The sequence below is a fragment of the Photobacterium proteolyticum genome, from assembly GCF_001939735.1.
GTDB lineage: Bacteria > Pseudomonadota > Gammaproteobacteria > Enterobacterales > Vibrionaceae > Photobacterium > Photobacterium proteolyticum.
Map to the genome: position 1 here is coordinate 173,015 of NZ_MJIL01000087.1, position 57,671 is coordinate 230,685.

Sequence of the window (57,671 nt, forward strand, 5' to 3'; positions counted from 1 at the left end):
CGCTACCAGCCTGCTTGACGATACTGGCCAGGTTGCCGTATAGCATGTATTCCGCACCCACCATTTTACCAAACTGAATCGCAGTGCTCTGATTCACCAGCTCATCGTTATTTTGGAAGTTCAGTTGCTTACGCACATTTTCAACACGCGTCATATCAACGAAACGGAATTTACCCGAGTTTAGCAGGCGCGTACTGACCGAGTCAGTCACCGATTCGGTATCGATATGCTCGCTGGTTTTATTCTTAATTCCGTCAACAACAATAATTGGTCGGTTGCCGTTACCGGTGATGTAGGCCACGGAACCTGAGCTCAGCATGCTATCGGTCATTTCCTCAGCAATCTTTTGCAGATCCGTCGAGCCAAACTCGATAGTCGTGGTTTCAGCAGCCTGTGCATCGCCATAGCTGACCTTCTGCGCACAACCGCCCATCAATGCAGCTACGCCTAATAATGCAATTACGCTTTTTTTCATCTTATTACCTTTCATTACTGTTGTCGCAGAACAGGCCACCGGGGTGGCCTCAATCCCCATTAATAATCCGCTTCGCGGATATAGATACGATACTGTTTGGCTTCAGGCTTTCTGGCAACCGCCTGCAAAGTGACTGAGTCCCTGCCATGAAGTACAAACTGGCGCCACGGAGTGTCACTGCCGTAGACTTCCAACCCCTGAGCATCGTACCAGTAGAAGCGGTATTGCAACTTCATATCCGAATCGACTTTACTGGTAACGGGTACACCCGCCTTCATCAACCCATTCGTTTCAGCAACTATCGCTTTCTCGATTTCAATCTGACCTGCCAGCGATGAGTTGCCAATCACTACGTTCTGGTTGCTGCTTTCAATACTGATCCCAGATGTTGTCGACGAACAGGCAGAAAGCGCCAGCGCGAACACCAAGACAGAAATATATTTCATCATTAACTCTCCCCTAACAATACCGACCACCAGCTAAGCTTATTTCCCTGACGGGAAACCCAGACCATTGTGGTTCGCCCTGCCGCAACCTTGATGTCCAGGCTCTGGCCGCTCCAGCTGAGTTTATGTGTCCCTGCTTGTAAATCAGTATGATACATACTGATTGAAGATGGTAGAGATTGCCAGCTTCGGGTATCCGGTTGCTCGGTCAGCGTATTAAAAATGTTGGCGAGCGCATTGCCCAGTTCATTACCATTCTTCGCTGCCGACTTCCTGACTTCGTCTTTTGCCAAGACCCGTAACGCCTGGCGAACAACAATCACCGGCAGCTCCTCGTTCAGGCTGTTCCTGGCCATATTGTCAACGTTCGCCAACTCACTCCCGTTAACGGGCTCATCATCAAGCACCAATGTACTCATCGGCGGGCGAGAGGAATTCCGGTAGTAAGGCAATGACAGGTTATAAATCGCCCCGTCACCTCGACTGTCCTGCAGCCATAGAGGCAAGCGCCATCCGTCTCGGGCCAGAACAACCCCCTGCTCGTCCAGAATGACCACCCGGCCTTCTCCCGCCTTAGCCGGCGCGTATGTACCATACCGCGCCTGCAGCCGGGTAAGATCCTCGGTCATCTGCATCTGCGTCGCAAGCCGCAATACGGTATTGGCGATGTACATGTTGTTCGGTGCGACCGCCAGTGCCCGCTTATAGTCGATATAGGCACTGTTCAGGTCACCGTCGGCCTCATACAAAATACCCGACAGATAAAATAAATAGCCATTTTGAACATTGGCAAGCTTCTCCCCGGCATCCGGGTAACGGGCCAGCACGGCACCAAGATTCTGGTTCATCCCCTTGCGCTGTGCTTCCTGTGCCGCCTGACCAAGTTCGGCCTCGCGCAATTTCCGGGCAGCTTCCTGAACCAGGTTAGCCCTTCGGACCTCTACCAGCGCCCCTTCCAAGTCCTTTTGCTGGATATAGTTGAGAGCAAGATAAAGGTGCATAAACCCCAGCTCGTAATCCGCGGGCTGGTAGGTGATCATATTATCATTGGTCAGCAGTGCCCCGGCCTGATTCAGGCCTTCGGACAACTGGATCACGGCCTGCCGCTGCTGCTCTTTGACCGCCATATCTGCACGCTGAAGCGCGGCAAAACTGTCCGGGTACTGCCCGGCGACAAAATTCACCCGCCCCCGCTCCATCCCGTCAAGGATATCTCCTGCCGGAGCATCAGGGAGGGCTTCGACCGCCTCGGTGTAATTACCCTGTTGCAAGGCTTGGTGAACCTGCGCATTCGACGCGCTGTAATGACTGAATAAACTCTGAGTCGACAAGTTCGCACAGGCCGTTATGCTCAGCGATAACATCAGCACTGCGGCACGTTTTAGCATTGTGTTAGTAACCCATATTCAAAAACAAAAAAGTCTGAGTGTTCATAGTAAAAGAACATAATCCACTCAGACCTGACCCAGCAATATTAGTTCCCGCGGTTATCACGGCGATCTATTGTTACTTACCCAACCAGCATCGGGCCTAATGGGCGACCGGCAAGAAGGTGCATGTGAATGTGGTACACTTCCTGACCGCCATGCGGGTTGCAATTGACAATCAGACGGTATCCGTCCTCCGATACCCCTTCTTTCTCTGCCAGCTTACGTGCAACCGTAAACAGACGCCCCATCATGGCTTCATCATCCGCTTCGACGTCATTGACCGTCGGAATAAGTTTGTTGGGAGTAATTAGGATATGGCTTGGCGCACGCGGATTAATATCCCGAAATGCAGTCACTAAATCATCCTGATATAGGACATCTGCCGGAATTTCCTTACGAATAATTTTACTGAAGATAGTTTCTTCTGCCATATCATGCTCCATTTACTATGTTGTGTCTCAGGTTATCTCCTGTCAGTGGAGTATGCTTGAGTCCAAACTATAGAGCAATATTGAACACCGTTTTAAACCATTAATCCAGTAAATATTTCATAAATTAAGTTATTTTTTGATGCCGCCGTCAAAGTATGTAGCGCTGAATTTCATTTATCATTTGCTGCTACTGCTCGTCCCCATGGCAAGATGCTAGAGTGGTATGTGTCGATTTTGTCTTTTTCAGTTTGCTTTTTTTGCTACTTAAAATTACAACATCACAATTTATACGAAGGTCAATAACATAATTACAGCTTCGTATTAATGTACTTTATGTGGGCTTGCTGTCGCTCACGTTTGCCAGAGTTTAGGGATATTATGAAGACAACAAGACAGACCTCTGTCATTCGACGTATGTACACTGGTTTTGCGGTAATGGTCATACTGTTTGCTGCAACCATTTTTCTGATGCTGGATGGAACAAACCGGATCCACAACCAACTAAAAACGGTCACATCTGATGCCCTGCCGCTGGTGTCTACCGCCAACCAGACCAGTGTTCGACTTCTTGCCGCCGACAAAATATTCAAGGACTTTCTCACCAGCCAGAATCCGGAACGGATGAAGACCTACGAAGATAACTTCAGTCAGGCCCACATCGCCTTTATCGCAGCACTTGATCAGCTCCGAGAAGCCGCGTCGGGTAATGATGCCCTAAGCACCCAATTGAACGAGCTTATCGCCCTAGAAGAACGGTATTTTTCCGAAGCCCATGTCGCCATGGACAACTATCGTGCCCAACTGCTTGCGCAAGAAGCCCGATTGAAGTCAGCACGTCATTTTCAGCAGCTCCACAACGAGCTAAATACACGGATGAAAGAGTACATCGAAGATCAGAGCAGTATTTCTGTCAAAATGATCGCGAAAAATTATTTCATCAAGCTTCGCCAGACCGAAACCATCACTTCTGACGCCCTGGCGACAGATAACATCACGGTCATCGAAAAAGCGGTCAAAAGCAACAAACGAAACGTCAACCACCTCGGTAACGCCTATCGCTCACTCACCGCCCTGATTCCGGAGCTCAAAGGCACCTTCGACAAATCTATTGCCCAGTACACCCTTGATATCGGCAAGTCCGGCGGGGTGCTGGATGTGCATTTTCGCTACATTGAGGCCCGCAACCGCCTCTACGACAACATTGCAACACTGGCCACAGAAATCGATCAGGCCACCAACCTGCTCGATACCTTCAGAACCAAGGCCAACGATTACATGGAAAGCGCGATCGCCAATGCCGACAATGCCTATAGCCGTGGGCTGACCAATGCCATTCTAATTGGTATCGGTGCGACCCTGTTTGCCGTTTTCATTGGCTGGTATCTGGCGCAAAGTGTCCGCAAGCCGCTTGAGTCAACGCTGAAGACCCTGGAAGCACTTACCAACGGTGACATGACCAAGCGTAGCGACAACAATAATTTCGTCGAATTCAACAAGCTCAGCCGCCATATCAATACGCTGGCCGATAACTTACAAGAAGTACTGGGCAAACTCAGCCAGGCATCTCAGGACCTGACATCGGTTGCCGAGGAAAACCAGTCAACAACCACCGAAGCGAAAAACCGTCTCAACGAGCAACGACAGCAAACCGCTTCTGTTGCCACTGCCATGACAGAGATGGAACAATCTGTGACGGATGTCTCACACAGTGCACAAAATACCATGGAGCGAGTCCACGAGGTAGAGAAGGCCTCCAACACCGGCCGCGAAGTCATGAGTCGCAATATCAACACCGCCCATCAGCTTTCCGAGCGCCTGGACGAATCCGTCAATGCGGTATCCAAGCTTCAGGAGATGAGCAGCAGTATCGGCTCAATTCTGGATGTAATTCGTAACATCGCCGATCAAACCAATCTGCTGGCACTAAATGCGGCCATTGAGGCAGCACGGGCTGGCGACCAGGGCCGCGGCTTTGCGGTCGTGGCCGACGAGGTTCGCGTGCTGGCCAAGCGCACCACCGACTCGACAGCGGAAATTGAAACCATGATTCAAAGCCTGCAGTCACGTTCAGGCCAAGCGGTATCGGTGATGCAAAGCTGTGTTGGCGAGATGGAAAACAGCATTAGCCAGGCGTCGGATGCCAATAGTGCGATGGAGGAAATTCAGGCGATCATCTTCGAAATCAGCCAGATGAGTTCGCAAATCGCCCAGGCTGCCGAAGAACAGCGTACTACGACAACCTCTATAGCCCGTAGCCTGGAAGATATCAGCCATATTGCTGACTCCAACTACAATTCAATGGAAGAAGTCGCCGAAGCCAGCAGCAAGCTCGATAGCCTGGCCCACCAGCAAAACGACCTGGTGATGCGATTTAAGCTGTAACTTCAATACATCGACGACAGCAATCACTAAAGCCAGCATTATTGCTGGCTTTGATTTATCACCCTGTAGCAACCCGCAACCACGAGCAACAAGAGTGCAAACGATTGCGCTTTAAATCATCAACTGGTTACTTTGTTTGATCATTGCGCTTTACTTAAGGTAGGGATGCTTTTAGAATCGGGCAAATTTTTTGGGAGGGAAGCAATTATGACGACAATTTCGATTACACGTCCTGATGACTGGCACACACACCTACGTGATGGCGAGGTCTTAAAAGATACCGTCCGTGATATCAGTCAGTATATGGGGCGGGCAATCATCATGCCGAACCTGGTTCCACCAGTCACCGATACTGACGCTGCATTAGCCTACCGCGATCGTATCCTTGCCGAAAAGCCTCAAGGCAACTTCTCCCCTCTCATGACGCTATACCTCACCGACAACACCTCCCCTGAAGAAATTCGCAAAGCAAAAGCCAGTGGCCACATCTATGCGGCAAAACTCTACCCGGCAGGTGCTACCACCAACTCCGATTCCGGCGTAACCTCCATCGACAAGCTAATCCCTACGCTTCAGGCAATGCAGGAAGTCGGTATGCTGTTGCTTATCCATGGTGAGGTAACCACTCACGATGTCGATATCTTCGACCGCGAGAAAACGTTCCTTGATACGGTACTTGCCCCGATTGTCGAGCAAATGCCGGACCTGAAGATTGTTGTCGAGCACATCACAACAAAGGACGCCGTTGAGTTCGTCACCAACGCCGGTCCTAACGTGGGGGCAACCATCACCGCCCACCACCTGATGTTCAACCGCAACCATATGCTAGTCGGCGGAATCCGCCCGCATTTTTACTGCCTGCCAATCCTGAAGCGCAACATCCATCAGCAGGCACTGGTTGAAGCGGCGACCAGCGGCAGCCCTAAATTCTTCCTCGGTACCGACTCTGCCCCTCATGCCCAGGGTCGAAAAGAATCGGCTTGCGGTTGTGCCGGTTCCTACACCGCCCACGCAGCCATTGAGCTCTACGCGGAAGTATTCGAACAGGCGGGTGCGCTGGATAAGCTAGAAGCCTTTGCCAGCTTTAACGGCCCTGACTTCTACGGTCTACCACGCAATACCGACACCATTACCCTTGTCAAAGAGAGCTGGACTGTACCGGAGACGATGTCCTTCGGCAGTGATGTAGTCGTACCTATCCGTGCCGGCGAAGAGATGAACTGGAAAGTTATCGCCAGCTAAGCTGTCGTATAACAACGCCTTGTAGCTAAGGCAATACTACAATGCAATAAAAAGGGCTCCCGAGGGAGCCCTTTGGTTATCTAACCACTAGTGTTGGATGGATGCCAAACCGTACCTACGCCGCCTGCGGCACTTTCAGGTGATGGAACATCCGGTACAGAACCGGTACCACTATCAGTGTCAGCACCGTTGCAAAGCCCAGCCCGAACATAATCGTTACCGCCATCGGCTTGAAGAATACATCAGGCAACAGCGGGATCATCCCCAGCACCGTGGTAATGGCCGCCATACATACCGGACGAACACGACTTACGGCCGCATCGACCACCGCCTGATACTTCTCCTTACCGCTGCTGATTTCAATCTCGATCTGATCAAGCAGAACGATACCGTTTTTGACCAGCATACCCGACAGACTCAAAAAGCCCAGCAACGCCATGAAGCCAAACGGTGTATTCAGCAACAGCAACCCGGTTGTTACACCGATAATCGCCAGCGGCACTGTCGCCCATACAATCACCGCTTCTTTCACCTTGTTGAACAAGAAGATGGTGATCAGGAACATAAACAGATAACCCATCGGCATGGTCTGGAACAGTGATGCCTTGGCATCGGCTGACGATTCATACTCACCGCCCCATTCCAGCGAGTAGCCCGGAGGGAAGTCCAACGCCTCAATTTTAGGCTGGATACGGCCCTGCAGTGTCGCCGCCGTTTCATCACCCAAAGGATCAGGATCGGCCATGATCGTCAGCATTCGCTTACGGTTCTTACGCACCACCAGCGGATCTTCCCAGACCACATTCACCCCGAGCATCACCTGCTGGATCGGAATATAGCCCTGAATGGCCGGACTCCAAATCTTCATACCCTCAATGGTACTGACATCCACACGCTCCTCATCGGGTAAGCGCGCCACAATCGGCATCAGGTTGGTGCCATCACGATAGAGACCGACAGACAAGCCGGAAAACGCCATCTGCAATAGGTCATCAACATCAGATTTGGTGATGCCGTAACGGCGGGCCTGGCTTTCATTGAAGATAGGCTCGAGCACCTTGGTGCGCTCACGCCAGTCATGGCGCACATTGAAGGCGCCGGGATCAGCGCGCATAATATCCACAGTCTGCTGAGCCAGGCCTCGGAGCACCGTCGGATCCGGCCCGACCAAACGTGCTTCAATCTTAGAGCCTGACGACGGACCAAGCTCAATACGCTTGAGCTTGTATTCAATATCAGGATGTTTGGTGTCGAGCTCATCACTGACTTTTCTCAGCATCGGCATTACATCTTCATAAGTGTCGACGCGAATTATCAGCTCACCATAGGCCGCATAGCTTTTTTCCGGCGAATAGGTCAGCATAAAACGCTGTGCCCCTTTGCCGGCACTGGACGAAACATGGCTGACGTTTTCCTGCTGACTGGCCCACTCTTCCAGCTCATGCAACTTATCGTTGGTCGAGCGAATGTCTGTTCCTTCCGGCAACCACACGTCAACCATGAACATCGGCGTTGTCGACGACGGGAAGAATGACTGTTTCAACTGGGTAAAGCCATACAGACTTGCACCAAGCATCGCGATCAAGACAATCACAGTCAGCCACGCATTCCTCATGCAGGCTTCCAGCGCTTTCTTGTATATGACAAAAATAAACCCTTTGTACGGGTCATCATCCTCGCCATCGCCTTTATTTTTGACGCCCTTAAAGAACAAGTCGGCAAAAAACGGGGTTAGCGAAATAGCCGTAAACCAGCTCAGCATCAGAGAAATCAACAGAACACTAAACAGGGTGGCACAATATTCACCAGTCGAGTCTTGCGACAACCCGATAGGCGCAAAAGCGGTAACCGCGATAACCGTGGCCCCCAGTAGCGGCCATTTGGTCTGAGTCACGATATCGGAGGCCGCCTGCATCCGCGTCCGGCCTTTCTGCACCCCTATCAGGACCCCTTCGACAACGACAATGGCATTATCCACCAGCATCCCGAGGGCGATAACCAGAGCTCCGAGCGATATTCGCTGCAAGTCAATCGCCATCCAGCTCATAAAGACAAAGGTTCCCAGCACGGTTAACAGCAAGATCAAACCGATCAGGATCCCCGAGCGAAGCCCCATAAAGAACAGCAGAACAATGATAACAATCGCTACAGCCTGACCGAGACTGACAATGAATCCCTTGACGGACTTATCGACCTCATCAGGCTGGCTGTAGATCACGCCAATATCAATCCCGACAGGCTGTTGCTCTTTCAGCTCGTCCAGACGGCGGTAGACCCCTTTGCCGATTTCCACTACGTTGACACCTTCGACAAACGATATGCCAACACTCAGCGCTACCTTACCGTTGTAGCTCAACAGGTTATCAGGCACCTCTTTGAACCCGCGCTTGATTTCCGCCACATCGCGCAGGTAAATCAGCCCTTCTGCCCCGCTCTCGGTAATAATCAAATCGCCCAGCGCATTGACATCGGTAAACTCACCTGTCGGATGGACACGAATATACTCAGTACCGATCTTGACTGCACCAGCACTTGAAACTAGGTTTTGTGTCGCTAGGGTATTGTAAATCGTCTGCGGCGAAATCCCCAGGCTGCTCAGCCGCTGCAGGGAGATTTCGATAAATACCTGCTCTTGCTGGGTTCCCGTAACAGAGACCTTAGCAACCCCGTCTACCAACTCAACTTCACGGCGAAGATAGTCGACATAGTCATTAAGTTCTTTGTACGAATACCCGTCACCTGTGATCGCCAGCAAAATACCGAACACATCACCAAAATCATCAATAACTGACGGCTCTGCGACCCCCGGCGGAAGGTTCGGCTCAAGATCATTCACCTTGCGGCGTAGTTCATCCCAGATCTGCGGCAAGTCATCAGGGCCATAATTGTTCTTCATGGTCACCGTGATCTGTGACAGTCCACGACTGGAGATGGAGTTGACTTCATCCACATAAGCCAGTTGTTGGATTTCCTTTTCAATCGGATAGGTGACCTCTTCTTCGACCTGAAGCGGTGTCGCCCCCGGGTAGGCCGTCACTACCATGGCATCCTTAATAGTGAATGCCGGATCTTCCAAGCGCCCCAGACCAAAGAAGGCCATGGTCCCGCCGATCAGGAAGATCAGCGACAGCATCCAGCTAATGACTTTGTTTTTAATAAAATAGGCTGCGATATCTTGTTTCATTATTATTCAGCCTCCTTGGCAATCACTTTCACCTGCTGACCTTCCCGCAAACGGTTCCCTCCCGCCACGACGATGGTTTCCCCTTCCTCAAGTCCCGCCAGCAAACGAACACCTTCAGGGACAACTTTATCTGTCACCACGCGGCGCTTGATTACTGTCTTGCCCTCGTTTACCACCCAAACAAACTTGTCTGTTGATGACAGGTTATCGCCATCTTCATTGAAAATGGCCTCCAATGGGATCACAGGCTCACCCTTTCTATATATTTTCAGCTTTTGTGCATCAGCCCGGACTTCTACGGCCATCCCATCAAGGATGAAGCGGTCTTCGGGCATCGGCATGGTCAAGGTAACCAGGAACGAGCCCGATTCCGGATCCGGCTCAGTGGTAAATTCCTTAAGGGAAGCCTGATACTCAGCGCCATTGTCAAGCACCACCCTCGCGCCGGGTTTTGATTCCTGAATATCAACAGCAGAGCTTTGGGAATAAATGAGGTCCGGTGCCTGGATCAAAATATCGACACTTTTGGCACTATGAATGTTCATCACCTGCTGGCCGACTTGGATGTTCTCGAACTGCTCGATAGGCACCCGGGAAATCACCCCGTCAAAAGGAGCAACCAGCTTGGTAAATGTGAGGTTCAGCTTGGCTATGTTGAGCCTTGCCCGAGCAATCTTACGCTGTGCCCTCAACTCATCAAACTGCGACTGGGCCAGGAAGCCTTTGTCAACTAACTTGGCCGAGCGTCGGTACTGACTGTCGGCCACATTGTACTTCGCCTGTGCATCATCAACTTCCAGCTGATAGTCCGTAGGATCCAGCTCGGCAAGCAACTGACCCTTTTTGACAAAACCCCCAGGGCGAACAGCAATACGGGTTACCTCACCCGGAATTCGAAATGACAGGCTGGATTTATCTGCCGCTGCCGCCACGGCAGGAAAGGTAAGTTGCGGTGCGGCATCGGCCAAGGCAACGACATCCACGCTGACGGGCTGTACAATTTGCCGCTCTTCTACCACAGGCTTTTCACAGCCTTGCAAAGTAAAGACCGCCCCCAGCGCCAATAAGATCAAGGATAGCTTTTTCATCTTACAGTCCTCGCTCCTTAACCCAGGCACGCACTTTCTGGCCTTCCTGAAGCTCCCCTACACCAGAAATCGCAATCTGATCGCCATCATTCAACCCGGCAACCACACGTCCCTTGTCATCCAGTTCAACCTCTATCTTGTGGGCAATACCGGCTTCGTCGACATGCCAGACATAGGTTGCACTTCCCTCTTGTATCACCGCGCGTTTGGGAATCGCCCCCGAATTACCCTTCGGAATCGCAATTTTCACCAGCCCCGCCATGCCGGGAAGAATATTCTTCCCTTCAGGGCGTTCCATAAACAGCGTCACCTTATAGCTCGACGTTGTGGGATCGGCCTCGGTATCTATCTCTTTAAACTCTGCCGGGTAGACTTCGCCAGGGATCGTATCGAAAATGACACTTGGCTGAGTATCTGACTGCCCCTGATAGCGGGCCAAAAGATGTTCGGGTAGTTGAAAGGTGACATTGATCAGACCCGCGCTCTGGATATGCATCACCGGCTCTTTGGCCATGATATATTCATAGTTTTCAATCAATGACAGAGAAAGCGTCCCGTCGTAGGGCGCAACCAAAGTAGCATAGCCCAGGTTTGATTTTTGTTTGCTCAAGGCTGCCTTGGCCTGCTTTAACTCTGCCTTGGAGGTATCGAAATCCAGCTCCGACACCACGTTGGTTTTTCTTAGCTCTTTATCTCGCTTAAACTGAACATAGGCCAGTTCATAGTTTGCCTGGGCCTGTTCAACCAGCAAGGTAAGCTCATCCGGATTCAGACTGGCCAGCTTTTGTCCCCGCTTAACATCTTCACCCGGGCTGACATCCAATGAAACAATCTGCCCCGAGACCCTAAACGCCAGTACTGCCTTGTCTCCTGCCTCAACGGTGGCCGGAAAAGTACGAAATGTTTCATTGTCACCCACGGATACCGCCTGGAGTTTTACCGGCCTCGATTCCGGCTCAGGTACCTCTACCTCTTTCTCACCGCACCCTGACACTAGCAAGCCAGTGATGACGGTCGCTAATAGCGCGCGCCCCATACAACCTCTCCAAAATTATTTTTGTCTACTCTTGTTTTTTCTTCTGGTGTTAAGCGCAAGATCACCAGCCGCTGCTACATTCACAACAAAAAGCCTTTGGCCACAAGGTACTAGTGTAGCCAATAAAACGACACAGAAACCCAACAAACCACGAAAAAGAAGAAAAAACAATTCATTAAGCCGAGCCGCCGGACCTTACCAAGTCTTTGGGCGATGCTCTATTTACAAGGACAAAATTTCAGAGAAAATCAGGAATGGAGAAAAATGGCGGAAGCAAAAAACCTCAAAAGATATAAAAAAAGGAGCCATACAGGCTCCTTCTCAAACAGTCAGACGAAATACTAAGCGTCCATTTCGGCAATATTGACTTTCCAGGTATCCGGACCAGTCTGATGGGCATTGGTCCCTTCAGCATCAACCGCTACCGTCACCGGCATATCTTCGACTTCAAATTCGTAGATTGCTTCCATGCCAAGATCTTCAAAAGCCACAACACGCGCTTTCTTAATGGCCTTGGCCACAAGGTAAGCGGCACCGCCGACAGCCATCAGGTAAACAGCCTTGTGCTCCTTGATGGATTCAATCGCAGCCGGACCACGCTCGGCTTTACCTATCATACCGGTAAGCCCTGCCTGACCGAGCATCATTTCGGTAAATTTATCCATACGGGTCGACGTTGTCGGACCTGCAGGACCAACAACCTCATCACCAACTGCATCAACAGGACCGACGTAGTAGATAAAGCGGTTTTTGAAATCAACCGGGAAATCTTCCCCTTTGGCCAGCATATCCTGAATACGCTTATGGGCAGCATCACGGCCGGTCAGGATTTTGCCTGACAGCAAAACGGTCTCGCCAGACTTCCACTCCTGGACATCGTCTTTGGTAACTTCATCAATATTAACGCGGCGAACATTCTCACCCACTTCCCAAGTTACTTCAGGCCAGTCTTCCAGCTTCGGTGGCGTTAGCTCCGCCGGGCCAGTGCCATCAAGCTTGAAATGAACGTGGCGGGTTGCGGCACAGTTCGGGATCATACAAACTGGCTTGGAAGCGGCATGAGTCGGCGCTGTTTTGATCTTCACGTCAACAACGGTTGTCAGACCGCCTAGCCCCTGCGCACCGATACCCAGCTTATTTACACGGTTGTAAATATCCAGGCGAAGCTCTTCCTCGGCATTCTGCGCACCACGTTCCTGCAACTCATGAATATCAACCGATTCCATCAGCGACTCTTTCGCCAGCACCGCCGCTTTCTCGGCAGTACCGCCGATACCGATACCCAGCATGCCCGGCGGACACCAGCCCGCCCCCATTAGCGGCACTGTTTTTTCAACCCACTCGGCAACATCATCCGACGGGTTCAGCATTACCATCTTGGTCTTGTTTTCCGAACCGCCGCCCTTGGCGGCAATCTGAATCTCTACCTTGTCGCCCGGTACCATATCGATATGTACCACGGCAGGGGCATTGTCTTTGGTGTTCTTACGGCTTCCGGCTGGATCCGCAACGACAGAGGCTCGCAGCGGGTTATCCGGGTTGGTATACGCCAGGCGAACACCTTCATCAATCATTTCCTGTACAGTCAGATCGCTGTCCCACTGTACATTCATACCAATTTTGACAAAACACGTGACAATACCGGTGTCCTGGCAGATTGGGCGATGGCCTTCGGCCGACATGCGCGAATTGATCAGGATCTGCGCAATGGCATCTTTCGCTGCCTGACTTTGCTCCTTGTTATAGGCTTTTTCCAAGGCCTGAACAAAATCCAGCGGATGGTAGTATGAAATGTACTGTAGTGCGTCCGCCACACTATCAATCACATCTTGCTTACGAATGACGGTCATAATTGCCCTCGTTATTTATTATCATTCCATGGCGCCCGACTATTTTGCCGTTACAGCATGCTTCCAGTGTAGGGTGTGGTTAGCATTGCTCGAGTCCTGCGTATAGGGAATAGGATGTGCAGAAAGCAATGCAACCACGTGCCATGATCCTCATGGCTGTGTCCTTTATGAGCTACTCAGACTGAATCAGTAAAAATAAAACACAAAGGATCGTCCTTGGGCGTCGTATTAAATTCTGCGTTTATGATACTCTTGCCAACAATTTCGCGCCATGCGCCAATCGAACACCTGTCACAAAAAAGAAAATGATTTGTAAATCGCATCCGCTACTCGCAATTGAACAACTCGATTATACCCCAGAAGCAACTCTGTCGTGGTTTGAGCCCTTGTCCACCCACCCCTGGGCTATGATATTACGCTCGGCAGCTCAGGATCACCCTGATAATCGCTTTGATATTCTGGTTGCCGATCCTTTAGCCACTTTAGAGACACATGGTGAAACAACCCGTATTAAGTTTTCAAATGGCGACGAAAAAGCGAGCAACACCGATCCGTTCAAGCTAGTAGAAGAGCTACAGGCATCATTATTGCCACCGCTTAAACCTATGACAGATGTACCATTTATTGGTGGAGCCCTTGGCTACTTCAGCTACGACCTCGGTCGACGGGTGGAAGATCTCCCAGCACTTGCCGAACAGGATATTAATGCTGCAGACATGGCTGTCGGCATTTACGACTGGGCCCTGATCGCCGATCACCATGCCCAAACGTTGTTTCTCGTATCGCCAAAAGGCAGCGGACGACTCCAATGGCTTCAGGAGCAACAAAATGCCTTTAAACTGCAACAGGATGGCGCCAGCAAGCAACATAAAAGATCGTTTTCATTAACAACCCAGTGGACCGCCAACATGACAAAGGCGGCTTATTGCAACAAATTCGACCGGGTGCAGGACTACCTGCTATCCGGGGACTGCTACCAAATCAACCTTGCCCAGCGCTTCCAGGCAAGCTACCAGGGTGATGAATGGACGGCTTACCTGCGCCTTGAACAGACAAATGGCGCGCCGTTCTCCGGTTTTATCCGCACATCGGAATGTACAGTTCTCTCTGTATCTCCGGAGCGTTTTCTTCAACATAATCAAGGTTATGTTGAAACGAAACCCATCAAGGGCACACGGCCTCGCTCTGCCGATGAGAAACAAGATGCCGCCAACGCCACCGAGCTACGCCATGCCAGCAAGGATCGCTCGGAAAACCTAATGATTGTCGACTTGCTACGAAATGATATCGGCCGGGTGGCCAAGCCTGGTTCAGTGGCAGTCCCCAAGTTGTTTGAGATCGAAAGCTTTCCGGCCGTCCATCACCTTGTCAGTACAGTCACCGGCGAGCTTGATACACAGTACTCCTCAACCGATCTGTTGCGCGCCTGTTTTCCCGGCGGTTCAATTACCGGCGCACCGAAAATTCGCGCCATGGAAATCATTGAAGAGCTGGAACCACACCGCCGCAGCATCTATTGCGGCAGTATTGGCTACATCAGCCGTTGTGGTCGAATGGATACCAGTATCACCATAAGAACCCTTATTACTCAGCAAAATACCCTGTATGCCTGGGCGGGTGGCGGGCTAGTTGCAGACAGTGATGCCGACAGCGAATACCAAGAAACACTGGACAAACTGAGTAAAATTCTGCCAATCTTAGAAAAGTAGATATCAATAACCACGGACGGTTTATGAACTATCAGCAACAATTGCTAGCGCGTTTTCTGCTAGCCCCACAGACCAGCTATGACCAAAGCCACTCGGCTCGGGTTAGACAGCATGTATCTGCGTCCGGCTCCTTTAAGCGAGCAGCGGTTATGATCCCTCTTGTTCCCCGTCAAAATAGTTTTAACGTTGTTCTGACACGTCGCGCCAGCCATTTAAAACACCACCCAGGCCAGATTGCCTTTCCTGGTGGCGGATATGAATCACAAGATACTGATTTAATTGAAACTGCCATCCGGGAAACCAAAGAAGAAACTGGAATTTTATGCAACAGAGAGCGCATATTGGGACAGCTTCCTTCTTTGCCGACAATCAGTGGCTATATCGTTACGCCGTACTTGTCGATCATCTCCCCAAACTACAGGCCAGACCTGGACCCAAACGAGGTTGACGACCTGTTTGAAGTGCCTATCAGACACCTATTAAATCCGGTGAATATGCGCACTGAGAAATTTACTATCGACGGCATAAAACACAATATTTATGCAATTCCATACGGTGATTATGCTATTTGGGGGGCGACTGCCCAGATGATCCGATTGTTATCAAAACAGCTCTGGTATTAATAAACCCACTTCTAACACATCATTTTCCCTAACCTGCCCGCAACATCCTTTGTGATCAAGATCACCTTTAATTGTATTGCAATTTGTACCCATTACATAACGGGATCTCGATCAAAGTTTTCCTTCTATAAATCCTCAAAATGCGCGCCGTTCCTAATTTCCGTTCCGTAATTTAACTTAGGTATATAACCATGCATACCACTTCCAACACAGCAGTAGCTTCAACGGCTAAAGCAAAATGGACGTATAAAGATTTTACTTGGGCCCTTTCACTATTCGGTACCGCTGTAGGTGCCGGTGTACTTTTCCTTCCGATTAAAGCCGGTGCCGGCGGTTTCTGGCCACTGGTTATCCTAGCCCTGATTGCAGCACCAATGACTTGGTTCGCACACAAGAGCTTGGCTCGTTTTGTTCTTTCTGCTAAAAACCCAGAAGCTGACATCACCGATACTGTTGAAGAACACTTTGGTAAAGCTGGCGCAAACATCATCACTTTTGCTTACTTCTTCGCCATCTACCCAATCGTTCTAATCTACGGCGTTGGTATTACCAACACGGTTGATTCTTTCATGGTTAACCAGATGGGCATGGAATCTGTTCCACGCTGGCTTCTGTCTGGCGGCCTGATCGTTGCGATGACTGCAGGTGTTGTCTTCGGCAAAGAGCTAATGCTTAAAGCCACCTCTGCAATGGTATACCCACTGGTATTCATCCTGCTTGCACTGTCTGTATACCTGATCCCTGATTGGAACACATCAATGGTATCGGTAAGCCCTGACTGGAGTGCAATGCCTGCTATTATCTGGCTAGCAATTCCAATCATCGTATTCTCTTTCAACCACAGCCCAATCATCAGCCAGTTCTCTAAAGAACAGCGTCGTGTATACGGTGAAGATGCAGCGAAGAAAACTGACATGATCACTGGCGGCGCAGCAATGATGCTGATGGGCTTTGTAATGTTCTTCGTATTCTCTGTTGTTCTGTCTCTGTCTCCAGAGCAGCTAGCAACAGCAAAATCACAAAACATCAGTGTTCTGTCTTACCTTGCTAACGTTCACGAGTCTCCGCTGATTTCTCTGCTTGGTCCACTGGTTGCATTCGCTGCAATTACATCAAGCTACTTCGGTCACTTCCTGGGTGCGCACGAAGGTCTTGTTGGCCTGGCTAAGTCTAGCTCAGACATGCCTGTTAAGAAGATTGAGAAAATCTCTCTAGGTTTCATCGTAGTAACTACTTGGATCGTTGCGGTTATCAACCCAAGCATCCTGGGCATGATTGAAACTATGGGTGCACCAATGATTGCTGCAATCCTGTTCCTGATGCCTGTATTCGCAATGTACAAAGTACCAGCTATGGCTAAGTACAAAACATCTGCACCAGTACAGATTTTCACAGCTCTTTGTGGTATCGCGGCAATTACTTCTGTAATCTACGGCGCATTCTAAGAGAGCATCACACTTGTTGTGATTAATATGGACTACCAGCTTAGCTGTCTGAGAAAATGTGCCACAACGCATAGTCTTCTCAAGCAATTCGGGTAGAATATATGACACCAAAGAGCAGGAAGCGTGTGCCGACTGCTCTTTTGTTTTTCTAGTGATCTCGCCAAGGAAGGGGCGAGAGTTTAATACGATGACAGTCTTGGCCGGAGGCAAGAGCGCTTCCTACCGACTGAGGTAATTCGCATGATCAGTGTTTTTGATATCTACAAAATTGGTGTGGGCCCTTCCAGTTCGCACACGGTTGGTCCGATGAAAGCAGGTAAGGAGTTTATTGACGACCTGCGCTCAATGGGCAAATTACGTGATGTAACTAAAATTACCGTTGACGTTTATGGTTCACTTTCTCTTACCGGTAAAGGTCACCACACAGATATCGCTATCATTATGGGACTTGCGGGCAACAGCCCGGAGCATGTTGATATCGATAGTATCCCAGGCTTTATCTCTCGTGTTGAAGAAACCGAGCGCCTTCCTGTTGGCATGCACTGCCACACTGTAGATTTCCCTCGTGACGGCGGTATGAACTTCCATACTACCAACCTTCCTTTGCACGAAAACGGCATGACCATCAACGCATGGATTGGTGACGAAGAAGCCTATACGAAAACGTATTACTCCATTGGCGGTGGCTTTATCGTTGATGAAGAAAACTTCGGCAAAGCAGCAGAATCAAGCGTAAAAGTTCCTTATATGTACACCATGGCTGAAGAGCTGGTTGAGCAATGTAAAGAAAGCGGCCTGTCTATCAGCTCTCTGGTAATGGCTAACGAACGCGCGATGAATGCCGAGGAAGAAATTAACACCTACTTCGCCAACATCTGGAAGACCATGCGTGAGTGTATGGAACGCGGTATGAGCGAAGAAGGCATTCTGCCGGGTCCACTACGTGTTCCTCGCCGTGCAGCAGCACTACGCCAGCAGCTGATGACAACCGAGAAGCTGAGCAATGACCCAATGACAGTGGTTGATTGGGTTAACATGTACGCTTTCGCTGTCAACGAAGAAAATGCGGCTGGCGGCCGTGTCGTGACAGCGCCAACCAATGGTGCGTGCGGTATCATCCCTGCGGTACTGGCGTACTACGACAAGTTCATCCAGTCTGTCGGACCGAAAGAGTACACTCGCTACTTCGCCGCTTCTGGTGCAATTGGTGGCCTATACAAGCGCAACGCTTCTATCTCGGGTGCCGAAGTAGGCTGTCAGGGTGAAGTTGGTGTGGCATGTTCAATGGCAGCTGCCGGCCTTGCTGAGCTGATGGGCGGTAGCCCTGAGCAAGTATGTATGGCCGCAGAAATTGCTATGGAGCACAACCTTGGTCTGACATGTGACCCGGTTGCCGGCCAGGTACAGGTACCATGTATCGAGCGTAACGGTATTGCAGCGGTTAAAGCAATCAATGCATCTCGCATGGCACTGCGCCGTGCCTCTGAGCCTCGCGTTTCTCTGGACAAGGTTATCGAAACCATGCTTGAGACAGGTAAGGACATGAACGCCAAGTACCGTGAGACCTCTCAGGGCGGCCTGGCTATCAAGGTTATCTGCTAAGCAGTTAGGCGTTTTGAGTGACGAGTTTCGAGAAAGTGCCCTTTCTCGTTAAATAACTTGGAAGCTATGTAGTAAAAGCTACCCACTGGGTAGCTTTTTTCTTACCTTAACTTCTTTACTTACGACTCGGCACTCGAAACCTTCAACAGCTGTTCGATATCTTCTGCCAGCGCTTCGCCACACTGCAGGGTTGTTACCCAAGAGATTGGGATCCCCTTCTCGTCACCAAAACCGTAGCAGGCTCCGGCCAGCGCACCAACCAGGATCCCGCGGCCGCAGGTATCACCCGAAACCTGGATATTCTTAAGAACAGCCTCGGTATAACTCTCGCTATTTTGCAGTATCCAGGCAGCCATCGGCAGGCTGTCAGCAAGGTGGCAAGCCTGGTTAACAATGGCCAGAACATGGCTCAAGTCATTCACATCTCCGCTGAGCAGCCTGACCTGCTCTATCTTGTCTCGGATAACTTCCGGCGCTTTCACCTTGAGCACATTGAGCACAGGCTCCATCCGCCTTGAGCGTAACGCCTCGTTGAGGGCACTGGCAAAGGCCTTGGCACATACAAGCGCTATCTCGTTCTGGTGGGTAATACCGACAATGCGCTCAATCTCCTGTTCAAGCTGTTCAGAGGGCATTTTCAGTGCCACCAGTGCCGGCACCGAGCACAGGGCCGGATTCTGGTCGTCTTCACTCCCCGAATCTTCGGGCCAATCTTCCGGCGGCAGTGAGAACAAGGTCAGCAACAGCGCCTTGGTCGGGCTATCGATATAACCAATAAACTCACCGCCCGGTCCGAAATACTCGAGGATCTGCTGCTGGATAGCATGAGTCCCGGTATCAGAGCCGCCCAGCAAGCGAATATACAGTGCCAGCCATTCTCCATAAGCCGTTAACTCGCCAGCGGTTAACTTGTCATGGGCATAATAACCGTCCACCCCTTCGTAGTGTTTGGCATTTGGCTCGATAAAAGGAAAATGCGGCATGGCTGTCAGCTGCTTGATCCGCTCGGGAGAGTATATCCAGTGTGTTCCCATGCTGGCGGCATCGGCAACCAATGCGCCCATTAACGCTGCGTAACGTTGCGCCATTGTCCCCACCCTTTTGCTCAGAAAATACTAATCATAAGCTTATACCAATTTCATCCACACCATCGTTCCCTTGCGCCCCGACAACCGGTTACAAATCGCAGGCATAAAAAAACCTCGCCGGAGCGAGGTTTTTTACAAATTCTGTCAGATTAAGCAGCTGCTTTCAGGCTTGCTTTCTCTTTTTTCAGTTCGCCAACCGGTAGGATTGTACGGCCGTACTCATTGTTCAGTACTTGAGCCATCGCGAAGTAGATTGCACTTGCACCACAGATGATACCTTCGAAACCAGCGATAGTACCAATCAGTTCGCTACCTGTGAAATCACGAGCAGCCAACAGGAAGAACAACACAGTCAGGGAACCGAATACAAACTGCTTAGCACGTGGGTAACATAGAGAGCCAATGAACATGAAACCCGTGAAGACACCCCAAAGTAGCAGGTACCAACCCATGAAACTTGCAGGGCTTGCAGGCAGACCCATGTAAGGCATAACAATCAGACCAACCAGCGTCAGCCAGAACAGGCCGTAAGAAGTAAATGCTGTTGTACCAAACGTATCACCACGTTTAAAGCACATTGTGCCTACGATCACTTGGCTAATACCACCATAGAAAATACCCATCGCCAGGATCATAGAATCAATCGGGAAGAAGCCCGCATTGTGGATATTCAAAAGGATAGTGGTCATACCAAAACCCATAAGGCCAAGAGGCGCTGGGTTAGCTAGTTTCGTAGACATTTAGTTCCCCTACAGGAGTAATTCAAAAAATGTGATAAAAATTAAAAAATGGGTGCACTTTTGATGCGCGGCGAATTCTAAAGGATGACGGAGGGCAAATCAATCCAATTTCAGCTCATTTCTTAGTCAAACTCAAAAAAAGTGGAATTATGGGCTAAATATGTAAAGTTTTTTTGTAATTTTTGACTCGGTTTATTGTGTTTAAATGTAACCAAATTCACATACCTTGATAGATGCAAAAGGCTTTTTCAGTATAATTATCTGATTTACATTACAAAAACATCTCATCGTAGATTCAGCATTTATTTATACAATAAAAACCCACAAAAAAAGCAGCCAGTGGCTGCTTTTCTGCTCTAAAGATCATTTATCCCGGCTAACGTGCCTTATGCTTCAGACACAACGACCGATATCTCGTGTATTACTGACTGACTGTACGCCCCGACTTCAGCCTCTCCGGTACATCTTCAGTTGAAGTATTCAGCTCCAGAGAGCCTGTTCCTGCTGCAAGCTGCTCAGCATTGGCTGCCGGCAAGCTGTCGGGGTTACCCATGAGACGTGCCTTAAGCTGCTTAATCTGTTTCTGCTGAGCGGTCACCAATGCCGTTAGGGCGGCAAGCTGCTCATCATCTTTCTGAACACCACCAGCCTTTTGCGAAGCGGCATATAACTGACTTGCATTCGTCACCTCGCCCTTAATCTGCTCGGCCTGTTTCTTTAGCGACTGATCCCTCAGATCACTGCCATTGAGTGCCATGGATATTTGCAACAGCTTGGTCTCGATATCAAGGATAAAGTTCTCGTATTCATCTTTGCTTCGATCACGAAGTGCTTTTACTTCCAGTGCTATATGCTTGGCATGGGCAAGTTCGAACTGAATTTCAGAAACAATTCGCTTTATATCATCAAAGGCTCTGGGGGCTCGTTCAATCAGCTCCTTACTTTTCAAAATCTCCGCCTCGACTCTGGCATAACTCACAGGCGCATAATATTTAACATCTTCACGCCGCAGCTTTCGCAGCGCATCTTCCTGGGGAGAAATATAGATCTTCTTAATTGTCCGTATTTCCAAACTATGCGCACGCTCTAGAAATTCTTCCTGCTCTTCTTTGGCATCGCTTAATTCACTGTTTTCCACCAAGCGGAATAACTTGGCGTAAAACCGGGTCAGCCTGACATACTCACTGCGATAATACTGACGGGCATCGATCGAGTTCAAATAATCCAGCTGAGTGATTGCAGGCTCGAGAACATCATCCGCCACACGTTTTAAGTGCTCGAGTTCCTTTAAGGTCTGCTCCAGCACGATGACCTCTTCATAAAAGCGATCAAGGTAGGTCGATGATGAAAACAGCGAATAGCTTTTGGATGCCATCTCTGGCGAGTCTTTAAATTCCTGGAAAATTGAATCCGCCTTTTCCCAGCTCGACATCATTAAGGCATATTTATCGGGTGAATAGACTTTCAGCTGTTCGGTGCCCTCCAGCTTTTTTAGCCAGATCTGGTGCGCTTTCAGGGCTCCCTGAAAGAGATTTTCGGTATGTATCTGAGATGAAACTCCTTCTCCACCCTCTGGTGTGCTTTGGCAAGCACTCAGTAAAGCGGCCAGGCATATAATACAGGCCGCTTTCCCAAATTGTTTCATATCTCATTCCGCTGTTAAAATTTGCAAAGCACAATATTGATTAAATCGACCAACAGATAATAAATAATCACTCTCGGCGATTGGCTGCGACATCCCCAGCCAACGCCAAAAAGTGTGGCTGAATGGATCGATCAGCACCTAAGCATATACGCTAATTAGTATATTGGACTCAAATTGAGTCTTTTAGTTCTATCTTGTTATTATTTAACACTAAAGCCTTTAGTATTGATAAATTCCTTCATAAATGGTCGAGCTTCTTTATTCAAGGTTGCCGTAATTTGCTCAGACCACGAAGTCTCTTTGTTACCACCAGTACGGGTTCGATAATACTCACGTACCTCATTGTCATAATGCGCCAGCTGTACGCTATCAAGCTCGGCCTGATAGCTATTTTGGTGAACAATCATTGATTGAGGCAATCTAGGCTTCAATTCTGGATGTTGTGCCGGATATCCCAAGCATAATCCAAATAATGGGATCACGTGGTGCGGAAGTGACAATAATTTCGAAACGCCTTCAGGATTGTTACGAATTCCGCCTATATACACCCCGCCTAACCCCAGAGACTCGGCTGCCACCATGGCATTTTGCGCCATCAGCGCGGCATCCACCGCGCCAATCAGAGTCTGCTCCGTAAACCCCAGTTGCGCCTCGGGATGAATTTGCTGATGACGCTGGAAGTCAGCGCAAAACACCAAAAACTCGGCTGCCGAGGCAACATAGGGCTGACCACCGGCAAATTCGACCAATTGCTCGCGTTTGTCAGTTTCGGTAATCCGAACAATACTGACACACTGAATGAAACTAGACGATGAGGCCGCAATCGCACAGTCAAGAATTGCCGATAACTGCTGAGCAGAAATAGCCTGCTCCGTAAACTTACGGATTGAACGGTGCTGGAGAATAGTCTCGATGGTCTGATTCATGGATATCCTTATCACACTTGAGATTATTTAAAATTGCTGCGCAATGTAACACAAATTCACCGTCTCTATCATTAAGCTTCTGTCAAGATGGAACCAAGTCTGCCGGTTAATTATCCAACTTGTCAGCAGAATCAAGTTCAGGTGACCGCTTGTTGGGACAACAGTTACATATTTGCTCTAGGATGCTTAATAGGCGCTCCTTATTTAATGGTAGCGGATTGCCTTTGATCGCATTCGATAACAGCGCATCTTCGGCAACGTCATTGAACATGACATCGCACAGACCGTATTCCGAAATTGGGGGGAGATTCAACCGTTTCAGGGTACGCTTGGTCCACAAAATGCCGTCGATGATTTCGGCATTCATCCTCCCCGTCAGGATACACGCAAGCTGACGATAACGGTTGAGTACATCTGCCCTGCCGGCTTCTCTGGCTGCCAGTACATTTTCCTGCATCACGTAGGGAGACAACTGAGCGGTGATCAAGCCATGGGGCGCATTAAGACGCCCACCAAGTGCAGAGGCAAGCCCGTGGGCAGCACCCAGTTTGGCGTTTGCCAATGCCATTCCGCCCAGCATGGCCGCAAACGACATATCAGCACGAGCGCGTGGATCATCATCCTCGCTGGCCGCAAGGATCGCCCCGGACAGGCGCCGCAGCCCTTCTTCACACACCATATCGGTCAACGGGTTAGGCTCTCCGCACACATAGGCTTCCATCAAGTGACTGAAGGCATCCATCCCGCAACAACCCGACATAACCGGATCCATCCCATAGGTAAGCGTCGGGTCGACTATCGCCAGATCAGCCAGCATCTCCGGGCTTCGCAGGCTGACCTTGACGTTTTCCTGGGCCGACCGGAGCACCGCATTCTTGCTGACTTCCGAGCCGGTTCCGGCAGTGGTCGGAACCGCAATAAACGGAATGGGTTTGGCCTGCAACGGTACGTTTCGCCCGACTACCTCGACATAATCATAAACGCTGCCCTGGTTCGGGATCATCGCCGCCAGCGCCTTACCGGCATCCAGCACACTACCACCACCAATCGCCAGCACCATATCCGGTCGGAACTTCCGTCCCATCGCGGCCATTTCTTCGATCATGGCTATCAGAGGCTCGCCATGAACAGCAACCTGCTGATAGCGCATATTTTGCTGCTTGAGATAACTAATCACAGGATCGGCCCGCTGGCTGTCTCTGCCGGTCACCAGCAAGACGCTATAGCCAAACTGATTGAGCGAGGACAGTGAATTATTCAGGGCTCCTTCTCCGAATATGATCCGAGTAGACGTCATAAACTGGAACATAGGCACTCCATTACACTATTGAATTATTTCATTATCATCGAGTGTGCCCGCTAGACGGAGTGCAATGTTGATTCTGAGCAACATTTTGCCGAGAACGTGGTACTTGTCAGCCATAATCACTACCTCATCACACTTCGTTCGATTCCGCCTTTTTCACCCTTGCTAGCGAAAACTCGCTATCAATCGGTTTTATCTATCACAGCAAGAGATAAATCCCACTTTCTCATCACATCCAGTCACGATATAGTTACCGCATCAGAATAAAGGAGAGAGATTATGTTCGTTGTTATTTTCGGTCGTCCGGGCTGCCCATTCTGTGTTCGTGCCAAAGAGCTGGCAGACACGCTGAAAGAAGATCGTGAAGACTTCAACTACCGTTATGTCGACATCCACGCCGAGGGCATCAGCAAGGCTGATCTTGAAAAAACAGTCGGAAAACCAGTAGAAACCGTTCCTCAGATCTTCATCGACCAGGAACATGTCGGCGGCTGCACTGAATTTGAAGCATACGCAAAAGAAAACTTGGGTCTTTTCCAGTAAAACCTAGTTTTAACAAACACTTAAAAAAGGCTGACTATTCAGCCTTTTTTTGTGATTTATTGTGCTGATATGCGATTTTTCAGTATAACCGTCGCCTAAAATCAGCTAGAATTCCACCACTCTTGTTGCTGTCTTTCTTCACCGGAAAATGTTGTTGTGAACATTGATGTAGCCGCCCTTCTCCATCAGAATGATATTCTGTTGCTTTTTGTTGTACTCGCCGTTGGTCTCAGTGTCGGAAAACTCCGAATCGCCAACCTTCAAATCGGTAATTCCATCGGTGTGCTGCTCACGGCATTACTCTTTGGCAATGCCGGGTTTACGTTCAATGCCGAGTCCCTGAATATCGGCTTTATGCTGTTTATTTTCTGCGTCGGTATCGAAGCCGGGCCGAACTTTTTCGGCATCTTCTTCCGCGACGGCAAGCATTATCTAATGCTGACACTGGTCGTGCTGCTTTCAGCGATTGCCATCACCATGAGCATGGCTAACTACCTCAATCTTGAGCTGGGATTAGCCACCGGTTTGATGGCCGGATCTCTGACAGCCACCCCGGTCCTGGTAGGTGCGAAAGACGCGCTAAATAGCGGCCTGTCAGGCATTATCGACAGCAACATGATCAAGCATATGGTTGATAGCCTCAGCGTCGGCTATGCCATGTCCTATCTGGTTGGTCTGGTGAGCCTTATCGTACTGGCCAAGCTGATGCCGAAACTTCAGAAGCAAAATCTGGCCGAATCTTCACAGCAAATCGCCCGTGAACGCGGCATTGGCGAAGTCGGCCAGCGCAAGGTCTATCTGCCGATTATCCGTGCCTACCGGGCCGGTCCTGAGCTGATTAACTGGATTGACGGCCGTAACCTGCGTGAGCTGGGTATTTACCGCCAAACAGGTTGTTATATCGAGCGGGTTCGCCGTAACGGTATCCTGGCCAACCCTGACGGCGATGCCATTTTGCAAGAGGGCGATGAAATCGCCCTTGTCGGCTACCCGGACAGCCATGCCCGTCTGGATCCCAGCTTTCGAAACGGGAAAGAGGTCTTTGACCGTGACCTGCTCGATCTGCGGATTGTCGAAGAAGAGATCGTGGTTAAAAATGACAGCATTGCCGGCAAGCGCTTGTCTGATCTGAACCTGTCTGAATACGGCTGTTTCCTGAACCGCGTCGTTCGCGCCCAGATCGAAATGCCAATGGACCACAATATTCTGCTCGACAAAGGGGATATCCTGCAGGTCAGCGGTGAGAAAAGTCGGGTACTCGGCCTGGCAGAACGTATCGGTTTTATCTCGGTACACAGCCAGATTGCCGATCTGCTTGCCTTCTGCTGCTTCTTCATCATTGGCTTGTTGGTAGGAACTATCACCATGACCTTTGGCCAGATTGCATTCGGCCTGGGTAGCGCAGCCGGCCTGCTGGTCGCCGGTATCACCCTGGGTTTCCTGAGGGCCAACCACCCGACTTTCGGCTATGTTCCGCAAGGCGCACTGAACATGACCAAAGATCTCGGCCTCATGGTATTTATGGTGGGTATCGGTCTGAGTGCCGGCTCCAACCTGTTCGAATCACTGGCCCAGGTCGGCCTGGCCGTATTTGCGACCAGTTTGATGGTTAGCGTGATCCCGGTCGTACTGGCCTACCTGTTCGGTGCCTATATCCTGAAGATGAACCGGGCATTGCTGTTTGGTGCCATCATCGGTGCCCGTACCTGTGCCCCTGCCATGGATATGATCAACGAGCATGCCCGCAGTACCATTCCGGCCCTTGGTTATGCCGGCACCTATGCTATTGCCAACGTACTGCTGACCATAGCCGGTACCCTCATCATCATCCTCGGCTAGACTGATACAACAGTCCCAGACACTGACTCGCAATCTCTGAATTATGATTGACGAGTCAGCGTCTATTCAGTCCTCTTACCTATAGTGATACCAATACAAGCATTTTTAAGCGAATAGTGCGGTTTGAGCACACATTTCATCAGCCCGATATTCGCCAGTCCCTTTTGTATTCAGTATATTGAATTAATACTTTTATTTTTGGTAATCAGAATTATGCGTATCCTTATCGTCGAAGATGACCCAATTCTCAGTCATCACCTAAAATCTCAGCTCAGTGAACTAGGCCACCAGGTACAATGTGCAGGCACTGCAGAGGAAGGCCTGTTCTTTGCCCAAAATTACCCCAATGACGTTGCGATCGTTGATATTGGCCTGCCGGATCGCGACGGCATCAGCCTGATCAAAGATATCCGCAAAAAAGGACTTCGGTTACCGATACTGATCCTGACAGCCCGCTCGAACTGGCAAGACAAAGTGACCGGCCTTGAAGCAGGCGCCGATGACTACCTGGTCAAGCCATTCCAGAAAGAGGAAATGGTTGCTCGCCTAAGTGCCCTGGTTCGCCGCAGCGCCGGGTTTGTTAAGCCCGAGATGACTGCTGGTGAAATCCGCGTCGATTTGCTGGCCAAGCAAGTGTTCATCGGCGAGACCCAGCTAGAGCTGACCGCCTTTGAATATGATCTGCTGGAGTACCTGATGCGCCACAGCCGTCAAGTGGTATCTAAGCAGCGCCTGCTTGATGTACTTTATGAAGATCAGGAAGGCGATCCGAACACCATTGAGGTGATGATCAGCCGCCTGCGCAAGAAATTCACCACCAACGGTCAGGAGAACCCAATCTCGACGATCCGTGGCCAGGGCTATATTTTCGAGTTGCAAGCTCAATGAGTCAGATCCTGAAGCCAAGACTACGCCGCCGGGTACTGGTTACCTCGGTGGCAATCATTGTCCTGATCACCTCGGCACTGGCTGGCGTGATCAATCAGCTCTACAGCCAGAGTTACATGGCTGCCTATTCGTCGGAACTGGTGGCGCAGATGCCGATGGTGGTAGCCCAGCTCAACCGGGCAGGTCTTATCAAGGATGTTGATAAATGGATTGATTCTGTCGATCCTTCCGATACAGACTACATGTCCGTCGTCTGTGATATGAAAGATCATACGATCTGGCTGTCTGACGAGGCCAAGGAAGCCAACATCGGCAACATCTGTAGCGAGCTGCCGGATGATATTCCGGTACCGACCTTAATCGAAACGGCGAATGACGAGAGCTATATTGCCTACAACATGAGCCGGGACCGTGAAGGCGGTAATATCTACCAGCTGGTTGTGTTGCGTTCGGGCGAGTCCTACCAGTCATCACTGAACCAGTTGCACAAGCGCACCACCTTTTACCTCGGGCTGTTTGTCCTGATTGCGATTGCTTTTCTGATTGCGGCCTTTCACTGGAGCTTCCAGCCACTGCGGAAACTGGCGGCACAGCTGGATCAGATGACCGAAGCCAAGCGGAACAAGCTTGATGATGATTTTCCGATGGAGCTTCAGGACGTTACTCTGGCGCTAAACCGACTTATCCAGATCAGTAACGACCAAAAGGGCCGCTACCGTCATGCGATGGACGATCTGGCCCACAGCCTAAAAACACGACTGGCCGCCACCAATGCCCTGCTGGATGACAAGGACATCGCCCGTCCCGATCTCAACCAGCGGATCATGGAGCAAATCAGCCAGATGGATGAACTGGTTCAGTACCAGCTCAAACGCGCCATGATGGGCCAGCAAGGCCTGCAAAAAGATCAAACCGAGCTAAAGCCAGCCGTAGACAGCTTCAGCCGTTTGCTAAGCAAAGTCTACAACGATAAGAACGTGAATCTCAGATACTTTTTCGATCTTAAGCTCAAGTTGCCGATCAACCGTACCGACCTGATGGAGCTGCTAGGCAATCTGCTCGAAAACGCTTACCGCTTCTGTATTAGTGAAGTGCGGGTATGTGTCGATGAACATAATGATTGCTATATGATCCGGATTGAAGATGACGGCCCGGGTGTGTGCGAAGAGATGCGCGAGGCGATTTTCCAGCGTGGAGTCCGCGCCGACCAGCTCAACCCCGGTCAGGGCATCGGCTTGTCAGTCTGCCACGAGATCGTCAAAAGCTATCAGGGCACAATCCATGTCGAAACAGCCAGCATCGAGGGCGCGGCATTTGTGATTCGCATACCCAAGCACTAAGCCTGTTCTTTAGCTAATCCAATAAAAAAACCGCCCTCGGGCGGTTTTTGTCTTTCTGGTGTTACCGGCTAAGGTAGCTTGATTAGATATTCTCTACATCAAACTCAACCAGCGGGTTTACATCTGCATCGTAGTCTACAGACTCAATACCGAAACCGAACAGCTTCAGGAATTCATCTTTGTATTCCTGATAATCCGCAACCTCAAACAGGTTTTCGTTCGTTACATTTGGCCACAGATCACGGCAGTGCTTCTGGATATCTTCACGCAATTCCCAGTCATCCAGACGCAGACGATTTTCTGCATCAACTTCTGGTGCTGTACCGTCAGCCTTGTATAAACGCTGAGTAAACATACGGTGGATCTGCTCCATGCAGCCCTCGTGTACGCCTTCTTCACGCATTTTCTTAAATACCATGGCGATATACAGTGGCATTACCGGAATGGCAGAGCTTGCCTGAGTGACGACACTCTTCAGTACAGCAACATTTGCCGCGCCGCCAGTTGCAGACAGCTTGTTGTTAAGCTCTGTCGCTGCTCGGTCTAGGTCCATTTTCGCCTGACCCAGCGCACCGTGCCAATAAATTGGCCAAGTGATCTCAGTACCAATGTAGCTGTAGGCAACAGTTTTACAGCCGTCAGCCAGTACACCAGCTTCTGACAATGCATTAATCCACAGTTCCCAGTCCTGGCCGCCCATTACGGTTACTGTGTCAGCCACTTCCTGCTCGTTCGCAGGCTCAATGCTCGCTTCAATCAGCACGTCTTTGTTTGTATCAACGGCTGTTGCAGTGTAAGTATCGCCCATAGGTTTCAGGGTAGAGCGAACCACTTCACCGGTTTCCGGCATCTTACGCACTGGAGACGCCAGTGAGTAAACCACCATATCAATCTGACCAAGATCTTCTTTAATCAGATCAATAACTTTTTGTTTTGCTTCGTGAGAGAAAGCATCGCCGTTCAGGCTTTTCGAGTAAAGGCCTTCTTCTTTGGCTAACTTGTCGAATGCAGCTGAGTTGTACCAACCTGCTGTACCTGGCTTTTTCTCTGTACCTGGTTTTTCAAAGAACACACCAATGGTCGCCGCACCGCCGCCAAATGCTGCAGCAATACGAGAAGACAGGCCGTAGCCGCTTGAAGACCCCACAACAAGTACACGCTTTGGTGCATCAGCAATTGGGCCCTGAGCCTTGGTGTAAGCAATCTGCTCTTTTACGTTCTCTTCACAACCCACCGGGTGAGTTGTTGTACAAATAAATCCACGAATTTTAGGTTTGATGATCATTTTCAACTTCCCTTACATAGTTGACTGTAGGATAAAAGGTTAATGACAAATTCGCATTAAATTTATGAGCGTAAACGCTAAAAAGGGTAGTGGTTGGAGGTGTTGATCACCACTTTTCGACTCATGCTGCCGATTTTTTCACCAAACTTTATTCTCTGTAGTCGTCGAAAAAGTGAAAAAAGAAGGGAGGAAGTTCGTCATGCTATTGCGGGAGATCGGAAAACTGCAGATAAAAAAGTGCCACGCAATTGCGTGGCACATGGGAGACACCAGGTTTATCGTTCGTTAGAGAGCAATCGCTCTTAGGCAGCCTTTCCCGGTTGCAAACTACCTTTTTTAAACTGAGCAGCAGCAAAGTGATCAACCTGAATCGCTTTCTGTCTTAGCTGGTCAGCATTGTGCATTTTTTCGACATCCTGATCTGTGACGATCCCCGCACTCAAGGCAATTTGTAATTTCTCTGTTAACGAAACCTTGCGCGGGATCTCACCAGACTTGGTTGCCTTGGCCAATTTACGCTCAATATCCTTTACACCGTGCATGGCAATAAAGGCACGTTCCATAATCGCTACGGGATCGTTTTCTTTCTCACCGACATAGCACATATGGGTCAAGCGTTCACGGTGTGCGCCGGGAGTCATTAACAGCTCGGCAATCTTCACTGTAATCTCATCTTTCGGCGCCTGGTAGCGAATCCCCAGCGGGAACAACAAAGTGCGTAGCAGGCGACCAACGCCCTTACGCGGGAAGTTGCTCAGCACTTCGTCAAAGGCCACACCGCATTGGTGCAGACAATGCTGCAACGCGTAATGTACCATCGGCAAATCATCCTGCTGACGACCTTCGTCTTCGAACCGCTTCAACGTTGCCGAAGCCAAATATAAATGGCTAAGCACATCGCCCAATCGCGCCGATACCAGCTCGCGCCGTTTCAGCTCACCGCCCAGGCTCAGCATGGCAAAATCAGCGGCAACGGCCAGTGCCCGGCTCATCCGCGACAAGTGACGGTAGTAAACCGCCGTTTCACCGCTGACCGGTGATCGGTTAAATCGGGAACCGCTGAAAGCGTTAAGCAGGGATTTCGACACATTACCAATTGCAAAACCGATATGCTTCGACAGCAACGTATCGAACTCTTTAGCTCCCTGTTCGGCATCCGGGTTAGCCGCAGCCTCCATTTCGCTCAGGACATACGGATGGCATCGGGTTGCTCCCTGACCGAAGATCATCAGGTTGCGTGTCAGGATATTTGCCCCTTCAACCGTAATTGCCACCGGCATGCCGAAATAATGATGGCCCAGGTAGTTCATCGGCCCCAGCTGAATTGCCCGCCCGGCATGGATATCCATGGCATCGTTAAGGATTGTCCTGGCCATTTCAGTCATGTGGTACTTGGCTATCGCAGTGACGATACCCGGTTTTTCCCCCATATCCAGCGAACTGGTTGTCAGGGTACGGGACGCTTCGAGCATATAGGTATAGCCACCGATACGGCCCATGGCTTGGGCAACCCCTTCAAAGTTACCAATCGACATACCGAACTGCTTGCGCACATAGGCGTACGCCCCGGTTGTTTTAGCCGTCAGGTGACCAACTGCAGTCCCCAGTGCCGGTAATGAAATACCGCGACCAGCCGACAGACATTCCACCAGCATTCGCCAGCCGCGTCCGACATAATCCTGACCGCCAATGACCCAATCCATCGGGATAAAAACATCCTCTCCGCGAGTCGGGCCATTCATAAAGGCAAGATTCAGGGGATCATGGCGCTCACCGATTTCGACTCCCGGGTGATCTGCAGGGATCAGCGCACAGGTAATACCGATATCAGTCTTGTTGCCAATCAGGCCATCCGGATCGTGAAGCTTGAAGGCAAGTCCGAGCACGGTAGCAACAGGCGCTAAGGTAATGTAGCGTTTGTTCCAGCTCACACGGATACCCAGCACTTCCTCGCCTTGATATTCGCCATAACAGACCACTCCCTTATCAGGGATACCGCCGGCATCAGAACCCGCTTCCGGTCCGGTGAGGGCAAAACATGGAATATCATCACCGTGGGCAAGACGTGGCAACCAGTAGTCTTTCTGATCCTTAGTACCGTAATGAGACAGCAGTTCACCTGGCCCGAGCGAGTTCGGCACCATGACACACACCGCGGCACTCAGGCTACGAGTCGCGATACTGGTAACAATTGTTGAGTTGGCGTGGGCGGAAAAATTCAACCCACCGTACTCTTTACCAATAATTAATGAGAAGAACTTTTCTTTACGCAAGTATTCCCAGACGTCAGGCGGCAAGTCTCGGTCTTCCTGAACAATCTGGTAGTCATCAAGCATATCAAGCAGGGTTTTCAGCTTGGTGTCGATAAAAGCCTGCTCTTCATCGCTGAGCGATGGCTTCGGGTAGTTCAGCAACGTATTCCAGTTGGGAGAACCGCTGAATAGCTCCCCATCCCACCATACGCTTCCGGCCTCCATGGCCTCGCGTTCGGTATCAGATAGTGGCGGCAGTACTTTCTTAAACATCTTAAATGCGGGATCACTGAGGTAGCGTTTTCGCATGTTGGTTAACGTGCTCATGTTTCAGGTCCTTTTGTCTCATTTGTCGTTATTGGTTTTATGTCACTTATCGTGTTCCTGTCGGCTCTTCTTGCACAAGCAAGAGCGGTTGTTCAATGGGTGCAGCAACGCCGGCAGCCAGATAAGGCACCAGTCGTTCAATCAAGTCTTCAGTCGTTACCGTGCGGGAGAAGTCACTTTCGGCAATTTCGCACAAGGCGGTTGTCGAGGCCATGGTGAAAACAGAAGCTCCCAGGGTGAAATGCAATCGCCAGAATAAGGTTTCGGGATCCAAAGAGGGGTTGGCGCGGCATACTGCCGTGGTAAACAATTGCAGCACGTCTTCATAGCGGGTAAGAATGAACCAGCGTAGGTGTCCCTGAACATCGGTATACCCCCGGCCGATAAGAGACATGAAGATTGTTGCGCCTTTCTGACGGTACTCGTTCAGGTTGATCAACGGTGTTTTCACGCAACGAAAGACATCTTCCATTGAAAAATCATCACGTGTCAGCAGCACTTCCAGCTCGGCTTTCAGGGCAGGCATAAACTCTTCCAGATAACGGCTCAGCACCGCTCTGACCAAGGTTTTCTTATCACCGTAATGATAATTTACCGAAGCCAGGTTAACACCTGCCTTGCTGGTTATGGTACGCAATGACGTTTCCTTGAAGCCATGTTCAGCAAACAACAGCTCTGCCGCATCAAGGATACGGCTCTTGGTTTCTCCTTTTCCCGCCATTTTCATTCACCTGTATTAAACACATGTTTAAACTTTACATCTCATTAATATTTTTAACAAGACACAAATAAATTCGAATGAGTCATTTGGGGCTCAAACCCCACGTGAATCGGCCAGTCTGTGACGCTGATCGCCAATTTTTGTAGAATGAGAAAAGAGAAGTACCACACCCATCCAGGTTAAATACTTGTTAAATCAACAACTAATAGACTACCAGAATGTTGAAGGCATAATTACTTGGGCAGCAGAGAAAAAATAATGAGAAAAAATGCCATTTGACGGGAACAAAAAAACAGATCGTGGGTCATATATTATGCCACTGCTTTTTCTTAGAAGACTTTCTTCAAAGCCCGTCCCCTAATGGAGATGGGCTTTCTTTATTCTGGCAGCCGATCACCATAACCGAACTGAACGTTCAGAGGCTACAACCTAATTTCCCTCCCCCCCATCACTGCTAGAAATGAGCACAACACAGCTCCGCCCCACCTTGTGACCTAGAAACCTTATATATGGAAACCTTGGTAGCTAGTAACATCGCTCCTTCCCACAGTTTCTCAGCCTGTCACTCCGCGATGTAAAAAACTTCAAATCAGACACTTATAAAAAAATGATAGATTTTTCGAAATTTAAGGAACCAACGCAAAAATGATCAGTCATATATAGTGACATTGAGATTAAAGACACCTTATTTTGTTAGCTGGCCGCCAAGCAAGCCTTCTTTCTTTAATCTAAAAATGCCACTGCTGCTAAACTCCTAATTGTGTAAATAGAGCCTTTGCCCGCTGACTTTCAGCGGGCTTTTTTTATACATCGTGATATATACCCAAGCTACCTCAAGATGCTCGTTTCAGCGAGAATTACTTGGGTTGTGGCCGTGCCGCGCAGGCTAGGCATCGATTAGAAAATCTAGTGGCTCTAAATTAATAATCGGTAACAACGCATAGAAGCCCCTATCTACTTAAAAGAACTGGAACTCGCCCTTTGGGAGTGAGCCAGTTGGTTCGGCATTCCGACGCCCATTTCTGTGTCAAATAACGTTGAAAGGGAATACATTCCTACCGTCATTTTCCTTGAACCGGCTCGCTGGTCTCACTCTGAATCCTGCATCTTGAGGTAGCTTGGGTATAAAACTGGCATCGTTGCAGTTATGCTCCCGGCAAACACTGTACTGCTCTTAACTACTACTATTCCCGGTTGCTATTGAGTTTTAGCTCTATTAAAAAACAAAAAAATTAATCTTTTTTTGAACCATTCCTTTTTATGCCAGTCATAACTAATGACATTCACATTAATGGAGAGTTAACCAACACTTTTCATTAATCAACAATGCCACTGCTGCTAAACTCCTAATTGTGTTAAGGATTTAACCCGCTGAATTTTCAGCGGGCTTTTTTTTGCTTATTGAGCAAGCTTGAAATACGACCATCGTTCTCACTTTTTACCCACTTCTTGCAATTAAGACAGAAGCTAGCCTGATATGTATTAATAATCACGCTAGCAATTACATCTGAGCAAATTCAATTCTGACCATAAATCACACTAACTGTAAGTAAATAAAGCGCTTATAGGAAGCCGATACTTTTTTTTGATTTTTTTTGAACCTTACTGAATTGGCACAGTCATATTAAGTAAGATTAATGTTATCGGCTCTGTATATGTAAGGTCATATCTCAAGCTGGTAATTATTGATTGCCACTGCTGCTTAAACTCCTATTCATATAATGGAATGTTGCGCTGAGCCTTTTCTCAGCGCTTTTTTTTTGCGTAATTTCTAGTATACCCAAGCCACCTCAAGATGCAGGATTCAGAGTGAGACCAGCGAGCCGGTTCAAGGAAAGTAACGGTAGGAATGGTAGTCCCTTTCAACGTTATTTGACACAGAAATGGGCACGCTGGCTCACTCCCAATGGGCGAGTTTACTTGGCTTCTATGCGTTGTTACCGATTATTAATTTAGAGCTACTAGATTTTCAAATCGGTGCCTAGCCTACAAGCCAAGTAATTCTCGCTGAAACGAGCATCTTGAGGTAGCTTGGGTATAAATCACGCCAACACTATGTTGCATCAGTCGTACTCGGGACTCATCGCCATCAGATCGGGATGTGTCACCTCTAGCCCTAATACAGCGAATGTCTGCTCTGCGTTGATCTCCTTTCCCTGCACTACAACCGAAGGTGCAAAATCAGGCAAAGGCAAACCTGCCAGCATCGCCATTTTGGTATAATAGGCTTGCCGGGAAGGATGACTCGGCGCAGCCAGATGCAACACTGGCTGAGTTGGCCAGCACGCAATTGCGCAGCTGATTGCCTGGATACAATCATCAAGATGCACCAGATTCACAGGCTCAGCACCATTAGCCAACGCTGTGCGGCCTGACAGGAATTTCACCGGATGACGATCCGGACCAATCAAGCCCGCAAGCCGTAGGACAACAACCTCTTCCCCCCACTGCTCATGAAGCCACTGTTCAAGTAACCGGTGCGCCTTGCCGCTCGCAGTGTCCGGCACAGGTGCCGTAGATTCCGTAATCTCTCCTGCTACGCTGCCATAAACGGAGGTTGTACTGATGAATACTATCCGCTTGCAGCCATATGCCTGAGCGGCAGCCGACAAGCTTTTTATCTTCGCTACAAATGCAGCATCTGCGTCTTCGCCCCGACCGGGCGGTACATTGATAACTAATACGTCTGTATTGAAAAAGTCAGCATATTGACCCTGTCTTCCATCACAGCTTTCAGCCTGTGGGTTTTCGATCGGAAGCGATAATTCAACACCATGAATGCCTGCTGCTGCGAGCTGGCTAATCCGGTTCCGATCCCGGCTGCTACCATATGTCTCATAGCCAATTTGGACCAAATGCTTTGCCAGAGGCAATCCGAGCCACCCGCAGCCGCATATACTCACCCTCATCATCGTTCCCTCTTCAAATGCAACAAAAGACATAAAATAACTACGGTTATTTATTTCGATCTGTAAATTAATTCCTTACAAATGAAAATAAACAACACAAATCCCCGCATAATTCGCGCATAACAGGCATTTTGCTAAAAAAATTTTTCAGAACTGAAAGGAAAAATTCGATCCCTGTCAAACTATAATAAAAAGTAAAAGCTATATTCATCGATTTGCTAGGAGCATATCCATAAAAAGTAGTATAGTTTCACCAAATTGGCTTCGTGAACCCATGAAGGCCTCTAATGAAATTCAGTAACGAAGCGCGGTAATCGCTATGAATACCCTAGAGAAAATTCAAAAGAACTTAGATAACTTCAGCAAATCCGAACGTAAGGTTGCTGAAGTAATCATCGCGTCACCACAGACAGCGATTCACTCCAGTATTGCGACACTGGCCAAAATGGCTGATGTCAGTGAGCCTACCGTGAACCGTTTTTGCCGTCGCCTTGATACCAAAGGTTTTCCGGACTTTAAACTGCACCTCGCACAAAGCCTTGCAAACGGAACACCTTACGTTAATCGTAACGTTGAAGAAGACGACGGGCCAGACGCCTATACATCGAAAATTTTTGAATCAACCATGGCTTGCCTGGATGTTGCCAAAAATAGCCTTGATCCGATGCAGGTTAACCGTGCCGTTGACTTGCTGACCCAAGCGAAGAAAATTTCTTTCTTCGGGCTCGGCGCCTCGGCTTCTGTTGCCCACGATGCCCAGAATAAGTTCTTCCGCTTTAACATTCCTATCGTCTGTTTCGATGATATTGTTATGCAACGCATGAGTGTAATCAACTGCACTGACGGCGATGTGGTTGTGATGATTTCGCATACCGGTCGCACAAAGAGCCTGGTAGAAATCGCGCGTATGGCACGTGAGAACGGTGCAACAGTAATTGGTATTACAGCCAAAGACTCGCCACTGGATCGTGAGTGCTCGCTCTCTATCTGTCTTGATGTACCGGAAGATACTGACATCTACATGCCAATGGCTAGCCGAGTGGTTCAGATGACTGTCATTGATGTGCTGGCGACCGGCTTTACTCTACGCCGAGGCGCCGGATTTCGCGAAAACCTCAAGCGAGTGAAAGAGTCCCTGAAGGACTCACGTTTCTCGAAAGAAGGCATCGCGTAACGGCTGCATAACTCCACCAGCCTGCATACCCTAAAAGCATGAGCCGAAACCGGCTCATGCTTTTTTATTCATCCTGCTCCCCAGAAAACCAGCACGTCCTTCAACTCAACGAGCAACACACTACACTTATTACAGTTCAGCAATCCCCCCGTAAGCCCGTGTGAATGGCATCAGTTCACGCCAAAACGGCCTAACTGGTAATTCTTACGGCCCCGGGAAGCAAACACAACAACTTGAATGACAATGAAAATTTATTCATAAACTTTTCATCTTGACTTGGTAGTTTCTTACAAATACTTGATTGAGAACAGCGCCGTAAAGCGCTATCGTGTAGTAAAGTTTCATCCACATTCAATGTGGCTTGATTATCTAAAAATCATCGTTTCATTGTCTTCCACAACATAAAGATGGAGTTTCCAATGTCTGAAAGGCTAAGACGTACAAAAATCGTGACGACCCTGGGTCCTGCGACTGATCGCGATAACAATCTAGAGAAAATTATCGCAGCCGGTGCCAACGTCGTTCGAATGAACTTCTCGCATGGTAGTCCTGAGGATCATATCCAGCGGACTAAAACTGTACGTGAAATTGCCGCGAAGCTTGGTAAACATGTCGCGATCCTTGGCGATCTTCAAGGTCCGAAAATCCGGGTTTCTACTTTCAAAGATGACAAAATCGAGCTGGCCATCGGCGATGCTTTTACCCTCGACAGCGACCTGCCAAAAGGCGAAGGCAATCAGCAAGCCGTTGGTCTGGACTATAAGGAATTACCCAAGGACGTTATCCCGGGCGATATCCTGCTCCTTGACGATGGCCGTGTTCAACTACGAGTGACAACCGTAGATGGTAACAAAGTTCATACCGAGGTAACTGTAGGCGGTCCGTTGTCCAACAACAAGGGCATCAACAAAAAAGGCGGCGGTCTGTCTGCCGAGGCGCTGACCGACAAAGACAAAGCCGATATCGTAACCGCTGCGGCAATGAAAGTTGACTATCTGGCCGTTTCTTTCCCGCGCAACGGCGAAGACATGAAATACGCCCGCCTGCTGGCGACTGAGGCAGGTCTGGAAGCGAAACTGGTGGCCAAGGTGGAACGTGCCGAGTCCGTTGCGACTACCGAGGCAATGGATGACATCATCATGGCTTCCGATGCCGTAATGGTTGCACGTGGTGATCTCGGTGTAGAGATTGGCGACCCGGAACTTGTCGGCGTCCAGAAGAAACTGATCCGCCGCGCTCGCAGCCTGAACCGTACTGTGATCACAGCCACACAGATGATGGAGTCAATGATCACCAGTCCTATGCCAACACGTGCAGAGGTCATGGACGTAGCGAACGCCGTGCTTGACGGGACAGATGCGGTAATGTTGTCAGCCGAAACCGCAGCAGGCCAATACCCGGAAGAAACTGTCAAGGCAATGGCAAGCGTGTGTGTCGGTGCCGAGAAAGAGCCAAGTATTAACGTGTCTAACCATCGCCTGGCCCGTACGTTTGCCTCGTCGGAAGAAACCATTGCCATGTCTACCATGTATGCAGCCAACCACATGGAAGGTGTCAAGGCGATGATTACCATGACGGAATCAGGCCGTACACCGCTGATGATGTCACGTATATCATCTGGTTTGCCTATCTATGCTATGTCACGCAACGAAAGCACGCTAAACCGCTCTGCCCTATACCGAGGTGTTACCCCGATCTATTTCGATCGTGACAGCGATGCCGGACTGGCGGCTGCAAAACATGCCATCGCGGTACTGAAAGAGCAAAACTACCTGACAGAAGGCGATCTGGTCATCATCACTCAAGGTGACGAAATGGATATTGTTGGCTCGACCAACAACATGCGTATTCTGACAGTAGAATAAACTCTGCCAACCGTGTTCGCCCCCTCCCCTTTATGGGGAGGGAACAGGACCACACGCACGCGATAGCTGTATGTGGTCCCCACCCTTTCAGATAATGAAACCAGGTGGGATTATTCCTGTCGCAAGCGGTTACTGCTTAGGCGGGATCCAGTTGGGGTTAATGCGCGAGGTCAGAACATGGTCTTCCCAACGGCCATTAATCAACAAGTAGTCCTTCGCCTCACCTTCTTTTCTAAAGCCGGCAGCATCGAGCACCGCAGCACTTTTTTGATTCCTCGGCATATAGGCAGCCATGACCCGATGGAAATGCTGCTGCTCGAACATCCACTCCACCGTTGCCTCAAGCGTTTTCCGCATTATTCCTTGCCCCTGGCAGCGCTCATCAAGTGAGTAGCCGACATGGCAGGCAAAGAACGGATGTCTGACCAAATTGCTGTAGTTGATCACTCCGCAGATATCATCAGACCCCGGTTTCACGATAATAAAATAATAAGCCAGTTTGTGCTTATGTAGCTCCGCAAGCTGACCGAGGCGCTTATCCCAGCCTGCCTCGGTGAAGAAAGCCTCCTCGCGTAGCGGCTCCCAAGGCTGCAGAAATGCCCTGTTCCTTTGATAGTAGGCAGCAATCAAGGGAGCATCCCTGGTGGTGATAAGTCGTACCTTAAGCTCATCCACCGTGATGCTCGGAGAACGATTAATAATTGAATGAAACAACAGTACCTCACCTTAGATTAGGGCCCAATAATAAAACGTTACCACACGCATCGTGCCGACAACATACTTTTAGTCATTTCATAAATGAATGACCAGCATAACATTTTGCCCGCAAAGCCAACTTGTATACGGTTTTCTGAGCTATGATTGGATCAGCTAGCGCTTCCGCCAAGTAGTAATTCTTCAAATGACAGTGATTGATTATGTATTATGACTACCTTGATACGGTATTAGGAAAAATCTATTTACTTGCAGACAACCAGGGGCTCAGGCAACTAACAGTAGGGAGCGGTGGCTTTTGCCCTGATTCCAGCTGGGAACACAGTCCGGAATTCATGCAACAATTCACCTCCCAGCTCAAGGAATACCTTCAAGGACAACGCAAAACCTTCACCCTTTCCCTCGCCCCCCAAGGCACATCCTTTCAACAACAAGTCTGGCAAGCAATCACCGAAATCCCGTTTGGCACATGCCTCTCTTACCAGCAAATTGCCGATAAAATTCACCAACCCGCAGCGGTGCAGGCCATCGGCATGGCCAGGAACGTCAACCCGATCCCTATTATTATCCCCTGTCACCGGGTTCAGGGAGACAACCACCAGCAAACTAATTGCCGCTACGGTCAAGATATGACACTGCAGTTACTGGCACTCGAGTCGGGCAAGTTGACATTATTGCAGCCCATATAAGAAAAGGAGGCAAACGCCTCCTTTAATATTAAGTCGTTAAGGTATACCTAATTAGTGCTTGCCAATGCCGTATTCACGCAGTTTATTGGCAACAGCAGTATGCGAAACCCCCAGCCGTTTCGCCAGTTTACGGGTCGACGGATAGCTGCGGTAAAGATTGTTCAGGATCCCCGACTCATAGCGCTTCATGATCTCGTCCAAAGAGCCATCTAGCGTCTCGTCACTAATAACACTGGCCGTTTCGTTTTCCGGTAGCTGGACATCGTCCACAGTCACTTCGGTACCGTCGACCTGCGTCATGGCACGGAACAAAACATTTCGTAACTGCCTGATATTCCCCGGCCATGCATACTGGCTAAGGTATTGCGCCAGTTCATCCGAAATAACCGGCTTCGGCTGTTGCATCTCCTGTGCAAACTGGGCAAGAAACAGCTCGGCCAGCGAGACAATATCACCGGTACGCTCACGCAGCGGCGGCACGACAAGAGCCAGTACATTCAGGCGGTAATACAAATCTTCCCGGAACTCACCACTGGCAACCAAATCAGGCAACTTCTTCTGTGTCGAGCAAATTACCCGGACATCAACCTTCATTTCTTTTTCTTCGCCTACCCGGCGGAACGTGCCGTCCTGCAGGAAGCGAAGCAGCTTGATTTGCAGATGCGCCGACATTTCGCCCACTTCATACAGGAAAACGGTACCGCCGTCTGCCTGCTCGAATATCCCCTTCTTGCCCGGCTCTGTGGCACTGCCTGCAAAACCAAACAATTCGGTTTCGGCGGCGTTATCCGGCATCGAAACACAATTCACCAGCAAAAATGGTTTGTCACGTCTCAGAGAGCGACGGTGACAGGCGCGAGCCAGCATTTCCTTACCGGTGCCAGTTTCTCCCTGGATCAGCAAGGGAGCGTCCAGCAGTGATAGTTTCTTGGCCTGGGCAAGCAAATGCTTGAATCGAGAAGACTGTCCGACAAAGTGCTCAAAGCCGTTGTCGCTGCTGATCTCCCGCATCGCGACAGGCATTTTCGCTTCAGACAAAGACTTGAGCAGGATAACAGCGCTAGCCAGTACCTGCTTTTCACTTTCGTCGGCAACATACACCGGCATGATCTCCATCATGTAGTCCAGTCCGGAGAGCACGATCATTTCACTACGCTTGGCCGCCTCTTCTTTTTCCAACCAGCGATGGAAATTAAAGCCAAGCAGCGTCTGAATGCCTTCACCAAGAATGTCACCGCGAGTTTTGCCCATCAGCAACTCGGCAGCATCATTGGCAAGATCAACCTTACCTTGCAAGTTAATTGAGAAAAACGGATCAGGCAGGGTCTCCAGCAATGCCTTCAGCTCTTTGTGCTCGCGCTCGCTCGGCATAAACTGGATCTTGCGGACATCGGTCACACCGTCCAGCTGGCGGATTTGCGACATCAGCTGACTAAACTGCTCGAACTCGATCTCCGGGCAGTTGAGGTAGATAATCCCTATTCGATCAATTTCAATACCCCGTAAATCTATCTGCTGACTGGTCAGAATATCCAGTAGCTCGCGGGTCATACCAAGTCGGTCTTCACAATTGACTTGTAGCCTCATATCACACGCCTTCTCAATTACTTTTCTTACAAGGTGTCAGGAATTGTTGACACTGAAGAAGTGTGCGCCTTCACTGTAAACGAGTCAAGTTCGCAATGGTGCATGATGAGAGATTGGACAATAGCGGGAGGCGAGTTTGACCATTTAGTCGCCACATCGGCAATATATCTCGGGAAATATCCCGCAGTTAGGACAGGTTTAGCCATGCGGAAGGGCCCACATGGCTATCTACTTTACTGGTTACTTCGCGTCTTTCTGCTGACGAGTCAGGCGCAAAACCAAATCTTTGCGGATTTCACTTAATTTCGGCTGCTGATCAGGCTGCCAAGGCAGCGGTCGCATCAAGCTGATCGCTTTGAGGCCCAGGCGTCCGGTCAGCAGTCCGACACCGACACCTTGCGCAACCCGTGTCGACATCCGGCCGGCTAAATCCATCGACAACATATCCATACCGGTATCGGCAATCATCTCGCTGGCACCGGCAACGGCCATGTTGGCAAGTACCAACTTAACAAGCTTGATCCTCGACCAATACCCCAGCTCGACGCCATAGACAGCCGAGACCTGATCAATCAATTTGAAGTTCCGCCACGCCACCAGCAGCATATCGGCAACGGCCAGCGGGCTCACCGCCACCATCACCGCCGCCTCGCTGGCATATTTGGCCACCAGACGACGAGCCAGCTTATCCTGATGGGTCAGCACCATCTGATCATAAAGCTGCAACACCTCACGGTCGTTATGCGTCGCCGCCAGCGACTGCATCCAGCGATCGTAGCCGACATGGTCGTCGCGAATTGCACTCTGCCGAGCCAACTTGGTACAGAACGCCTTACCCTGACCAATGCTGTCAGCCTCCAGCAACGCTTCCGCCTGCTCCCGCTCAGACTGGCGGTTCTTCAGGCGGCGAAGCTTGAGCAACTCACTGCCAATAGCCGTAATACCGGTAGCGGCGACAGCAGCAATAATCGTGCTCCAGCCAAGTGCCAGCCAGTCGGCACTTTGATAGGCAGTGACCACATAGTCCAGCGTCTGCCAGCCAGCCATTGCCGCCGCGGCAACCAGGAGCCCCTTGAACCAGCGACCGCTTCGCTTGGGCTTGCTGGCAAGAGTCTGTGCCAACTGCTCCTCGACATCAGGCTCAGAGGCCGTGTCCGGCAAGAAAGCCTCATCCTCGGCAAACTGCTGCTGGGCAGTCAGCTCCTGCTCCGCTGTCGATGCCGCCTGTTCAGGCTCATCAAATAATATTTTCGCTTTATAAGGTTGAGTCATCGCAATTTATCTCCCAACAGATATTCCAGTGCTTTATCCATTCTGATGTGAGGCAAAGGCTCATCGCTCTGGATGTCCAACGGACGGAAATTAACAAAATCAAAACCATACTGCTGCCAGTAGGCGTCATTCGGCAAACGGCGCGGCACTTCCCCCGGAAACAGCATCTGTGCCTGTCCACTCAGAGTATGCCCCCGCAATGCAGGCACCTGCTGCCCCTGATGGGAGACAAATCCCGGCTCTGTGGCCTGAATCGACGACAAGCTCACACAGTCCATTTTGATCCCTTCAAACGACGCCGTCTGCCAGGCATCGTTGACTATCTGCTGGAGCAAGCTGACCAGGTTGGGATGCTGCTCCGGTGTAACGTGATCAGCCTTGGTCGCAGCAAACAGCACCTTGTCGATTCGCGGTGAAAACAGCCTGCGCAACAACGAACTGCGGCCGTACTTGAAGCTCTGCATCAGCTGATCCAACGCCTGGCGCATATCATTGAATGACTCCGGTCCGGCATTCAGTGGCTGCAGGCAATCAACCAGAATGATCTGGCGATCAAACTTGGAAAAGTGCTCGCGATAAAACGCTTTGACGACATGTTGCTGATAATACTTATAGCGGCTCTTTAGCATGCCGAAATTGCTATGCTCGTCAGCCTGCTGCAGTTGGGCCTCTGAATATTTATCGGCCCAGACAAACGGGAAGAACTGCAAAACCGGCGCACCGGCCAGCTCGCCGGGCAGCACAAACCGCCCCGGCTGTACCCAATGCAATCCCCCTTCGGCCTTGCACTTGTACAGGTATTCGGTAAAAACGGCTGACAGCCGCTCAATCAAGGCCTCGTCAGCCGGTGCCAGCGGGTCAAATTCTTCAGCCATCTCTAGCCAGCTTTGCGCCAGTTCGCTACGCTTGCCCTTTAACAGTTTAGCCTGCTGCTGCGACCAGCTAAGATAGTCCATCTCCAGCAGGGGCAGGTCCAGCAGCCACTCTCCCGGGTAATCGACAATATCCAGATACAGGGTCGCGGTATCCTGCAGCAGTTTCATTGGCCCCTTTTGCGGCTTGTAGCGCAATGCCAGCCGGGTCTGGCTGACATCCCGAGTGGGGTCCGGCCACACCGGCGGAGACTCCAGCAGCGCACTCATCCCTTCGTCATAACCAAACTTGGGGACGTGCATGTCTATCTGAGGTACTCGCTTGGCACCGAGCAAATGTCCTTCACGCACCGCTGAAAACAAAGGAAGCCTCGGATTGGTACTCACATGAAGCAACTGATTAACAAGCGACGTTATAAAAGCTGTCTTACCCGCACGAGACAATCCCGTCACCGCCAGACGCACGTGGCGATCCAGGCTGCGGTTCACTAACTTGTTTAACTCGTTACCAATTCGATTCATATTTCTTCCTAACTCATTACTCTATAAATAGAATACCAACCCCAAAATTAACCACCGATGAATACCTTCGTCCGGGTAGATTCAGCTCAGGGGAATAAGCAAACAGTAAAAAGCAGGCATAAGGCCTGCTTCAGGAATGACTTTTCGGCAAGGTGTCAGCACGCACTCAGAGATTTTTAAACTCTCTGGCAACCTTAAATGCCGAAGAGGTGACATAGGCCTCCATGTGACGCAAATCCTTTTCCATGCCATCCAGTTCGGCTTCGACATTGCTTAAGATCTGCTCAGGAGAAAGCCCGGCCTGCCAAGGCTTCTGCTTGACGGTATGTTCCCGGTAGATGTATTGCTGCTCTCTACGCTCCTCCGGCATTTTATCCAGAATCAAGCTTGCCGCGATATACGCCACGATGGCAAAGAACCCGAACCCTAGCAAGAAAGCGGACACAGCCAGGATCCTAACCAACCAGATTTCCATACCGAAGTACTCAGCAATACCCGCACAAACCCCGCTTATCTTTCCGTTCTGCGGATCTCTATACAAGGTTTTACTCATCGGCGTTGCCTCCACTGCGGTGCTTCCGCATCCAGAATCTGCTCCAGCGTTTTGATGCGCTCCTGCATCTGTTCTGCACGCATCACAAGGGTTTGCAGCTGTTCATGTTCTTCGCCAGATAGCCCCTGAGTAGCATTACGTTGGCCACGGTAGTGCAGAATCAACCATAGCGGCGCAACAAAAATTAAGAACGCCATCAACGGCCATACTATCCAACCCATAAATTACCTCCATCCTCGTTTCGTGCAGAACCCAATATTGTCACTATCTTACTCTTTATCCTTGATATTTGCCTTCATACGTTCAAGTTCTTTCTCAATTTCATCCTGCGCCTGAAGATCGGCAAACTCCTGCTCCAGGTTTTTACCACGACCAATGCTGTAGCTATCGGCTTCGGCTTCCATTTCATCAATACGACGCTCGTACTGTTCAAACTTAGACAGGGCCTCGTCTACCTTACCGGTATCTAGCTGACGGCGGACTTCGCGACGGTTGCCTGCTGCCTGATGGCGAGTCACCAACGCCTGCTGACGGGCGCGGGTTTCCTGCAGCTTACGCTCCAGCTCGGCCACTTCGCCGCTTAGCTTGTTGATGGTCTCTTCAACCAATTTATACTCTTCGTTTAGCGTCAGTACCACGTCACTGAGTTTTTGCTTTTCGATCAACGCGGCACGCGCCAGATCGTCACGGCCTTTCTGTAGCGCAAGGCTCGCTTTCTGCTGCCAGTCATCAATCTGTACCTGCAGTGAGTCAATACGACGCTGCAGCTCTTTTTTGTCTGCCAATGCCCGAGCTGACGAAGTGCGTACTTCAACCAGCGTATCTTCCATTTCCTGGATGATTAGGCGGATCATTTTCTGCGGATCCTCAGCCTTATCCAGCAATGAGTTGACGTTTGCATTGACGATATCTGCAAAGCGAGAAAAAATGCCCATATTGAATCTCCTTAATACGTTAATCCGCGTTGTTTCCTAGGCCTACATGCTAGGTTGTTGTAATTACTCTACACCAAGCACTGTATCAAGCTCTGTGCCAACTTTTTGTCTTATATTTATCAATAGCTTAGCTTTGCAATCCCTAATACTCAATGCTATGGTGTGAACAAGTACGCCAATAGTTAGCGAGATTGACCATGCAAAAAACAGATAATCTTATCGGTGAGTCAGAATCATTTCTTGCCGTGCTCGATCAGGCCTCCCGCCTCGCCCCGCTCAACCGCCCTATCCTTGTCCTGGGTGAACGGGGCACAGGTAAAGAGCTTATTGCCCAGCGCATTCACTACCTGTCCAAGCGCTGGGACCAGCCGCTAGTCACACTAAACTGTGCCGCATTGAGTGAAGGGGTTATCGACTCCGAGCTGTTTGGCCATGAAGCCGGCTCCTTTACCGGTGCAAAAGGTCGCCACCAGGGACGCTTCGAGCGTGCCGAGGGCGGCACCCTGTTTCTCGACGAGCTGGCCACGGCACCACTTGGCGTACAAGAAAAACTGTTACGCGTTATCGAATACGGCGAATACGAACGTGTCGGCGGCAGCAAAACCTGCCAGGCCAACGTGCGCCTTATCTGCGCGACCAACGAAAACCTGCCCCAGTTGGCCGAAGAAAGAAAATTCCGCGCCGATTTGCTTGACCGGCTTGCCTTCGACATTATTCATTTACCGCCGCTTCGCGAACGTCGCGAGGATATTTTGCCGCTGGCCGAATACTATGCGGTCCGCATGTGCCGGGAGCTCGACTATAGCTTCTTTGCCGGCTTCACCCCGGCCGCGAAACAGGAACTGCTCGATTATCACTGGCCGGGCAATATTCGCGAGCTAAAAAACGTCATTGAGCGCTCGGTTTTTCGGCATGCTCTGGAAGGAGAGGCCGTTAATCACATCGTTATCGATCCTTTTCATGCCCCCTGGCACGACAAGCCCGTCGAGAAACCAGCCGAGGAACCGTCTGCGCTTGCAACAGCAGCAGTGGACTTTCCGCTCGACTTTCGCCAGTGGCAGCAGGATCAGGAAATCGCAGTGATTCGCCAAGCCTTGGAACAGGCTAAATTTAATCAGCGAAAAGCCGCTGAGCTATTAGGTTTAAGCTACCATCAACTTAGAGGACTACTGCGCAAATACCAGCTGGTTGGCAATTCGGAGTAAGCGAAAAAAGTCCTTTCGCCCCCTGGCAAACGACAGCCGCACAGGCAATAGCACTAAGTAATAGAAGGTTATTTTAGGAGATAGCTTGGTGACAGTGATGGATAATGTTAAATTTAGCCACTTGTTTTCAAAAAAATCCTTTTCTTTATGAGCGCCTATACTCGTCTACTGCTTGCGTGCTTTGGACTGTTCAGCCTGATCGGCTGCTCGGAGCCACACCAAGACAGCAATATTCGTAGCCGCGGCTTCGTTTATTGCGGGCAAGATACGCCGACGACCTTCAATCCCCAGCTTATTGATGGCGGACTGACCGCGGATACGCTGGCAGCACAGATCTTCGATCGTCTGTTACTGCTTGATCCGATCAGCCACCAGCCGCTTCCGTCGCTTGCCCGCAGCTGGTCTGTCAGTGATGATGGCCTCGAATATACATTCAACCTGCGTAAAGGTATCGAGTTTCAGAGCACGGACTGGTTCAAGCCAACCCGCCAGCTTAATGCCCAGGATGTCGTATTCAGTTTCAGGCGCATTATCGACCCCGGCCACCCCTTCCACAAGGTCTCCGGTGGCCGCTACCCCTGGTTCGAGAGCCAGGGCTTTAGTAGCCTGGTTGATAACATCGAGGTCGTAGACTCTCATACAGTGAGGTTTACCCTTGCCCGCCCGGACAATGCTTTCCTGTCTAACCTGGCGACCACCTATGCGGTTATTCATTCGCAAGAATATGCCCAGAGCCTGTTAAAAGCAGGTAAACTGCATCAGCTGGACATGAAGCCAATCGGCACCGGACCGTTTTACCTGTCGCAATATTTGCCCAACGACCTGATCCGGTTGGTCCGCCATTGGGGCTACTGGCAAGGCGCTGCCCCTATGGAGCAGGTAGTCTTTGACATCTCCTCTCGAGGTACCGGCACCCTGGCGAAACTGCTTAGCAAAGAGTGTGATGTCCTCTCGTCCCCTGTTGCCAGCCAACTGCCGGTGATCAGCAATAGCGAGGAGTTTGAACTTATTGCTCAAACCGGGATGAATGTGGCCTTTGTTGCCCTCAATAACAACAAATCCGAACTGAAAGATCCGCGGGTCCGCAAGGCTATCAACCTGGCCATCAACCGTGAGAATTTGCTCAACTCGGTTTACTACGGTACCGGCACCAAAGCGAAGAGCATTCTGCCGCCAATGTCCTGGGCCTATAACCACAGCAGCAAAGCATTGGATTACAACCCGGTTAAATCTCTGGCACTGCTCAAGCAGGCCGGTTTTGACAAAAACCTTAGCCTGACGATGTGGGTACCGCTCGAACCGAGGCCTTATAACCCAAGTCCGAGAAAAACCGCCGAGCTGATACAAGCCGATCTCAATGCCGTAGGTGTTCAGCTGAAAATTTTATCGCAAGACACCCTGAGCAGGCTGAGCTCAACGGTTGCAACGAACAGCGACATGGTGCTCACCGGCTGGATTGCCGACAATGGTGATCCGGACAACTTCCTTCGCCCACTGCTGTCATGCAGTGCCAAAAGCGCCGGGTTAAACGTTGCCAATTGGTGCAACCTCGGATTCGATAATCTGCTCGAGCTGGCGTCGCGCACCAACAAGCTCGAACAGCGCGTCGACTACTACCATCTGGCACAGGATATCTTAGATACAGAGGTTCCCATTATTCCACTGGCTCACGGTGTCCACTTCCAGGTTCACCATCAGTCTCTGGGTGGGTTACAAATGAGTCCTTTTGGTACTCGCTCATTCTCCAGTGTTTACCGCAGCGAGTGACATCATGTTTATTTATACTATTCGCCGTTTGAATCTGTTCATGATCACCATGGCTATTTTGACCATGGTCGGTTTCAGCATTCTCCGCCTCGATCACGGCTCGCTCTGGAGCAACCTGCCATTCTGGAGTGGTTGGTTCACCTATATCGACAACCTGCTCGTGGGCAACCTGGGGCTGAATCAACATGGTTCGCCGGTACTGCTTGACGTGCTGACGGTCTTCCCGGCTACGCTCGAGCTGTGTTTCTTTGCCTTTACCCTGTCGCTGCTGGCAGGTATCCCACTAGGAACCCTGGCTGGCGTGAAACGTGGCCGCTTTATTGATACCTCAATTTCATCCATGGCCCTGGTCGGCTACTCCATCCCGCTATTCTGGCTGGCAGTATTGCTGATCATGCTCTTTTCGCAGCAACTTGGCTGGCTGCCCGTGGCCGGACGCTACAGCGTCCTATATGAAATTGACCATGTGACCGGCGTTGCCCTGATTGATGTCCTGCTCTCTGACAAGCCGTATCGCTCGGAAGCCCTGATGGACACTATCCGCCATCTGATCCTACCAACCTTGGTACTGGCAATGGCACCGACCACCGAAGTGATCCGCCTGACCCGCACCTCGGTGGCCGAAGTGATGAACCAGAACTTCATTAAAGTCGCACAGACCAAGGGCCTGTCGATGTTCGAAATTATCATGCGCCATGTCCTGAAGAATGCGATTCCGCCGATCATCCCGAAACTCGGCATGCAGTTTTCGACCATGATGACGTTTGCGATGCTGACCGAGTCAATCTTCAACTGGCCGGGCATTGGCCGCTGGCTGCTCAATGCTATCTCCGAGCAAAATTATGTCGCAATTCAGGCCGGTGTCATTACTGTCGGTAGTTTTATCCTGATTGCCAACATTCTGTCAGATCTCACTGGCGCCGTTGTTAACCCGCTTGTCAGAAAGGAATGGTATGCTATCAAATAACATCTACCAGGAGCAGAAAATCCCGACTCAGTGGGAGCGGGCCTGGCAAAACTACCGGGGCAATTCGCTGGCCATGTTCGGGCTGTGGTGCCTGCTTTTCCTGCTGATTGTTACCCTCAGTGCACACTTTATCATCCCCTACGCACCCAACCAGCAGGTAGGCGAACTCTTGATGCCGCCATCGTGGGATCCGAGCGGCCATGTCGAGTTTTTCTTCGGTACCGACGATCTCGGCCGTGACATACTGAGCCGCTTGCTACTGGGCACCCAGCTAACCTTCGGCTACGCACTGCTCATTGCCCTGGCATCCAGTGTAATCGGTATTGTCATCGGTGTGATGGCAGGTATGACCCGCGGGCTCAAGTCGAGCTTTCTGAACCATATTCTCGATACTGTACTATCCATTCCGTCGCTGCTGTTGGCCATCATTGTCGTGGCCTATATGGGCCCGGGCGAAGTCAATATCCTGCTGGCTATCTGGCTGGCGCTGATCCCTCGTTTCATTCGTGCTATCTACACGGCAGTGCACAACGAGGTTGAAAAAGACTACATCATCGCTGCCCGCCTGGACGGTGCCAACGATTTCTATTTGCTCTATAACTCTATCCTGCCCAATATTCTGACGGCCATTACCAATGAGCTTACCCGGGCCATCTCGATCGCCATCCTTGATATTGCGGCACTGGGTTTTCTTGGCCTCGGCGCCCAGGCACCGTCCTCAGAGTGGGGAGCGATGCTGGGCGATTCCATCGAGCTGATTTACCTTGCGCCCTGGACTGTCACCTTGCCCGGGCTGGCAATCACCTTCAGTGTATTGGTAGTAAACTTAGTAGGAGAAGGACTCCGCCAAGCAATCAATGCGGGGATTGATTAATGCCTTTATTAGATATCCGTAACCTGACCATTGAAATCGAGACCCCGCAAGGGTTGGTCAAAGCCGTCGACCGTATGAGCCTTACGCTCAACGAAGGCGAGATCAGAGGGCTCGTGGGTGAGTCAGGTTCAGGCAAAAGTCTTGTCGCCAAGGCCATCGCCGGGGTCACCAAAGACAGCTGGCGTGTCACGGCCGACCGTTTGAGGCTGGGCGACGTTGATCTGCTCTCACTATCCACCCGTGAGCGCCGGAAGATAGTCGGTCGCGAAATAGCCATGATTTTCCAGGAGCCTTCCTCCTGTCTGGATCCGTCTGAACACGTGGGTGAACAGCTGGAAGAGGCGATCCCCCAGGTATCATTCAGCGGCCATTGGTGGCAGCGCTTTCAATGGCGCCAGAAGCAAGCAATTGCCCTACTGCACAAAGTGGGGATCAAAGATCACAAGCGGGTAATGAAAAGCTACCCGTATGAACTGACAGACGGTGAGTGCCAGAAAGTCATGATTGCCATGGCAATTGCCAACCGCCCCCGCCTATTGATTGCCGATGAACCGACCAACGATTTGGATCCGATCACCCAGGCGCAGATCTTCCGCCTGCTTAGCCGGATGAACCAACTCGGCAATACCACTATCTTGCTGGTCAGCCACGACCTGACGACGGTGACCCAGTGGGCAGACAGGATAACCGTGATGTATTGCGGCCAGTCGGTCGAATCCGGCAGCCGTAAACAGCTGCTGCAATCACCGCATCACCCTTATACCGAAGCGCTGCTCCGTGCCATGCCTGACTTCAATCTGGATGTGCTGCCCCACAAATGTAAGCTGGAAACGCTGCCTGGCTCTATTCCTCCTCTGCAGCATTTGCCCATCGGCTGTCGACTTGGCCCGCGCTGCCCCCATGCCCAGCGCAAATGCGTCGAAGTACCGAAGCGAAGAAAGATAAAAAACCATAAATTCAGCTGTCATTTTCCGCTGAATATGGAGGAAACGAATAAGTGAGTGCGCTACTAGAAGTCGAACACCTGAAAAAAGACTATCACTACCGCTCGGGCCTGTTCCGCCGCCGGACGATAGAGGCCGTCAAGCCGGTATCATTCACCCTGGAAGCCGGTGAGACTATCGCATTTATGGGCGAAAACGGTTCAGGCAAGTCGACGCTGGCCAAAATGCTGTCAGGGGTTGTCGAGCCGACCGAGGGGGTCATTCGCGTCAACGGCGAGCCATTGGCCCCCAATGACTTTCAGACCCGCTGCAAGCTGATCCGGATGATCTTTCAAGATCCCAATACCTCGCTGAATCCACGGATCCAGATTGGTAAAATTCTGGAAGGGCCGCTGAAACGAAATACCAATATGACGCCACAGGCCCGCGAGCGCAGGATCATGATGACCCTCAAACGCGTCGGCCTGCTGCCCGAGCACGCCTATTTCTACCCGCAAATGCTGGCAACCGGCCAGAAGCAGCGTGTCTCCCTTGCCCGCGCCCTGATCCTCCAGCCTTGTATTATCGTAGCTGATGAAGCCCTTAACGGTCTCGACATGTCGATGCGCTCCCAGATCCTCAACCTGTTACTGGAGCTGCAGGAAGAAATGGGACTGTCGTATGTCTACGTGTCGCAGCACATGGGTGTTATCAAACATTTCACCGACAAGGTGATGGTTATGCAAAATGGCGAAGTGGTTGAGCAAGGCCTGACAGCGGATGTTTTCGCCAATCCCCAGCACCCGCTGACGCAAAAACTGCTCGATAGCCATTTCTCGGCACCGTCGCACGACCGAACCAACCGTATAAGCAGCGCGACGCCTAAAATTGAGTGCTAAGCGTGTGAAAACAATCTACCTGGCGGGCTGACTTCAGCCCGTCTATCTATGGGTAACAATCCCTGGTCCAATCAGCCAAATGTCACCCACACCGAGCCTGCCCCTAATAGCACAGAGCCCAAAATCGGTACGATAATAAACTTACGTAATGACTTAGCACCAATAACACTCGCCATGCCCATTTTAATCAGGCTGTTAACGGAAGCGGCAATAAAGATTCCCAGCATGGCCGTATTCACCAGCAAACCATTAGCACTCTGCCTGCCCAGAGCCAGGGTAATGGCATCGACATCGGTAATGCCTGAGATCGCCGCGAGCAGCAGCGTACCCGTACTCCCAAACCAGTCTTGCAGCAAATTAGCCAGCAACATGATCGCCAGTAGCACGATGCCGAAAAAGAATGCCGAGGACAACGCCAGCGGATTTTGTTTTACCTGCGGTGATTCATCCGTCTCAATCTTGTAGTGGGTCCAGATCCAATAGGCTGGAAGGTAAAAGCCCAGCATCATCAACAACATTGGTAGCCATAGCATTTCGACCAGGGTGTAGTTCACAACAGAGCAGACAAATAAGATACGCGGGAACATAGTTCCGCAGCTGATCAGGATCCCGCTAGCCAGCAAGCCGCTGAGATGCGCCTGCTGTTTGGAAAGGTGTGAAAACTGCAGTGTCAGTGCGGTCGAAGAGCTCAGCCCCGCAAAGAGACAGGTAAATAAGATCCCCTTTTCGGCGCCGCCAATTTTGATTGCAAAATAGCCGACAAAAGAAATACCGGCAATCAGCACCACCATCCACCAAATCTCATAGGGATTGACGGCCTGCCATGGCCCCATTCCCTGATTGGGCAGCAGTGGCAGCATCACAACAGAGATCAGTAACAAGCGCAGGGCAGCATCCAGTTCGTACTCCTGAAGCTTCATCAGTGCGGTATGCAGCTCTTTCTTGTTATCGAGAATAATGGCAGTGATCACCGCCGCCGAGGCTGCAATCACCGGCTCGCCGACAACTGCTAGGCTACCCAGCAAAAAGGTGATCAGCATGCCGACCAAGCCAGTAATGCTGAGGTTTACTTTTACCTTTTGGCTCTTGATGTAGGCGACGATAATCAGGACAGAAAAGGCAAGGAGAGAAAAGCCGAGAAAAAGTTCTGAAAAGAACGATGCCAACAAGCCACATATACCTCCCAGCAGGCCAATCAGCGAGTAGGTACGAATACCGGCGATACGTGATCCCGCGGCTTCATTACGATCGACCCAGCCACGTTGGATACCTATAATAGCGCCTAGCATCAAAGCAATGAACAAACGCCAGAACGATGAATCAAAATCGAATGCCACATCCATTTTCGAGCTCCTCTGCCTACTCCAACCACGGCCGACATGATGAACAACAAATCCCTGTTTAATCTAAGTGTATGAAAAAATACGTTGCTGAACCTCGATATCCATCGAAACTTTGATCGACCCCGGCCCAAAAGAAACGCCCGGCATTAACCGGGCGTTATTAGACATTATCACGGCAAATTGTCTATGCCAGAGATTGGTTGATCTCGGTGAGCACGGCTGCAGGATCGGCCGCTTTGGTTATCGGGCGCCCAATGACCAGATAATCCGAACCGGCCTGAACCGCCTCGACCGGTGTCATCACCCGGCGCTGATCTCCGGCGGCACTGCCTGCAGGGCGGATACCCGGAGTAACCAGTTTGAATTCTTTGCCCAGCTCAGCCTTCAGCATACCCGCTTCCCGGGCCGAGCATACCACTCCGTCCAGGCCGCTGTTCTTGGTCAATCGCGCCAGGTTCAGCACATGTTCCTGCGGCTCAGCCTGGATACCGATGCCACGCAGATCGGCCGCCTCCATACTGGTAAGCACTGTCACGCCAATAAGCAGTGGGCGGTCCTTGCCATACGGCTCGAGAATGTCACGCGAGGCCGCCATCATACGTTCGCCACCGCTCGCATGGACATTGACCATCCACACCCCGAGATCCGCCGCTGCCGCAACCGCACGGGAGCAGGTATTCGGAATATCATGGAACTTCAGGTCCAGAAATACAGAATGGCCCCGATCATGCAGTTTACGCACAAAGTCAGGGCCAAAATAAGTAAACATCTCTTTGCCAACTTTCAGTCGACAACTTCCCGGTTCAATACGGTCGACGAACGCCAGGGCTTCGTCTTGGCTTGGGTAGTCGAGAGCGACAATCACTTTTGGGTCTAACATGGCATCTCCTGCTTAGTTATTGTTCAATCCTCCCCAGCGTGCTGAGGGCGGTCAGGATTGTACAGTAAAATCATTTTTTTTCGAGCATTAATTGAATATTGAACCGAAGCCACTAAAAGCAGCACTCTTCTTTGCCAGCCAATCGTTTTACCCCAGTAGCAAACATATCAGGGTTTGATAAAGTGGTATCCGGCAAGGACTGAACGACTAACCTGTCAAGCCAATCTCCAGGTTGGCTTTTTCATGCCAGCCTCACCGCTTTCTCAACGCTCTGCATTTGGGTATATTGACCTGACGATTTGTACGATAAAGGGTGAGGCCCGTTTTCATCACCGGTCCCCCCCAACCCACTGAAACTTTGCAAGGATGCGAGTGTGTTTGAGAAAGTCATCGGTATATTATTCCCCGTCTTTGCGATTGTGCTTATCGGCTACGTGATAACCCGCCGTCTCAAGCCCGACTTCAAACCAATCAACCGCATCAACATGGATGTGTTTGTCCCGGCTCTGATCTTCTCATCACTGGTAACCATGAAGCCTGATGCAACTCAGGTTACCCTGCTCGCTGCCGCCGCCTGTGCCGTCTTGCTCCCCGGGCTGCTGATGTTCGCCCTGTGCCGGTTCAGGAAAATCACCTTCAAGGCCTGGGGGCCGCCACAGATGTTTCGTAACAGTGGCAACCTCGCGATCCCGCTCTTTAGCTATACCTTTGGTGATACCGCCATCGGATCTGCTGTCTTGCTGTTTGTAGTCTCGACCACCTTACATATCACCGTCGGGATGGCCCTGCTCAGCAAGAAGGGCCCCCTGTCGATACAGCAGCTAGTTAAAACCCCTCTGTTACTGGCCACACTGGCTGCTCTTGCCTTTAACCTGCTGGAGATTCCGGTCTGGCGGCCCGTTTACGAGGCAACCAAACTTCTGGGCCAGGCATCGATCCCGGTAATGTTGTTATCCCTGGGCGCACAGATGGTCAATCTGCACCTGGCAGGATTGCGTATCGGCCTGATGACGACCCTGTTCAGTCTTGGCACTGGCGCCATCACCTTTGCCGTGATTTACCTCTTCATCCCGCTTCCCCACCAACAGCTGCAAATGATGGTGCTGTTTACCATGTTACCGCCGGCCGTCATGAACTACCTTTTTGCCGAGCGGTTTGACGTCGAGCCGACCAACGTGGCGTCGATGGTGCTGTTTGGCAACTTCTTCGCGGTAGTCACCCTGCCGGTCTTATTGTGGGGTGCACTGGCGCTATGATCAGATTGTCGCCCTGATAAGGTTGAAGCCAAAAAAAAGCCCATTCACAGAACGGGCTTTTCAGCATTATTCACCATCAAGGCCGCGGATCGGTTTGACAGCTCCCCAGCTTTTACATGACGGGCACTGCCAATACAGAGAATGGGTCGCGAATCCGCATTTGCGGCAACGGAAATGCGGCTTAATCTTCAACTGCTCACCGACCAGCGAGCGCAAAGTTGTCAGGCTGTCTTTCGCCCGTCCTTCTTCCGCCTCGTCCAGGTGGTAATCCATCAATTGATAGAACCCCTTCATTGTCGGGTTCTTGGTTAGCTGGCGGGTCATGAATGTCTGGGCCATCACAGAGCCTTCATGTTTGGAGATCTCATCGGCCAGCATTAGCTCAGCCGTTGCCCCGGCCTTCTGCTCGACACATTGGCGAAGGTATTTCAGCCAGCCAGTCTCATTGTTGGTGGCTTCGTAGCACTGCAAAAGCATAGGCAGCGTTTCGCTGACATAATCGATATCCTGCTCGACCACCCGCTCCAGCTGTTTGGCGGCCGTCTTATAGTCTTCGGTACTGATCAGAATTTTCGCCATCATTATCGATGCTCGAACACAGGTTTTATCCGCTGACAATGCT

General features: G+C 50.5%; 47 protein-coding genes (2 of these 47 running past the window's edge). 20 read left to right on the plus strand and 27 right to left on the minus strand.

The window, feature by feature from the left end:
- The 4 genes from lpoB to hinT form a co-directional block, all read right to left on the minus strand.
- Nucleotides 1-475, minus strand: partial view of a penicillin-binding protein activator LpoB gene (gene lpoB / locus BIT28_RS18920; protein ID WP_075766584.1) — the 5' portion only. The gene continues 119 nt to the left of window position 1, outside the view; the window shows 475 of its 594 coding nt (coding positions 1-475); it begins with the start codon at nucleotides 473-475; the stop codon falls past the left edge of the window.
- Nucleotides 476-534: 59 nt separating this feature from the next.
- Complete coding sequence (locus BIT28_RS18925) at nucleotides 535-921, minus strand: YcfL family putative periplasmic lipoprotein (RefSeq protein WP_075766585.1); 387 nt, start codon at nucleotides 919-921, stop codon at nucleotides 535-537.
- Nucleotides 922-923: 2 nt separating this feature from the next.
- Nucleotides 924-2,309 (minus strand): COG3014 family protein, encoded by a 1,386-nt coding sequence (locus tag BIT28_RS18930; RefSeq protein ID WP_075766498.1) that lies wholly within the window; start codon nucleotides 2,307-2,309, stop codon nucleotides 924-926.
- A gap of 122 nt (nucleotides 2,310-2,431) precedes the next feature.
- Nucleotides 2,432-2,782, minus strand: a complete 351-nt coding sequence (gene hinT / locus BIT28_RS18935; protein ID WP_075766586.1) for a purine nucleoside phosphoramidase — start codon at nucleotides 2,780-2,782, stop codon at nucleotides 2,432-2,434.
- Nucleotides 2,783-3,160: 378 nt separating this feature from the next.
- Between hinT and BIT28_RS18940 the strand changes: the two genes are divergently transcribed.
- The gene (locus BIT28_RS18940) at nucleotides 3,161-5,164 is read left to right on the plus strand and encodes a methyl-accepting chemotaxis protein (RefSeq protein ID WP_075766499.1); all 2,004 of its coding nucleotides are present in this window, start codon (nucleotides 3,161-3,163) and stop codon (nucleotides 5,162-5,164) included.
- A 207-nt stretch (nucleotides 5,165-5,371) separates the two neighbouring features.
- Nucleotides 5,372-6,406, plus strand: a complete 1,035-nt coding sequence (gene pyrC, locus BIT28_RS18945; RefSeq protein WP_075766500.1) for a dihydroorotase — start codon at nucleotides 5,372-5,374, stop codon at nucleotides 6,404-6,406.
- Nucleotides 6,407-6,521: 115 nt separating this feature from the next.
- On the opposite strand, the gene BIT28_RS18950 is transcribed toward pyrC, so the two are convergent.
- The 4 genes from BIT28_RS18950 to BIT28_RS18965 all read right to left on the minus strand — a co-directional run bounded on the left by BIT28_RS18950 (nucleotide 6,522) and on the right by BIT28_RS18965 (nucleotide 13,564).
- Complete coding sequence (locus BIT28_RS18950) at nucleotides 6,522-9,590, minus strand: efflux RND transporter permease subunit (RefSeq protein WP_075766501.1); 3,069 nt, start codon at nucleotides 9,588-9,590, stop codon at nucleotides 6,522-6,524.
- Nucleotides 9,591-9,592: 2 nt separating this feature from the next.
- Nucleotides 9,593-10,678 carry an efflux RND transporter periplasmic adaptor subunit gene (locus BIT28_RS18955; protein ID WP_075766502.1) on the minus strand — a complete coding sequence of 362 codons (1,086 nt, stop codon included), beginning with the start codon at nucleotides 10,676-10,678 and terminating at the stop codon, nucleotides 9,593-9,595.
- A 1-nt stretch (nucleotide 10,679) separates the two neighbouring features.
- Complete coding sequence (locus BIT28_RS18960) at nucleotides 10,680-11,714, minus strand: efflux RND transporter periplasmic adaptor subunit (RefSeq protein ID WP_075766503.1); 1,035 nt, start codon at nucleotides 11,712-11,714, stop codon at nucleotides 10,680-10,682.
- Between the two features lie 341 nt (nucleotides 11,715-12,055).
- Entirely contained in the window at nucleotides 12,056-13,564 is a 1,509-nt protein-coding gene (locus BIT28_RS18965; RefSeq protein WP_075766504.1) for a fumarate hydratase, read from the minus strand.
- 305 nt (nucleotides 13,565-13,869) lie between these two features.
- Between BIT28_RS18965 and pabB the strand changes: the two genes are divergently transcribed.
- From pabB to BIT28_RS18985, 4 genes are all read left to right on the plus strand, one after another.
- Nucleotides 13,870-15,273 carry an aminodeoxychorismate synthase component I gene (pabB, locus tag BIT28_RS18970; protein ID WP_083651954.1) on the plus strand — a complete coding sequence of 468 codons (1,404 nt, stop codon included), beginning with the start codon at nucleotides 13,870-13,872 and terminating at the stop codon, nucleotides 15,271-15,273.
- A gap of 23 nt (nucleotides 15,274-15,296) precedes the next feature.
- On the plus strand, nucleotides 15,297-15,896 hold the full coding sequence (locus BIT28_RS18975; RefSeq protein ID WP_075766506.1) for a CoA pyrophosphatase: 600 nt from the start codon (nucleotides 15,297-15,299) through the stop codon (nucleotides 15,894-15,896).
- A 191-nt stretch (nucleotides 15,897-16,087) separates the two neighbouring features.
- A complete protein-coding gene (locus tag BIT28_RS18980; protein WP_075766507.1) occupies nucleotides 16,088-17,341 on the plus strand; it encodes an aromatic amino acid transport family protein in 1,254 nt (417 codons plus the stop codon).
- A 240-nt stretch (nucleotides 17,342-17,581) separates the two neighbouring features.
- The gene (locus BIT28_RS18985) at nucleotides 17,582-18,943 is read left to right on the plus strand and encodes an L-serine ammonia-lyase (RefSeq protein ID WP_075766508.1); all 1,362 of its coding nucleotides are present in this window, start codon (nucleotides 17,582-17,584) and stop codon (nucleotides 18,941-18,943) included.
- 119 nt (nucleotides 18,944-19,062) lie between these two features.
- Here the strand turns inward: BIT28_RS18985 and BIT28_RS18990 are convergent, their stop codons facing one another.
- The 5 genes from BIT28_RS18990 to BIT28_RS19010 form a co-directional block, all read right to left on the minus strand.
- Entirely contained in the window at nucleotides 19,063-20,031 is a 969-nt protein-coding gene (locus tag BIT28_RS18990; RefSeq protein ID WP_075766509.1) for an ADP-ribosylglycohydrolase family protein, read from the minus strand.
- A gap of 149 nt (nucleotides 20,032-20,180) precedes the next feature.
- Complete coding sequence (locus tag BIT28_RS18995) at nucleotides 20,181-20,771, minus strand: acetate uptake transporter (RefSeq protein ID WP_075766510.1); 591 nt, start codon at nucleotides 20,769-20,771, stop codon at nucleotides 20,181-20,183.
- A 421-nt stretch (nucleotides 20,772-21,192) separates the two neighbouring features.
- The gene (locus BIT28_RS19000) at nucleotides 21,193-22,416 is read right to left on the minus strand and encodes a coiled-coil domain-containing protein (RefSeq protein WP_075766511.1); all 1,224 of its coding nucleotides are present in this window, start codon (nucleotides 22,414-22,416) and stop codon (nucleotides 21,193-21,195) included.
- A gap of 200 nt (nucleotides 22,417-22,616) precedes the next feature.
- Nucleotides 22,617-23,342: an oxygen-insensitive NADPH nitroreductase gene (nfsA, locus tag BIT28_RS19005; protein ID WP_075766512.1), complete on the minus strand. Its 726-nt coding sequence runs from the start codon at nucleotides 23,340-23,342 to the stop codon at nucleotides 22,617-22,619.
- Nucleotides 23,343-23,448: 106 nt separating this feature from the next.
- A complete protein-coding gene (locus BIT28_RS19010; protein WP_075766513.1) occupies nucleotides 23,449-24,651 on the minus strand; it encodes an iron-containing alcohol dehydrogenase in 1,203 nt (400 codons plus the stop codon).
- Between the two features lie 276 nt (nucleotides 24,652-24,927).
- Between BIT28_RS19010 and BIT28_RS19015 the strand changes: the two genes are divergently transcribed.
- The 4 genes from BIT28_RS19015 (at nucleotide 24,928) to BIT28_RS19030 (ending at nucleotide 29,258) form a co-directional block, all read left to right on the plus strand.
- Complete coding sequence (locus BIT28_RS19015; protein ID WP_075766514.1) at nucleotides 24,928-25,191, plus strand: GrxA family glutaredoxin; 264 nt, start codon at nucleotides 24,928-24,930, stop codon at nucleotides 25,189-25,191.
- A gap of 156 nt (nucleotides 25,192-25,347) precedes the next feature.
- Complete coding sequence (locus BIT28_RS19020; protein WP_075766515.1) at nucleotides 25,348-27,030, plus strand: aspartate:alanine antiporter; 1,683 nt, start codon at nucleotides 25,348-25,350, stop codon at nucleotides 27,028-27,030.
- A gap of 213 nt (nucleotides 27,031-27,243) precedes the next feature.
- On the plus strand, nucleotides 27,244-27,918 hold the full coding sequence (locus BIT28_RS19025; RefSeq protein WP_075766516.1) for a response regulator: 675 nt from the start codon (nucleotides 27,244-27,246) through the stop codon (nucleotides 27,916-27,918).
- Entirely contained in the window at nucleotides 27,915-29,258 is a 1,344-nt protein-coding gene (locus tag BIT28_RS19030) for an ATP-binding protein (protein WP_075766517.1), read from the plus strand. Before BIT28_RS19025 ends, BIT28_RS19030 begins: the two co-directional genes overlap by 4 nt.
- Before the next feature lie 82 nt (nucleotides 29,259-29,340).
- Here the strand turns inward: BIT28_RS19030 and fabV are convergent, their stop codons facing one another.
- The 4 genes from fabV to BIT28_RS19050 form a co-directional block, all read right to left on the minus strand.
- A complete protein-coding gene (gene fabV / locus BIT28_RS19035) occupies nucleotides 29,341-30,543 on the minus strand; it encodes an enoyl-ACP reductase FabV (RefSeq protein WP_075766518.1) in 1,203 nt (400 codons plus the stop codon).
- 302 nt (nucleotides 30,544-30,845) lie between these two features.
- Nucleotides 30,846-33,122 (minus strand): acyl-CoA dehydrogenase, encoded by a 2,277-nt coding sequence (locus tag BIT28_RS19040; RefSeq protein ID WP_075766519.1) that lies wholly within the window; start codon nucleotides 33,120-33,122, stop codon nucleotides 30,846-30,848.
- Between the two features lie 46 nt (nucleotides 33,123-33,168).
- Nucleotides 33,169-33,843, minus strand: a complete 675-nt coding sequence (gene psrA, locus BIT28_RS19045; protein ID WP_075766520.1) for a TetR family transcriptional repressor PsrA — start codon at nucleotides 33,841-33,843, stop codon at nucleotides 33,169-33,171.
- A 2,063-nt stretch (nucleotides 33,844-35,906) separates the two neighbouring features.
- Nucleotides 35,907-36,785 (minus strand): SDR family oxidoreductase, encoded by an 879-nt coding sequence (locus tag BIT28_RS19050; RefSeq protein ID WP_245823779.1) that lies wholly within the window; start codon nucleotides 36,783-36,785, stop codon nucleotides 35,907-35,909.
- Nucleotides 36,786-37,071: 286 nt separating this feature from the next.
- Between BIT28_RS19050 and BIT28_RS19055 the strand changes: the two genes are divergently transcribed.
- Nucleotides 37,072-37,926: a MurR/RpiR family transcriptional regulator gene (locus tag BIT28_RS19055; RefSeq protein ID WP_075766522.1), complete on the plus strand. Its 855-nt coding sequence runs from the start codon at nucleotides 37,072-37,074 to the stop codon at nucleotides 37,924-37,926.
- 419 nt (nucleotides 37,927-38,345) lie between these two features.
- Nucleotides 38,346-39,791, plus strand: coding sequence for a pyruvate kinase (gene pyk / locus BIT28_RS19060; RefSeq protein WP_075766523.1), 1,446 nt, complete (start codon nucleotides 38,346-38,348; stop codon nucleotides 39,789-39,791).
- 129 nt (nucleotides 39,792-39,920) lie between these two features.
- Here the strand turns inward: pyk and rimJ are convergent, their stop codons facing one another.
- Nucleotides 39,921-40,505 (minus strand): ribosomal protein S5-alanine N-acetyltransferase, encoded by a 585-nt coding sequence (gene rimJ, locus BIT28_RS19065; RefSeq protein ID WP_075766524.1) that lies wholly within the window; start codon nucleotides 40,503-40,505, stop codon nucleotides 39,921-39,923.
- A gap of 203 nt (nucleotides 40,506-40,708) precedes the next feature.
- Between rimJ and BIT28_RS19070 the strand changes: the two genes are divergently transcribed.
- The gene (locus BIT28_RS19070) at nucleotides 40,709-41,194 is read left to right on the plus strand and encodes a methylated-DNA--[protein]-cysteine S-methyltransferase (protein ID WP_075766525.1); all 486 of its coding nucleotides are present in this window, start codon (nucleotides 40,709-40,711) and stop codon (nucleotides 41,192-41,194) included.
- Nucleotides 41,195-41,245: 51 nt separating this feature from the next.
- Here the strand turns inward: BIT28_RS19070 and tyrR are convergent, their stop codons facing one another.
- The 6 genes from tyrR to pspA form a co-directional block, all read right to left on the minus strand.
- The gene (gene tyrR, locus BIT28_RS19075; protein WP_075766526.1) at nucleotides 41,246-42,781 is read right to left on the minus strand and encodes a transcriptional regulator TyrR; all 1,536 of its coding nucleotides are present in this window, start codon (nucleotides 42,779-42,781) and stop codon (nucleotides 41,246-41,248) included.
- Between the two features lie 240 nt (nucleotides 42,782-43,021).
- Entirely contained in the window at nucleotides 43,022-44,053 is a 1,032-nt protein-coding gene (locus BIT28_RS19080; protein ID WP_075766527.1) for a YcjF family protein, read from the minus strand.
- Nucleotides 44,050-45,447 carry a YcjX family GTP-binding protein gene (locus tag BIT28_RS19085; RefSeq protein ID WP_075766528.1) on the minus strand — a complete coding sequence of 466 codons (1,398 nt, stop codon included), beginning with the start codon at nucleotides 45,445-45,447 and terminating at the stop codon, nucleotides 44,050-44,052. Before BIT28_RS19085 ends, BIT28_RS19080 begins: the two co-directional genes overlap by 4 nt.
- Nucleotides 45,448-45,613: 166 nt before the next feature.
- Entirely contained in the window at nucleotides 45,614-46,000 is a 387-nt protein-coding gene (gene pspC / locus BIT28_RS19090; protein ID WP_075766529.1) for an envelope stress response membrane protein PspC, read from the minus strand.
- On the minus strand, nucleotides 45,997-46,221 hold the full coding sequence (gene pspB, locus BIT28_RS19095) for an envelope stress response membrane protein PspB (RefSeq protein WP_075766530.1): 225 nt from the start codon (nucleotides 46,219-46,221) through the stop codon (nucleotides 45,997-45,999). Before pspB ends, pspC begins: the two co-directional genes overlap by 4 nt.
- A gap of 48 nt (nucleotides 46,222-46,269) precedes the next feature.
- Complete coding sequence (gene pspA / locus BIT28_RS19100; protein ID WP_075766531.1) at nucleotides 46,270-46,935, minus strand: phage shock protein PspA; 666 nt, start codon at nucleotides 46,933-46,935, stop codon at nucleotides 46,270-46,272.
- A 197-nt stretch (nucleotides 46,936-47,132) separates the two neighbouring features.
- Here pspA and pspF point away from each other — a divergent pair, with 197 nt between their 5' ends.
- The 6 genes from pspF to BIT28_RS19130 all read left to right on the plus strand — a co-directional run bounded on the left by pspF (nucleotide 47,133) and on the right by BIT28_RS19130 (nucleotide 53,570).
- Entirely contained in the window at nucleotides 47,133-48,140 is a 1,008-nt protein-coding gene (gene pspF, locus BIT28_RS19105) for a phage shock protein operon transcriptional activator (RefSeq protein WP_075766532.1), read from the plus strand.
- 147 nt (nucleotides 48,141-48,287) lie between these two features.
- The gene (gene sapA, locus BIT28_RS19110) at nucleotides 48,288-49,907 is read left to right on the plus strand and encodes an ABC transporter substrate-binding protein SapA (protein ID WP_075766533.1); all 1,620 of its coding nucleotides are present in this window, start codon (nucleotides 48,288-48,290) and stop codon (nucleotides 49,905-49,907) included.
- A 4-nt stretch (nucleotides 49,908-49,911) separates the two neighbouring features.
- Nucleotides 49,912-50,874 (plus strand): ABC transporter permease, encoded by a 963-nt coding sequence (locus BIT28_RS19115; protein WP_075766534.1) that lies wholly within the window; start codon nucleotides 49,912-49,914, stop codon nucleotides 50,872-50,874.
- Nucleotides 50,861-51,748 (plus strand): putrescine export ABC transporter permease SapC, encoded by an 888-nt coding sequence (sapC, locus tag BIT28_RS19120; protein WP_075766535.1) that lies wholly within the window; start codon nucleotides 50,861-50,863, stop codon nucleotides 51,746-51,748. The genes BIT28_RS19115 and sapC overlap by 14 nt, the downstream gene beginning before the upstream one ends.
- A complete protein-coding gene (locus tag BIT28_RS19125) occupies nucleotides 51,748-52,749 on the plus strand; it encodes a peptide ABC transporter ATP-binding protein (protein ID WP_075766536.1) in 1,002 nt (333 codons plus the stop codon). Before sapC ends, BIT28_RS19125 begins: the two co-directional genes overlap by 1 nt.
- Nucleotides 52,746-53,570, plus strand: coding sequence for a peptide ABC transporter ATP-binding protein (locus BIT28_RS19130; protein WP_075766537.1), 825 nt, complete (start codon nucleotides 52,746-52,748; stop codon nucleotides 53,568-53,570). Before BIT28_RS19125 ends, BIT28_RS19130 begins: the two co-directional genes overlap by 4 nt.
- A gap of 71 nt (nucleotides 53,571-53,641) precedes the next feature.
- Here BIT28_RS19130 and BIT28_RS19135 read toward each other — a convergent pair whose 3' ends face one another.
- Together BIT28_RS19135 and pyrF are read right to left on the minus strand one after the other, a co-directional pair.
- Nucleotides 53,642-54,913 (minus strand): MgtC/SapB family protein, encoded by a 1,272-nt coding sequence (locus BIT28_RS19135; RefSeq protein WP_075766538.1) that lies wholly within the window; start codon nucleotides 54,911-54,913, stop codon nucleotides 53,642-53,644.
- 184 nt (nucleotides 54,914-55,097) lie between these two features.
- Nucleotides 55,098-55,793 carry an orotidine-5'-phosphate decarboxylase gene (gene pyrF, locus BIT28_RS19140; RefSeq protein ID WP_075766539.1) on the minus strand — a complete coding sequence of 232 codons (696 nt, stop codon included), beginning with the start codon at nucleotides 55,791-55,793 and terminating at the stop codon, nucleotides 55,098-55,100.
- Nucleotides 55,794-56,167: 374 nt separating this feature from the next.
- Between pyrF and BIT28_RS19145 the strand changes: the two genes are divergently transcribed.
- A complete protein-coding gene (locus tag BIT28_RS19145) occupies nucleotides 56,168-57,049 on the plus strand; it encodes an AEC family transporter (RefSeq protein ID WP_075766540.1) in 882 nt (293 codons plus the stop codon).
- Nucleotides 57,050-57,115: 66 nt separating this feature from the next.
- On the opposite strand, the gene lapB is transcribed toward BIT28_RS19145, so the two are convergent.
- On the minus strand, nucleotides 57,116-57,671 hold the 3' end of the coding sequence (lapB, locus tag BIT28_RS19150) for a lipopolysaccharide assembly protein LapB (RefSeq protein ID WP_075766541.1). The gene runs 614 nt beyond the window's last position; only the last 556 of its 1,170 coding nucleotides appear in the window; its start codon lies off the right edge, out of view — the gene reads right to left on this strand; the stop codon is at nucleotides 57,116-57,118.

Excerpts from the sequence above, each read along its gene's own strand:
- BIT28_RS19050 (WP_245823779.1), bottom strand. The coding sequence starts at position 36,785 with ATGTCTTTTGTTGCATTTGAAGAGGGAACGATGATGAGGGTGAGTATA.
- pyk (WP_075766523.1), top strand. The coding sequence starts at position 38,346 with ATGTCTGAAAGGCTAAGACGTACAAAAATCGTGACGACCCTGGGTCCT.
- BIT28_RS18995 (WP_075766510.1), bottom strand. The coding sequence starts at position 20,771 with ATGTCTACGAAACTAGCTAACCCAGCGCCTCTTGGCCTTATGGGTTTT.
- BIT28_RS19085 (WP_075766528.1), bottom strand. The coding sequence starts at position 45,447 with ATGAATCGAATTGGTAACGAGTTAAACAAGTTAGTGAACCGCAGCCTG.
- BIT28_RS19010 (WP_075766513.1), bottom strand. The coding sequence starts at position 24,651 with ATGTTCCAGTTTATGACGTCTACTCGGATCATATTCGGAGAAGGAGCC.
- pabB (WP_083651954.1), top strand. The coding sequence starts at position 13,870 with ATGATTTGTAAATCGCATCCGCTACTCGCAATTGAACAACTCGATTAT.
- BIT28_RS19025 (WP_075766516.1), top strand. The coding sequence starts at position 27,244 with ATGCGTATCCTTATCGTCGAAGATGACCCAATTCTCAGTCATCACCTA.
- BIT28_RS19040 (WP_075766519.1), bottom strand. The coding sequence starts at position 33,122 with ATGAGCACGTTAACCAACATGCGAAAACGCTACCTCAGTGATCCCGCA.
- sapA (WP_075766533.1), top strand. The coding sequence starts at position 48,288 with ATGAGCGCCTATACTCGTCTACTGCTTGCGTGCTTTGGACTGTTCAGC.
- BIT28_RS18980 (WP_075766507.1), top strand. The coding sequence starts at position 16,088 with ATGCATACCACTTCCAACACAGCAGTAGCTTCAACGGCTAAAGCAAAA.
- BIT28_RS19055 (WP_075766522.1), top strand. The coding sequence starts at position 37,072 with ATGAATACCCTAGAGAAAATTCAAAAGAACTTAGATAACTTCAGCAAA.
- BIT28_RS19115 (WP_075766534.1), top strand. The coding sequence starts at position 49,912 with ATGTTTATTTATACTATTCGCCGTTTGAATCTGTTCATGATCACCATG.
- psrA (WP_075766520.1), bottom strand. The coding sequence starts at position 33,843 with ATGGCGGGAAAAGGAGAAACCAAGAGCCGTATCCTTGATGCGGCAGAG.
- BIT28_RS18985 (WP_075766508.1), top strand. The coding sequence starts at position 17,582 with ATGATCAGTGTTTTTGATATCTACAAAATTGGTGTGGGCCCTTCCAGT.
- BIT28_RS19015 (WP_075766514.1), top strand. The coding sequence starts at position 24,928 with ATGTTCGTTGTTATTTTCGGTCGTCCGGGCTGCCCATTCTGTGTTCGT.
- pyrF (WP_075766539.1), bottom strand. The coding sequence starts at position 55,793 with ATGTTAGACCCAAAAGTGATTGTCGCTCTCGACTACCCAAGCCAAGAC.
- BIT28_RS19030 (WP_075766517.1), top strand. The coding sequence starts at position 27,915 with ATGAGTCAGATCCTGAAGCCAAGACTACGCCGCCGGGTACTGGTTACC.
- fabV (WP_075766518.1), bottom strand. The coding sequence starts at position 30,543 with ATGATCATCAAACCTAAAATTCGTGGATTTATTTGTACAACAACTCAC.
- BIT28_RS18965 (WP_075766504.1), bottom strand. The coding sequence starts at position 13,564 with ATGACCGTCATTCGTAAGCAAGATGTGATTGATAGTGTGGCGGACGCA.
- pspF (WP_075766532.1), top strand. The coding sequence starts at position 47,133 with ATGCAAAAAACAGATAATCTTATCGGTGAGTCAGAATCATTTCTTGCC.
- tyrR (WP_075766526.1), bottom strand. The coding sequence starts at position 42,781 with ATGAGGCTACAAGTCAATTGTGAAGACCGACTTGGTATGACCCGCGAG.
- nfsA (WP_075766512.1), bottom strand. The coding sequence starts at position 23,342 with ATGAATCAGACCATCGAGACTATTCTCCAGCACCGTTCAATCCGTAAG.
- BIT28_RS19000 (WP_075766511.1), bottom strand. The coding sequence starts at position 22,416 with ATGAAACAATTTGGGAAAGCGGCCTGTATTATATGCCTGGCCGCTTTA.
- sapC (WP_075766535.1), top strand. The coding sequence starts at position 50,861 with ATGCTATCAAATAACATCTACCAGGAGCAGAAAATCCCGACTCAGTGG.
- BIT28_RS18940 (WP_075766499.1), top strand. The coding sequence starts at position 3,161 with ATGAAGACAACAAGACAGACCTCTGTCATTCGACGTATGTACACTGGT.
- BIT28_RS19135 (WP_075766538.1), bottom strand. The coding sequence starts at position 54,913 with ATGGATGTGGCATTCGATTTTGATTCATCGTTCTGGCGTTTGTTCATT.
- BIT28_RS19070 (WP_075766525.1), top strand. The coding sequence starts at position 40,709 with ATGTATTATGACTACCTTGATACGGTATTAGGAAAAATCTATTTACTT.
- pspB (WP_075766530.1), bottom strand. The coding sequence starts at position 46,221 with ATGGGTTGGATAGTATGGCCGTTGATGGCGTTCTTAATTTTTGTTGCG.
- pyrC (WP_075766500.1), top strand. The coding sequence starts at position 5,372 with ATGACGACAATTTCGATTACACGTCCTGATGACTGGCACACACACCTA.
- pspA (WP_075766531.1), bottom strand. The coding sequence starts at position 46,935 with ATGGGCATTTTTTCTCGCTTTGCAGATATCGTCAATGCAAACGTCAAC.
- BIT28_RS19125 (WP_075766536.1), top strand. The coding sequence starts at position 51,748 with ATGCCTTTATTAGATATCCGTAACCTGACCATTGAAATCGAGACCCCG.
- BIT28_RS18990 (WP_075766509.1), bottom strand. The coding sequence starts at position 20,031 with ATGGCGCAACGTTACGCAGCGTTAATGGGCGCATTGGTTGCCGATGCC.
- BIT28_RS18925 (WP_075766585.1), bottom strand. The coding sequence starts at position 921 with ATGAAATATATTTCTGTCTTGGTGTTCGCGCTGGCGCTTTCTGCCTGT.
- BIT28_RS18975 (WP_075766506.1), top strand. The coding sequence starts at position 15,297 with ATGAACTATCAGCAACAATTGCTAGCGCGTTTTCTGCTAGCCCCACAG.
- BIT28_RS18930 (WP_075766498.1), bottom strand. The coding sequence starts at position 2,309 with ATGCTAAAACGTGCCGCAGTGCTGATGTTATCGCTGAGCATAACGGCC.
- BIT28_RS18955 (WP_075766502.1), bottom strand. The coding sequence starts at position 10,678 with ATGAAAAAGCTATCCTTGATCTTATTGGCGCTGGGGGCGGTCTTTACT.
- BIT28_RS18960 (WP_075766503.1), bottom strand. The coding sequence starts at position 11,714 with ATGGGGCGCGCGCTATTAGCGACCGTCATCACTGGCTTGCTAGTGTCA.
- hinT (WP_075766586.1), bottom strand. The coding sequence starts at position 2,782 with ATGGCAGAAGAAACTATCTTCAGTAAAATTATTCGTAAGGAAATTCCG.
- pspC (WP_075766529.1), bottom strand. The coding sequence starts at position 46,000 with ATGAGTAAAACCTTGTATAGAGATCCGCAGAACGGAAAGATAAGCGGG.
- BIT28_RS19080 (WP_075766527.1), bottom strand. The coding sequence starts at position 44,053 with ATGACTCAACCTTATAAAGCGAAAATATTATTTGATGAGCCTGAACAG.
- BIT28_RS18950 (WP_075766501.1), bottom strand. The coding sequence starts at position 9,590 with ATGAAACAAGATATCGCAGCCTATTTTATTAAAAACAAAGTCATTAGC.